Origin of the sequence: Achromobacter denitrificans NBRC 15125, assembly GCF_001571365.1 — a bacterium.
Taxonomy (GTDB): domain Bacteria; phylum Pseudomonadota; class Gammaproteobacteria; order Burkholderiales; family Burkholderiaceae_B; genus Achromobacter; species Achromobacter denitrificans.
The window spans coordinates 1-55,853 of sequence record NZ_BCTQ01000033.1 but is presented as its reverse complement, the minus strand read 5'-3'; the positions used below and the strand labels follow the sequence as shown (position 1 = coordinate 55,853).

51 protein-coding genes, 6 tRNA genes and 2 pseudogenes (1 of these 59 running past the window's edge) are annotated in these 55,853 nt (G+C 68.3%); 19 read left to right on the top strand and 40 right to left on the bottom strand.

Annotation, left to right across the window (positions count from 1 at the left end):
• The 6 genes from ADE01S_RS23510 to ADE01S_RS23485 form a co-directional block, all read right to left on the bottom strand.
• On the bottom strand, positions 1-716 hold the 5' end (the start) of the coding sequence (locus ADE01S_RS23510; RefSeq protein ID WP_062684154.1) for an OFA family MFS transporter. It extends 952 nt beyond the left edge of the window; 716 of the gene's 1,668 nt are visible here — the first part of the coding sequence; its start codon is at positions 714-716; its stop codon lies beyond the left edge, outside the window.
• 100 nt (positions 717-816) lie between these two features.
• Positions 817-1,074 (bottom strand): formate dehydrogenase subunit delta, encoded by a 258-nt coding sequence (locus ADE01S_RS23505; RefSeq protein WP_062684153.1) that lies wholly within the window; start codon positions 1,072-1,074, stop codon positions 817-819.
• An 18-nt stretch (positions 1,075-1,092) separates the two neighbouring features.
• Positions 1,093-1,917: a formate dehydrogenase accessory sulfurtransferase FdhD gene (gene fdhD / locus ADE01S_RS23500; RefSeq protein ID WP_062684152.1), complete on the bottom strand. Its 825-nt coding sequence runs from the start codon at positions 1,915-1,917 to the stop codon at positions 1,093-1,095.
• Positions 1,918-1,946: 29 nt separating this feature from the next.
• Positions 1,947-4,823, bottom strand: coding sequence for a formate dehydrogenase subunit alpha (gene fdhF / locus ADE01S_RS23495; RefSeq protein WP_062684175.1), 2,877 nt, complete (start codon positions 4,821-4,823; stop codon positions 1,947-1,949).
• Between the two features lie 13 nt (positions 4,824-4,836).
• Positions 4,837-6,408 carry a formate dehydrogenase beta subunit gene (locus ADE01S_RS23490; protein ID WP_062684151.1) on the bottom strand — a complete coding sequence of 524 codons (1,572 nt, stop codon included), beginning with the start codon at positions 6,406-6,408 and terminating at the stop codon, positions 4,837-4,839.
• Positions 6,405-6,962 (bottom strand): formate dehydrogenase subunit gamma, encoded by a 558-nt coding sequence (locus ADE01S_RS23485; RefSeq protein WP_062684150.1) that lies wholly within the window; start codon positions 6,960-6,962, stop codon positions 6,405-6,407. The genes ADE01S_RS23490 and ADE01S_RS23485 overlap by 4 nt, the downstream gene beginning before the upstream one ends.
• 142 nt (positions 6,963-7,104) lie before the next feature.
• On the opposite strand from ADE01S_RS23485, the gene ADE01S_RS23480 reads away from it, so the two are divergent.
• From ADE01S_RS23480 to mobA, 3 genes are read left to right on the top strand one after another with little or no spacing between them, the layout of a single operon-like run.
• Positions 7,105-8,184, top strand: a complete 1,080-nt coding sequence (locus tag ADE01S_RS23480) for a substrate-binding domain-containing protein (protein ID WP_062684149.1) — start codon at positions 7,105-7,107, stop codon at positions 8,182-8,184.
• Positions 8,185-8,219: 35 nt separating this feature from the next.
• Positions 8,220-9,323 (top strand): GTP 3',8-cyclase MoaA, encoded by a 1,104-nt coding sequence (gene moaA / locus ADE01S_RS23475; protein WP_062684148.1) that lies wholly within the window; start codon positions 8,220-8,222, stop codon positions 9,321-9,323.
• The gene (gene mobA, locus ADE01S_RS23470; protein WP_255220871.1) at positions 9,316-9,951 is read left to right on the top strand and encodes a molybdenum cofactor guanylyltransferase MobA; all 636 of its coding nucleotides are present in this window, start codon (positions 9,316-9,318) and stop codon (positions 9,949-9,951) included. Before moaA ends, mobA begins: the two co-directional genes overlap by 8 nt.
• Here mobA and ADE01S_RS23465 read toward each other — a convergent pair.
• The 5 genes and pseudogenes from ADE01S_RS23465 to moaC form a co-directional block, all read right to left on the bottom strand.
• Positions 9,936-11,141, bottom strand: coding sequence for a molybdopterin molybdotransferase MoeA (locus ADE01S_RS23465; RefSeq protein WP_062684147.1), 1,206 nt, complete (start codon positions 11,139-11,141; stop codon positions 9,936-9,938). The two genes, mobA and ADE01S_RS23465, sit on opposite strands and share 16 nt — an antisense overlap.
• A 3-nt stretch (positions 11,142-11,144) precedes the next feature.
• Entirely contained in the window at positions 11,145-11,666 is a 522-nt protein-coding gene (moaB, locus tag ADE01S_RS23460) for a molybdenum cofactor biosynthesis protein B (RefSeq protein ID WP_062684146.1), read from the bottom strand.
• 107 nt (positions 11,667-11,773) lie between these two features.
• Positions 11,774-12,226: pseudogene (locus tag ADE01S_RS23455) on the bottom strand (molybdenum cofactor biosynthesis protein MoaE); the annotation flags it as partial.
• 5 nt (positions 12,227-12,231) lie between these two features.
• On the bottom strand, positions 12,232-12,483 hold the full coding sequence (locus tag ADE01S_RS23450; protein ID WP_062684145.1) for a MoaD/ThiS family protein: 252 nt from the start codon (positions 12,481-12,483) through the stop codon (positions 12,232-12,234).
• On the bottom strand, positions 12,464-12,952 hold the full coding sequence (gene moaC, locus ADE01S_RS23445; protein ID WP_062684144.1) for a cyclic pyranopterin monophosphate synthase MoaC: 489 nt from the start codon (positions 12,950-12,952) through the stop codon (positions 12,464-12,466). The genes ADE01S_RS23450 and moaC overlap by 20 nt, the downstream gene beginning before the upstream one ends.
• Positions 12,953-13,123: 171 nt before the next feature.
• Here moaC and ADE01S_RS23440 point away from each other — a divergent pair, with 171 nt between their 5' ends.
• Together ADE01S_RS23440 and ADE01S_RS23435 are read left to right on the top strand one after the other, a co-directional pair.
• Positions 13,124-16,855, top strand: a complete 3,732-nt coding sequence (locus ADE01S_RS23440; protein WP_062684143.1) for a DUF748 domain-containing protein — start codon at positions 13,124-13,126, stop codon at positions 16,853-16,855.
• Between the two features lie 64 nt (positions 16,856-16,919).
• On the top strand, positions 16,920-17,798 hold the full coding sequence (locus ADE01S_RS23435; RefSeq protein ID WP_062684142.1) for a dienelactone hydrolase family protein: 879 nt from the start codon (positions 16,920-16,922) through the stop codon (positions 17,796-17,798).
• Between the two features lie 83 nt (positions 17,799-17,881).
• Here the strand turns inward: ADE01S_RS23435 and ADE01S_RS23430 are convergent, their stop codons facing one another.
• Entirely contained in the window at positions 17,882-18,304 is a 423-nt protein-coding gene (locus ADE01S_RS23430; RefSeq protein ID WP_062684141.1) for a hypothetical protein, read from the bottom strand.
• Between the two features lie 495 nt (positions 18,305-18,799).
• Between ADE01S_RS23430 and ADE01S_RS23425 the strand changes: the two genes are divergently transcribed.
• Positions 18,800-19,303 (top strand): peroxiredoxin, encoded by a 504-nt coding sequence (locus ADE01S_RS23425; RefSeq protein WP_062684140.1) that lies wholly within the window; start codon positions 18,800-18,802, stop codon positions 19,301-19,303.
• An 86-nt stretch (positions 19,304-19,389) separates the two neighbouring features.
• Positions 19,390-20,763, top strand: a complete 1,374-nt coding sequence (locus tag ADE01S_RS23420) for an MFS transporter (RefSeq protein ID WP_062684139.1) — start codon at positions 19,390-19,392, stop codon at positions 20,761-20,763.
• A gap of 16 nt (positions 20,764-20,779) precedes the next feature.
• Here ADE01S_RS23420 and ADE01S_RS23415 read toward each other — a convergent pair whose 3' ends face one another.
• The 9 genes from ADE01S_RS23415 to ADE01S_RS23375 form a co-directional block, all read right to left on the bottom strand.
• The gene (locus tag ADE01S_RS23415; RefSeq protein WP_062684173.1) at positions 20,780-21,661 is read right to left on the bottom strand and encodes an EamA family transporter; all 882 of its coding nucleotides are present in this window, start codon (positions 21,659-21,661) and stop codon (positions 20,780-20,782) included.
• Positions 21,658-22,677: a biotin synthase BioB gene (gene bioB, locus ADE01S_RS23410; protein ID WP_062684138.1), complete on the bottom strand. Its 1,020-nt coding sequence runs from the start codon at positions 22,675-22,677 to the stop codon at positions 21,658-21,660. Before bioB ends, ADE01S_RS23415 begins: the two co-directional genes overlap by 4 nt.
• A 239-nt stretch (positions 22,678-22,916) precedes the next feature.
• Positions 22,917-24,407 (bottom strand): helix-turn-helix transcriptional regulator, encoded by a 1,491-nt coding sequence (locus ADE01S_RS23405; RefSeq protein ID WP_062684137.1) that lies wholly within the window; start codon positions 24,405-24,407, stop codon positions 22,917-22,919.
• A gap of 200 nt (positions 24,408-24,607) precedes the next feature.
• Positions 24,608-24,684, bottom strand: a tRNA-Asp gene (locus ADE01S_RS23400).
• Between the two features lie 69 nt (positions 24,685-24,753).
• Positions 24,754-24,829, bottom strand: a tRNA-Glu gene (locus tag ADE01S_RS23395).
• A 36-nt stretch (positions 24,830-24,865) separates the two neighbouring features.
• Positions 24,866-24,941 (bottom strand) — tRNA-Ala (locus tag ADE01S_RS23390).
• A gap of 101 nt (positions 24,942-25,042) precedes the next feature.
• Positions 25,043-25,119, bottom strand: a tRNA-Asp gene (locus tag ADE01S_RS23385).
• Between the two features lie 70 nt (positions 25,120-25,189).
• A tRNA-Glu gene (locus tag ADE01S_RS23380) sits at positions 25,190-25,265 on the bottom strand.
• 40 nt (positions 25,266-25,305) lie between these two features.
• A tRNA-Ala gene (locus ADE01S_RS23375) sits at positions 25,306-25,381 on the bottom strand.
• A 423-nt stretch (positions 25,382-25,804) separates the two neighbouring features.
• On the opposite strand from ADE01S_RS23375, the gene ADE01S_RS23370 reads away from it, so the two are divergent.
• Positions 25,805-26,860, top strand: a complete 1,056-nt coding sequence (locus ADE01S_RS23370; protein WP_062684136.1) for an aldo/keto reductase — start codon at positions 25,805-25,807, stop codon at positions 26,858-26,860.
• Positions 26,861-26,890: 30 nt separating this feature from the next.
• On the opposite strand, the gene lnt is transcribed toward ADE01S_RS23370, so the two are convergent.
• The 5 genes from lnt to miaB form a co-directional block, all read right to left on the bottom strand.
• Complete coding sequence (gene lnt, locus ADE01S_RS23365; protein WP_062684135.1) at positions 26,891-28,519, bottom strand: apolipoprotein N-acyltransferase; 1,629 nt, start codon at positions 28,517-28,519, stop codon at positions 26,891-26,893.
• The gene (locus tag ADE01S_RS23360; RefSeq protein ID WP_062684134.1) at positions 28,516-29,406 is read right to left on the bottom strand and encodes a CorC family transporter; all 891 of its coding nucleotides are present in this window, start codon (positions 29,404-29,406) and stop codon (positions 28,516-28,518) included. The genes lnt and ADE01S_RS23360 overlap by 4 nt, the downstream gene beginning before the upstream one ends.
• A 180-nt stretch (positions 29,407-29,586) precedes the next feature.
• Positions 29,587-30,060 carry an rRNA maturation RNase YbeY gene (ybeY, locus tag ADE01S_RS23355; protein ID WP_062684133.1) on the bottom strand — a complete coding sequence of 158 codons (474 nt, stop codon included), beginning with the start codon at positions 30,058-30,060 and terminating at the stop codon, positions 29,587-29,589.
• Positions 30,050-31,075 (bottom strand): PhoH family protein, encoded by a 1,026-nt coding sequence (locus ADE01S_RS23350; RefSeq protein ID WP_062684132.1) that lies wholly within the window; start codon positions 31,073-31,075, stop codon positions 30,050-30,052. The genes ybeY and ADE01S_RS23350 overlap by 11 nt, the downstream gene beginning before the upstream one ends.
• Complete coding sequence (gene miaB / locus ADE01S_RS23345) at positions 31,072-32,502, bottom strand: tRNA (N6-isopentenyl adenosine(37)-C2)-methylthiotransferase MiaB (RefSeq protein ID WP_062684131.1); 1,431 nt, start codon at positions 32,500-32,502, stop codon at positions 31,072-31,074. The genes ADE01S_RS23350 and miaB overlap by 4 nt, the downstream gene beginning before the upstream one ends.
• 170 nt (positions 32,503-32,672) lie before the next feature.
• Here miaB and ADE01S_RS23340 point away from each other — a divergent pair, with 170 nt between their 5' ends.
• Positions 32,673-33,449, top strand: coding sequence for a phosphatase PAP2 family protein (locus ADE01S_RS23340; RefSeq protein WP_082775881.1), 777 nt, complete (start codon positions 32,673-32,675; stop codon positions 33,447-33,449).
• Positions 33,450-33,468: 19 nt separating this feature from the next.
• Here ADE01S_RS23340 and ADE01S_RS23335 read toward each other — a convergent pair whose 3' ends face one another.
• The 11 genes from ADE01S_RS23335 to ADE01S_RS23285 form a co-directional block, all read right to left on the bottom strand.
• Positions 33,469-34,179, bottom strand: a complete 711-nt coding sequence (locus ADE01S_RS23335) for an alanyl-tRNA editing protein (RefSeq protein WP_062684130.1) — start codon at positions 34,177-34,179, stop codon at positions 33,469-33,471.
• Between the two features lie 54 nt (positions 34,180-34,233).
• Positions 34,234-34,911 carry a VOC family protein gene (locus tag ADE01S_RS23330; RefSeq protein WP_062684171.1) on the bottom strand — a complete coding sequence of 226 codons (678 nt, stop codon included), beginning with the start codon at positions 34,909-34,911 and terminating at the stop codon, positions 34,234-34,236.
• Positions 34,912-34,941: 30 nt separating this feature from the next.
• Complete coding sequence (locus ADE01S_RS23325) at positions 34,942-35,547, bottom strand: ATP-dependent Clp protease proteolytic subunit (protein ID WP_062684129.1); 606 nt, start codon at positions 35,545-35,547, stop codon at positions 34,942-34,944.
• Between the two features lie 44 nt (positions 35,548-35,591).
• Entirely contained in the window at positions 35,592-35,951 is a 360-nt protein-coding gene (locus ADE01S_RS23320) for an SRPBCC family protein (RefSeq protein WP_062684128.1), read from the bottom strand.
• Positions 35,948-36,262, bottom strand: a complete 315-nt coding sequence (locus ADE01S_RS23315; RefSeq protein WP_062684127.1) for an ArsR/SmtB family transcription factor — start codon at positions 36,260-36,262, stop codon at positions 35,948-35,950. Before ADE01S_RS23315 ends, ADE01S_RS23320 begins: the two co-directional genes overlap by 4 nt.
• Before the next feature lie 162 nt (positions 36,263-36,424).
• Entirely contained in the window at positions 36,425-37,360 is a 936-nt protein-coding gene (gene secF / locus ADE01S_RS23310; protein ID WP_062684126.1) for a protein translocase subunit SecF, read from the bottom strand.
• Positions 37,361-37,413: 53 nt separating this feature from the next.
• On the bottom strand, positions 37,414-39,294 hold the full coding sequence (gene secD, locus ADE01S_RS23305) for a protein translocase subunit SecD (RefSeq protein ID WP_062684125.1): 1,881 nt from the start codon (positions 39,292-39,294) through the stop codon (positions 37,414-37,416).
• Positions 39,295-39,403: 109 nt separating this feature from the next.
• Positions 39,404-39,745: a preprotein translocase subunit YajC gene (yajC, locus tag ADE01S_RS23300; protein ID WP_062684124.1), complete on the bottom strand. Its 342-nt coding sequence runs from the start codon at positions 39,743-39,745 to the stop codon at positions 39,404-39,406.
• Positions 39,746-39,929: 184 nt separating this feature from the next.
• Entirely contained in the window at positions 39,930-41,066 is a 1,137-nt protein-coding gene (gene tgt / locus ADE01S_RS23295) for a tRNA guanosine(34) transglycosylase Tgt (RefSeq protein WP_062684123.1), read from the bottom strand.
• A complete protein-coding gene (gene queA, locus ADE01S_RS23290; RefSeq protein WP_062684122.1) occupies positions 41,063-42,121 on the bottom strand; it encodes a tRNA preQ1(34) S-adenosylmethionine ribosyltransferase-isomerase QueA in 1,059 nt (352 codons plus the stop codon). The genes tgt and queA overlap by 4 nt, the downstream gene beginning before the upstream one ends.
• Before the next feature lie 97 nt (positions 42,122-42,218).
• Complete coding sequence (locus tag ADE01S_RS23285) at positions 42,219-43,052, bottom strand: IclR family transcriptional regulator (RefSeq protein WP_062684121.1); 834 nt, start codon at positions 43,050-43,052, stop codon at positions 42,219-42,221.
• Between the two features lie 236 nt (positions 43,053-43,288).
• On the opposite strand from ADE01S_RS23285, the gene ADE01S_RS23280 reads away from it, so the two are divergent.
• From ADE01S_RS23280 to upp, 3 genes are all read left to right on the top strand, one after another.
• Positions 43,289-44,446: an ABC transporter substrate-binding protein gene (locus ADE01S_RS23280; RefSeq protein ID WP_062684120.1), complete on the top strand. Its 1,158-nt coding sequence runs from the start codon at positions 43,289-43,291 to the stop codon at positions 44,444-44,446.
• 118 nt (positions 44,447-44,564) lie between these two features.
• Entirely contained in the window at positions 44,565-46,013 is a 1,449-nt protein-coding gene (dacB, locus tag ADE01S_RS23275; RefSeq protein WP_062684170.1) for a D-alanyl-D-alanine carboxypeptidase/D-alanyl-D-alanine endopeptidase, read from the top strand.
• 172 nt (positions 46,014-46,185) lie between these two features.
• Entirely contained in the window at positions 46,186-46,824 is a 639-nt protein-coding gene (gene upp / locus ADE01S_RS23270) for a uracil phosphoribosyltransferase (RefSeq protein WP_062684119.1), read from the top strand.
• A gap of 30 nt (positions 46,825-46,854) precedes the next feature.
• Here the strand turns inward: upp and cysG are convergent, their stop codons facing one another.
• Positions 46,855-48,270 carry a siroheme synthase CysG gene (gene cysG / locus ADE01S_RS23265; protein ID WP_062684118.1) on the bottom strand — a complete coding sequence of 472 codons (1,416 nt, stop codon included), beginning with the start codon at positions 48,268-48,270 and terminating at the stop codon, positions 46,855-46,857.
• A 245-nt stretch (positions 48,271-48,515) separates the two neighbouring features.
• Here cysG and ADE01S_RS23260 point away from each other — a divergent pair, with 245 nt between their 5' ends.
• The 4 genes from ADE01S_RS23260 (at position 48,516) to ADE01S_RS23245 (ending at position 50,481) form a co-directional block, all read left to right on the top strand.
• Positions 48,516-49,241: a hypothetical protein gene (locus ADE01S_RS23260; RefSeq protein WP_062684117.1), complete on the top strand. Its 726-nt coding sequence runs from the start codon at positions 48,516-48,518 to the stop codon at positions 49,239-49,241.
• Positions 49,242-49,324: 83 nt separating this feature from the next.
• Entirely contained in the window at positions 49,325-49,642 is a 318-nt protein-coding gene (locus tag ADE01S_RS23255; protein WP_062684116.1) for an ElaB/YgaM/YqjD family protein, read from the top strand.
• A 59-nt stretch (positions 49,643-49,701) separates the two neighbouring features.
• Entirely contained in the window at positions 49,702-50,121 is a 420-nt protein-coding gene (locus ADE01S_RS23250) for a phage holin family protein (protein WP_062684115.1), read from the top strand.
• A 3-nt stretch (positions 50,122-50,124) separates the two neighbouring features.
• Positions 50,125-50,481 carry a hypothetical protein gene (locus tag ADE01S_RS23245; protein ID WP_062684114.1) on the top strand — a complete coding sequence of 119 codons (357 nt, stop codon included), beginning with the start codon at positions 50,125-50,127 and terminating at the stop codon, positions 50,479-50,481.
• Between the two features lie 95 nt (positions 50,482-50,576).
• On the opposite strand, the gene ubiD is transcribed toward ADE01S_RS23245, so the two are convergent.
• On the bottom strand, positions 50,577-52,121 hold the full coding sequence (gene ubiD / locus ADE01S_RS23240; RefSeq protein ID WP_062684113.1) for a 4-hydroxy-3-polyprenylbenzoate decarboxylase: 1,545 nt from the start codon (positions 52,119-52,121) through the stop codon (positions 50,577-50,579).
• Positions 52,122-52,202: 81 nt separating this feature from the next.
• Here ubiD and ADE01S_RS23235 point away from each other — a divergent pair, with 81 nt between their 5' ends.
• A complete protein-coding gene (locus tag ADE01S_RS23235; RefSeq protein ID WP_062684112.1) occupies positions 52,203-53,021 on the top strand; it encodes a lytic transglycosylase domain-containing protein in 819 nt (272 codons plus the stop codon).
• A gap of 66 nt (positions 53,022-53,087) precedes the next feature.
• On the opposite strand, the gene ADE01S_RS23230 is transcribed toward ADE01S_RS23235, so the two are convergent.
• Positions 53,088-54,248 carry a pyridoxal phosphate-dependent aminotransferase gene (locus tag ADE01S_RS23230; protein WP_062684111.1) on the bottom strand — a complete coding sequence of 387 codons (1,161 nt, stop codon included), beginning with the start codon at positions 54,246-54,248 and terminating at the stop codon, positions 53,088-53,090.
• Positions 54,249-54,291: 43 nt separating this feature from the next.
• Here ADE01S_RS23230 and ADE01S_RS23225 point away from each other — a divergent pair, with 43 nt between their 5' ends.
• On the top strand, positions 54,292-55,164 hold the full coding sequence (locus tag ADE01S_RS23225) for a hypothetical protein (protein WP_062684110.1): 873 nt from the start codon (positions 54,292-54,294) through the stop codon (positions 55,162-55,164).
• 119 nt (positions 55,165-55,283) lie between these two features.
• Positions 55,284-55,853, top strand: a pseudogene (locus ADE01S_RS23220) (NADP-dependent malic enzyme); the annotation flags it as partial.

Below are 55,853 nucleotides of genomic sequence, written 5' to 3'. Positions count from 1 at the left end.
CGGTAGCCCAGCGCGCCCGACATCATGAAGACGAAGTACACCGCCGCCATGGTCAGGAAGGTCTGCCAGACGCCGGGCGACTCCGGGGTGGCGAAGTGGCGCATCAGCAGGTCGGCCAGCGGCGCGCCTATCATGGCGCCGCCGCCGAAGCCCATGATGGCCATGCCGGTGGCCATGCCGCGGCGGTCGGGGAACCACTTGATCAGGGTGCTGACGGGGGAGATGTAGCCCAGCCCCAGCCCGATGCCGCCGATCACGCCGGATCCCAGCCACAGCATCCACATCTGGTGCAGGTAGACGCCCATGGCGGAGATCACCAGGCCGCCGCACCAGCACAGGGCCGATACCACGCCGGCCTTGCGAGGGCCGGCGCGTTCCAGCCAGCCGCCCCACAGCGCGGCCGAGCAGCCCAGCAGCACGAAGAACAGGGTGTACATCCACCCCATGGTCGAGATTTTCCAGTCGCAGCTGGTGGTGAACAGCTCGGCCGCCAGGCTCATGTCGGGCGGGCAGGCCAGCGGCTTGGATCCGCCGACCATCTTGGACAACGGCAGCCAGAAAACCGAGAAGCCGTAGGCCATGCCGATGCACAGGTGGATGGCAAGCGCGGCGGGGGGCACCAGCCAGCGGGAGAAGCCCGGGCCGGCGATCGTGCGTTCCTTGTCGAAAAAACCCGGTTTGGAACCGGGCAGGTCCAGCGTGGCGGTACTGTCCATATTGTCTCCTTTGGGGGCGCTTTATAGCGTGCTCGGATCAAAAATGGAACGATCCGGCCGCCGCTTTCTTGTTTGAAGCCGTGCTGCCTGGCCTGCCGCGCTACTGCGCGCGGACGAGCGGGGTGAGGCGCTGGCGGTTCTGCGTGACCGCTTCCAGCACCAGGGGATGCAGACGTTCCTCGCCGGCGTCGCCGTCGGGTCGCTGCTCCAGGAATCCCAGGAGCTCGTTGCGCATGCGCGGCTCCCAGAACTTGTGGATATGGTTGGCCACGCCCTCCAGCGCTTCCGGCCGGTCGGGCATGGCCTCGAAGAACTGGCCGATGCGGTTGGCCATGCGGATCAGATTGCCAATTTCCATGCTTGCGTGAGGTCCGGTTCAGGGGGTGATGCGTTCAGGGTGGGAGTACAGCGTGGCGTCGTCGCCGCGCAGGAAGCCCAGCAGGGCCACGTTGGCGGAATCGGCGAGGCGGATGGCCAGCGCGGTGGGCGCGGATACGGCCGCGAGCACGCCTACGCCCGCCGACGCCGTTTTCTGCACCATTTCGAAACTGGCCCGGCTGGACACGGCGAACATGCCGTCGCCCGCCCGCAGGCCCTGGCGCGCCAGGGCGCCGACGAGCTTGTCCAGCGCGTTGTGGCGGCCCACGTCTTCGCGCACCAGCCTCACCACGCCGTCGGCGCCGGCCCAGCCCGCGGCATGGGTGGCGCCGGTGAGGTCGTGCAGCGCCTGGCGCGCGCGCATGTCGCGCATGGCGGCCAGCACGGCCTGGGCGCGCACCGGCGCGGAAGGGGGCACTGGAGCCACCGGCCGCAAGACCTCGGGCAGCGTTTCCACGCCGCACAGGCCGCAGCCCGTGCGGCCCGCCATGGCGCGCCGGCGGGTCTTGAGCCGAACCTCGCAGGCCGTGGAGATTTCCACCTGGACCACGATGCCGTCGCACTGCGGCAGCAGATCGATGCCGCGCACGTCGCCGATGCCGTCGATGATGCCTTCCGACAGCGAGAAGCCCACGGCGAAATCTTCCAGGTCGGCCGGGGTCGCCAGCATGGTGGCGTGGCTGATGCCGTTGAATTCGAGCGCCACCGGCGTTTCCTCGGCCACCAGGTCGGATTCGGCGCCGGGTTCGAGCGCGCCCGCGCGCAGGCGGATGACCTGGACCTGCGCGCAGTCGGCGCGGGGGGAGAGCGAGGAAGTGGGCATGGCGGCGTCCTGGCGGTTCTGGCTGGCGGTTATTTCCCGGTCAGCGCCGCTTCGCTCTCGCGCGCCCGTTCGCGCAGGAGCTTTTGCTGGATGTCCGCGAAGCGCGACCACTGGCGCTGCCATTCCGACGGCTGGGACACTCGCGTGACCTGCACGGCGGTGACCTTGTACTCGGGGCAGTTGGTCGCCCAGTCGGAACTGTCGGTCGTGACGACGTTGGCGCCGGACTCGGGAAAGTGGAACGTGGTGTATACCACGCCCGGCTGCACCCTGTCGGTCAGCGTGGCGCGCAGCACGGTCTCGCCCGCGCGGCTCTGCACCCCCACCCAGTCGCCGTCGCGCACGCCGCGGTCCTCGGCGTCCTGCGGATGCAGCTCCAGCAGATCCTCGCCATGCCACACCACGTTGGGGGTGCGGCGGGTCTGCGCGCCCACGTTGTACTGCGACAGGATGCGGCCGGTGGTCAGCAGCAACGGGAAGCGGCGCGTGCTGCGCTCGTCGGTGGGCACGTACTTGGTGATCATGAAGCGGCCCTTGCCGCGCACGAACTCGTCGATGTGCATGATGGGCGTGCCGTCCGGCGCCTCGTCGTTGCACGGCCATTGCAGGCTGCCCAGCCGGTCCAGCTTGGCGTAGCTGACGCCCGAGAAGGTGGGCGTCAGGCGGGCGATCTCGTCCATGATCTCGCTGGGATGGCGGTAGTCCATGGGATAGCCCAGCGCGTTGGACAGCGCCACCGTCACTTCCCAGTCGGACTTGCCGTTCTTGGGCTCCATCACCTTGCGCACCCGCGAAATGCGGCGCTCGGCGTTGGTGAAGGTGCCGTCCTTCTCCAGGAACGAGGAGCCCGGCAGGAACACGTGCGCGTACTTCGCGGTTTCGTTGAGGAACAGGTCCTGCACCACGATGCACTCCATGGCCGCCAGCGAGGCCGCCACGTGCTGCGTATTGGGATCGGACTGCACGATGTCCTCGCCCTGGCAGTACAGGCCCTTGAACGATCCGGCCAGCGCCGCCTCGAACATATTGGGAATGCGCAGGCCGGGCTCGGGCTGCAGGGTCACGCCCCAGTCCTGCTCGAACTGCGAGCGCACCGTGTCGTCGGAGATGTGGCGATAGCCCGGCAGTTCGTGCGGGAAGGAGCCCATGTCGCACGAACCCTGCACGTTGTTCTGCCCACGCAACGGATTCACGCCCACGCCTTCGCGGCCGACGTTGCCGGTGGCCATGGCGAGGTTGGCGATCGCCATGACGGTGGTCGACCCCTGGCTGTGCTCGGTCACGCCCAGGCCGTAGTAGATGGAGCCGTTGCCGCCGGTGGCATACAGCCGCGCGGCGCCGCGCACGGCCTGCGCCGGCACGCCGGTGATTTCCTCCATCGCTTCGGGCGAATTCTCGGGCAGCGATACGAAGTCGCGCCACTCCTTGAAGGACTTGGCTTCGCAGCGTTCCGCCACGAAGGCCTCGTCGATCAGGCCCTCGGTGGCGATCACGTGCGCCAGCGAGGACAGCAGCGCGGTGTTGGTGCCGGGCCGCACCTGCAGGTGGAAGTCGGCCTTGATGTGCGGCGAGCTCACGAGCTCGATGCGGCGCGGATCGATCACGATCAGGCGGGCGCCCTGGCGCAGGCGGCGCTTCAGGCGCGAGGCGAACACCGGATGGCCGCTGCTGGGATTGGCGCCCATGACGATCACCACGTCCGTGTGCATGACCGAATCGAACGTCTGCGTGCCGGCGGATTCGCCCAGCGTCTGCTTCAGGCCGTAGCCGGTGGGCGAGTGGCAGACCCGCGCGCAGGTATCGACGTTGTTCGTGCCGAAGGCGGCGCGCACCAGCTTCTGCACCAGCCAGGTTTCTTCGTTGGTGCAGCGCGAGGAGGTGATGCCGCCCACCGCGTCGCGGCCGTAGCGGCCCTGGATGCGGCGGAATTCGGAGGCCGCGTAGCCGATCGCTTCTTCCCAGGACACTTCCTTCCAGGGATCGGTGATGTGCTTGCGGATCATGGGCTTCGTCACGCGCTCCTTGTGCGTGGCGTAGCCCCAGGCGAAGCGGCCCTTCACGCAGGAATGGCCGCGGTTGGCCTGGCCGTCCTTCCAGGGCACCATGCGCACCACTTCCTGGCCCTTCATTTCCGCCTTGAAGCCGCAGCCCACGCCGCAATAGGCGCAGGTGGTCACGACCGAATGCTCGGCCTGGCCCATCATGATGACGGTCTTTTCCTGCAGGGTGGAAGTCGGACAGGCCTGCACGCAGGCGCCGCAGGACACGCACTCGCTGTCCAGGAAGGGCTGGTCCTGCCCGGCCGACACGCGCGATTCGAAGCCCTTGCCGGAAATCGTCAGCGCGAAGGTGCCCTGCGTTTCCTCGCAGGCGCGCACGCAGCGGTTGCAGACGATGCACTTGGACGGGTCGTAGGTGAAATACGGATTGGACTCGTCCTTCTCGCTCTTCAGGTGATTGGCGCCGTCGTAGCCGTAGCGCACGTTGCGCAGGCCCACCACGCCCGCCATGTCCTGCAGCTCGCAGTCGCCGTTGGCCGGGCAGGTCAGGCAGTCCAGCGGGTGGTCGGAGATGTAGAGCTCCATGACGCCGCGGCGCAGATCGTGCAGCTTCGGCGTTTCGGTGTACACCACCATGCCGTCCTCGGCCGGGGTCGTGCACGAGGCGGGGTAGCCGCGCCGGCCTTCGATCTGCACCAGGCACAGGCGGCACGAGCCGAAGGGTTCCAGGCTGTCGGTGGCGCACAGCTTGGGGATGTTGATGCCGGCCTCGGCGGCCGCGCGCATCAGCGAGGTGCCGGCGGGCACCGTGATGGCCTGGCCGTCGATGGTCAGGGTGACGGTTTCGAGGGACTCGCGCGCCGGCGTGCCCAGGTCGCGATCGCGCTTGATGACGGTTTCTAGCATGGCGGTCTCGGGTTCAGGCCGCATGCGCGGCAGGCTGGGAGGACTCGATGCCGAAGTCCTGCGGGAAGTGGTTCAGCGCGGACAGCACGGGGTAGGGCGCCATGCCGCCCAGCGCGCACAGCGAGCCGGCCAGCATGGTGTCGCACAGGTCGCGCAGCAGGTGCACCTGCTGCTCGCGGTCGGGGCCGCCGGCGGCGATCTTGTCCAGCGTTTCCACGCCGCGGGTGGAGCCGATGCGACAGGGCGTGCACTTGCCGCAGGATTCGATGGCGCAGAACTCCATCGCGTAGCGCGCCATGCGCGCCATGTCGACGGTGTCGTCGAAGGCCACCAGCCCGCCGTGGCCGATCATGGCCGAGATGCGGATATAGGCTTCGTAGTCCAGCGGCACGTCCCATTGCGATTCGGGCAGATAGGCGCCCAGGGGGCCGCCCACCTGCACCGCGCGCAGCGGCCGGCCCGAGGCGCTGCCGCCGCCGAAGCCGTAGAGCAGGTCGCGCAGGGTCAGGCCGAAAGCCTTTTCCACCAGCCCGCCGTGCTTGAGGTTGCCCGCCAGCTGGAAGGGCAGCGTGCCGTGCGAGCGGCCCACGCCGTAGTCGCGGTAGTACGCCGCGCCCTTGGCCAGGATGATGGGAACGGTGGCCAGCGAGATCACGTTGTTGATGACGGTGGGCTTGCCGAACAGGCCCGAGACGGCCGGCAGCGGCGGCTTGGCGCGGACCACGCCGCGCTTGCCCTCGATGCTCTCCAGCAGCGAAGTCTCCTCGCCGCAAATGTAGGCGCCCGCGCCCATGCGCACTTCCAGGTCGAACCGGCGGCCGCTGCCGTGCACGTCCTCGCCCAGCCAGCCCACGCTGCGGGCCCGCGCGATGGCGGCTTCCAGCGTTTCGATGGCTTGCGGGTACTCGGAGCGCACGTAGAGGTAGCCGTAGGTCGCGCCCACGGCCAGGCCGGCGATGGTCATGCCTTCGATCAGCACGTAGGGGTCGCCTTCCATCAGCAGGCGGTCTGCGAAGGTGCCGGAGTCGCCCTCGTCGGCGTTGCAGACGATGTACTTCTGGCTGGCGGCGGCCGCGGCCACGGTCTTCCACTTGATGCCGGTGGGGAAGGCCGCGCCGCCGCGGCCGCGCAGGCCGGAGGTCACCAGTTCGTCGATGATCTGGCCGGGCTCCATGGCCAGCGCCCGCTTGAGCCCCTGCAGGCCGCCGTGCGCGGCGTAGTCCTGCAAGGACAGGGGATCGGTCACGCCGACGCGCGCGAAGGTCAGGCGTTCCTGGTGCTTCAGATAGGGGATCTCTTCGGTCGGGCCCAGGCGCAGCGCGTGCTCGCCGCCCGTCAGCCAGCCGGCCTCGAACAGCCCGGCCACGTCCTCGGGCTGCACCGGCCCGTAGGCGATGCGGCCCTGCGGCGTGGCGATTTCGACCAGCGGTTCCAGCCACAGCAGCCCGCGCGACCCGTTGCGCACGATCTGCACGGACAGGCCGCGCTCGTCGGCGGCGCGCTCGATGTCGCGGGCGACCTCGTCCGCGTCCATGGCCAGGGCGGCCGCGTCGCGCGGCACGTAGATGACGATGGGGGCGCTCATGACCTGGCCTCCCGGGTCCGGGCCAGCAGGCGGTCCAGCTTGTCCGGCGTGACGCGGGCCTGCGGACGGCCATCGATCATGACCGCCGGCGACTGGGCGCACAGGCCCAGGCAGTACACCGGCTCCAGCGAGAACTCGCCGTCGAGCGTGCGGGAATGGAAATCGCAACCCAGCGCCGCGCGCGCATGCTCGGCCAGGCGTTCGCCGCCCATGGCCTGGCAGGACTCGGCCCGGCAGACCTCCAGCTTGTGGCGCGCCGGCGGCTCGGTGCGGAAATGCGGGTAGAAGGTGATGACGCCGTGGACTTCGGCGCGGGACAGGTTCAGGGCCTCGGCGATGGTCTGCACCGCCGGGGCCGGAATACAGCCCAGTTCGTGCTGCACGGCGTGCAGCACCGGAAGCAGGGGGCCGGGCTGATCCTTCAGCCGGGCGAGGATGCGGGCGGTGGCCGCGATGGCCGGGGTGGGGGACGCCTGGGCCGCGTCCAGGGCCATCTGGCCGCCCCGGGCGCCGCCGCTGGACGCCAGATCGGATGTTGCCTCGCGCTGTTGCACGTCGGTCTCCTCCTGCGTTGCTGTTGTCTGGGACGGATGCTTTTTGGGGTTTTTATATGTTTTCATGTGCATATAAAATGCCCGTCCGTCGCGTTATTTGTGTACTCTAGCGGGGTAAATGAACGCGTTCAATAAGAAATAAATGACATATAAATTCCGCATCGGCCTGCGGCCGCAATGGACGCTGGGCGGCGACGGCGAATCGGCGCCCGTGCCCTTGCAGGACATGCTCGCGTTGCTGTCGGCCATCGACGCCACCGGCAACATCGCCGGCGCCTGCCGCGCCTGCGGACTGTCGTACCGGCATGCCTGGGGCGTGCTGCGCCGTTTCGAGGAGATCTTCGGCACGCAGCTGCTGATCACCAACCGCCGCCAGGGCACCCAGCTCGCGCCGTTCGCGCAGCGCCTGCTGTGGGCCAACCGGCGCATCGAGGCGCGCCTGATGCCCACGCTGGACAGCATGGCGTCGGAACTGCAGGAAGAGCTGGAGCGCCTGCTGCCCGAAAGCGGCCCGCACCTGCGGCTGCATGCCAGCCACGGCTTCGCGGTGGAATCGCTGATGCAGCACATGGGCAGCCGCAAGCCCGGCCTGGAACTGCGCTACCGCACCGCCATCGAGGCGCTGGCCTCGCTCGAACGCCACGAATGCGATCTGGCCGGTTTCCAGGTGCCGCTGGGCGACTTCGAGGCGCCCATCATGGAGCGCTACGCGCAGTGGCTGCACGCGGACGAATACATGCTCATCCACCTGGCGGTGCGCAACGCCGGCCTGTTCGTCACGGCCGGCAACCCCAAGGGCATACGCGGCATGGCGGACCTGGCGCGCCCCGACGTGCGCTTCGTCAACCGCCAGATTGGCTCCAGCACCCGTTACCTGGTAGGGCTGATGCTGCAACGCGCCGGGGTCTCGATCGGCGAAGTCCAGGGCTATGAAACCAACGAGTTCACCCACATGGCCATCGCCGCGCACATCGCCAGCGGCATGGCGGACACCGGCATGGGGGTCGAAACCGCCGCCTGCCGCTTCGGGCTGGACTTCATTCCCCTGGTGCGCGAACGGTATTTCTTCGCCATCCGCAAGTCCTCGCTGGAAACGCCCGCCATGCGCGACCTGCTGTCCATCATGCGCAGCCCGGACTACGTCGGCTACGTCGGCCAGCTCGTCGGCTACGACGCCCGCGACACCGGCCGGCTGCAAACCCTGGAAGAGGCGTTCCCATGAGCGCCGGGCGCCCTCCGCCGGGATATGATGTCCCCATGAGCAAAGTGATACTCCTTGCCGATCACCGCGGCGGCCGCCAGGCCCTCGCCGCGCCCGGGGAATTGCCGCCCGCCGGCCAGCCCGCGCTCGACCTGCGCGCGCGGCCCCTGCGCGATCTCCGGATATCGGTCACGGACCGCTGCAACTTCCGCTGCACCTACTGCATGCCGCGCGAGGTGTTCGACAGCAGCTATACGTTCATGCCACATTCGGCGCTGCTTTCCTTCGAGGAAATCAGCCGGCTGGCGGGCATCTTCACGCGGCTGGGGGTGGAGAAGATCCGCCTGACCGGCGGCGAGCCGCTGCTGCGCAAGCACATCGAAAACCTGGTGGGCATGCTGGCCGGCTTGCGCACCCCGCAAGGCCGCCCGCTGGACCTCACCCTGACCACCAACGGCAGCGTGCTGGCGCGCAAGGCCGCCGAACTCAAGCGCGCCGGGCTCACCCGCGTCACCGTCAGCCTGGATGCGCTGGACCCGGCCATGTTCCAGGGCATGAGCGACAGCGGCTTCACGCCGGACGACGTGCTGCGCGGCATCGATGCCGCGGCCGAGGCCGGCCTGGCGCCGGTGAAGGTCAACATGGTGGTGCGGCGCGGCCTGAACGACGGCCAGATCCTGCCCATGGCCGAGCGCTTCCGTCACACCGGCCACACCCTGCGTTTCATCGAGTACATGGACGTGGGCAATACCAACGGCTGGAACCTCGCCGAGGTGGTGCCCAGCCGGGAGGTGCTGGACCGCATCGGCGCCGTCCACCCGATCGAGCCCGTGGTCGACGGCGAGATGGGACGCGTGGCCGAGCGCTGGCGCTACCTGGACGGCGGGGGCGAAATCGGCGTCATCTCCAGCGTCACGCACGCTTTCTGCGGCGGCTGTACGCGCGCGCGCCTGTCGCCCGAGGGCAAGCTCTTCCTGTGCCTCTTCGCGCACGAAGGCCACGACCTGCGGGCGCCGCTGCGCGACGGGGCCAGCGACGACGAGCTGGCGCGCATCCTGTCGGGCATCTGGGCCGCGCGCGGCGACAACTATTCGGAACAGCGCGGCCGCAACATGGCCGATCCGTCGCGCAAGATCGAAATGAGCTATATCGGTGGCTGACTCGGCGGCTGAATCCCGCGCGGCGTCCGCCGCGGCCGGCATTGCCGGCCTGATCCTGGCCGGCGGGCAGGGCGCCCGCATGAACGGGCAGGACAAGGGGCTGGTCATGCTACGCGGCGAACCCATGGTGGCGCACGTCGCGCGCCGCCTGGCGCCCCAGGTGGGCCGGCTCATCATCAGCGCCAACCGCCACACGGAGCGCTACGCCCCCTACGGCGAGGTCGTGCGCGACGGCGAGCCGGAACTGGGCGTCTGGCAAGGGCCGCTGCTGGGCATCGCCGCGGGGCTGGCCGTGGCCGGCAGTGCGGAATGGCTGGTGGTGGCGCCCTGCGACACGCCGTTCCTGCCGTCCGACCTGGCCGCCAGGCTGGTCGCGGCGGCCCGGTCCGCGGATGCGCCGCTGGTCTATGCCGTGGCCGGCGGCCAGCGGCATTCGGCCTGCATGGCCGTGCGCGCCTCGCTATTGCCCGACCTGCTCGGCTACCTGAGAGGCGGCGACCGCAAGGTGGGTTTGTGGCAGGCCAGGATGGGCGGCGTCGAAGCCCGCTTCGACGACGCGCCCGAGGCCTTCGTGAACGTCAATACGCCCGAAGAACTGGCGGCGGCGGAACGCTACGCCAGCCAGTGACGCAGGTCGTAATAAGCGACCCGCTCTCCGTCCTGCACCAGCACGTCCGCCGCCAGGCGGGCCAGGCCGGTGGACCAGGGCAACGAACTGATCACTCCCGAACCCTGATGGCCGTAAGGCACCAGCTCGGCGCTGCCGTCGTCCGCGACGCGGCGCTGCACCCGCAGGAATTCCTCGCGGGCGTCCTGGCGCGGATGCTCGGTGCGCAGGGGCAGCTGGCTGATCGGCGGGAACAGCGTTTCGCGGCCCTGCATCCGGCGCACCAGGGGCGTGACCAGCATGGCGAACACCGCGTAGGCCGACACCGGATTGCCGGGCAGGCTCACCACGGGCTTGCCGCCGATGTTGGCCAGCGCCACCGGCTTGCCCGGCTTCATGCGCACCTTCCACAGCGACAGCTCGCCGCCCAGCGCGGCCAGCGCGGGCTTGACCAGGTCGCGTTCGCCGACCGACACGCCGCCCACGCTCAGCACCAGGTCGCAGTCGGCCAGCAGCGTCTTGAAGGCGGCCAGCAGGTCTTCCTCGGTATCGCGAGCGTGCAGGACGTGAACGGGCAGGGCGCCCATGCCGCGCGCGAGCGCGGCCAGCATGGGGCCGTTGGAGTTGTAGATCTGCTCGGTCGCGCGCGGCTGGCCGGGCAGGACCAGCTCGTCGCCGGTGGTCAGGATGCCTACGCGCAATTGGCCGAAGACGCGCACGCTGGCCAGGCCTTGCGAGGCCAGCAACGCCACGTGCGCGGCTTCGAGCAGCGTGCCCGCGGCCAGCAGCGGCGCGCCGGCCAGGGTGTCCTCGCCGCGCCGGCGGATGTGCTGGCCGGGCTTGGGCGGGCGCGAGATTTCGACCTGGTTGTCGGCTTCCGTGGTGTCTTCCTGCATGACGACGGTGTCTGCGCCGTCGGGGATCACGCTGCCGGTGAACAGGCGGATGGCATGGCCGGGCTTGAGCGGCTCGGGCACGTCGCCGGCGTAGCAGCGCTGCTGGATGGGCAGCCGGACGCCGGCGCCCCAGTCGGCCGCGCGCAGCGCGTAGCCGTCCATGGCGCTATTGTCGGCCGGGGGGATGTCCACGGTCGCGTCGAGATCGCCGGCCAGCACGCGGCCGGCGGCGTCCGCCAGGCTGACTTCCTCGTGGCGCTGCAACGGGCCGGCGGCGTTGGCCAGCAGGGTCTGGGCTTGATCGAAATCCAGCATGGGTCAGTTGTCTTCTTCGCGGTTCTTGAAATGGGTGGCGAAATTGCAGGGCCGATGGCGGCTGTCGAGCTGCTCCAGGAGAATGCGCTCCCAGGCGGTCTCGCACGCATTGTTGGAGCCCGGCAGGCAGAAGATCAGCGTTTCGTTGGCGGAGCCGGCGAAGGCCCGGGACTGGATGGTGGAGCTGCCGATCTCGGTATGGGAAATCTGGCGGAAGAGCTCCCCGAAGCCGGGAATTTCACGGTCCAGCAGGGGCAGCACGGCCGCGGGCGTGTAGTCGCGGTGCGAGAAGCCGGTGCCGCCGGTCGTGAGAATGACCTGGACTTCGGGGTCGGCGATCCAGTCGCTCAGGATGCGGCGGATCTGGTAGACGTTGTCCTTGACGATGTCGCGGCGCACGCATTGATGGCCGGCCCGGGCCAGGTTCTGGGCGAGCAGGTTGCCGGACGTGTCGTCGCCCGCGCTGCGGGTATCGCTGACCGTCAGCACGGCGCAGGCCAGCGAAACGGGGCTTTCGTCGCTCATGGATGCTCCTTCTTTGTCGTTGAGGATTTTTTGCCGCTGGGCCGCCCCGAGGCAAAAACGGCCCCCTCGGGGGGCAGCAAGCGCGTAGCGTGCGGCGTGGGGGCCTTTTCATCCCAGGACTGCGTGCGGTCCTGGTCGGATTGGCGTTGTTCCACCCAGAAGCTGCCGCCGTCCGCGAGGGTTTCGCGCTTCCAGAAGGGCGCGCGCGTCTTGAGCGCGTCGATGATGTATTCACAGCCGCGGAAGGCGTCGCCGCGGTGGGCGCTGGCCGCCGCCACGAAGACGATCTGCGCGTTGCGCGGCAGCGCGCCGACGCGGTGCACGATCACGGTGCCGTCGAGGCTCCAGCGGGCCCGGGCGGTGGCGGCGATCTCTTCGAGCTCGCGCTCGCACATGCCGGGATAGTGTTCGAGAAAGAGCGTGTCGGTGGGCGAATCGGGCGCGTAGTCGCGCACGTAGCCCACGAAGGTGACGATGCCGCCCACGCCCGGCCCGGCGCGCTCGCGCAGCGCGGCCGTGAGCGCGGCGCCGTCGAAATCGGCTTCCTGGACGCTGATCATGGCGTTCACCCTCCGGTGACGGGTTCGAAAACCGCGACCTCGTCGCCCGCGCGGATGGGGGCGGAGGGCTTGGCGTGCGTCTGGTTGATGGCCAGCTTCAGGCGCGCCGCCGGGGCCAGCTGGGGATAGCGTTCGCCCAGGGCCGCGAGCAGTTGCGCGCCGGTGGAATCGCCTTCCACGGGCCAGGATTCGGAGCGCTTGCCGACCAGCTCGGCCACGCGCGCGAAGTAGAGAAGATTAATCGTTGCGCCACTCACCGCTTTTTCCTCCCGCCTTGTACTTAAGGCGAACATGTTCGATCACGATGCCCTTGTCGGCGGCCTTGCACATATCGTAGATGGTCAGCGCCGCCACGCTGCACGCCGTCATGGCTTCCATTTCCACGCCCGTCTTGTAACTGGTGCGGCAGGTGGCCAGGATGTCGATGCGGTGCGCGTCGTCGTCCAGCGCGAACTCGACGCCGACGAAGGACAGCGGCAGGCTGTGGCAGAGCGGGATCAGCTCGGCGCAGCGCTTGGCGGCCAGGATGGCGGCCACGCGGGCGGTATTGAGGACCTCGCCTTTGCCCTGGCCCGGCTGGGTCAGCAGGCCGTAGGCCACGGCGTTCATGCGCACGGCGGCGGTGGCGATGGCCACGCGCTCGGTATCCGTCTTGGCGATGACGTCGACCATGCGGACCTGGCCGGCTTCATCCAGGTGGCTCAAGGTAGGGGTGGACGTGGACATGAGGATCGGGAGCGATAATTGTTAATGATTGAAAAGAGCGGCCCCGGCTGGCCGGGCACGGCCGCTGATACGCCTATGATAGACGAGCGGTGCAGGGGGCGCGATAATCGCGCCTGTAGTCATTAGAAGGACGGGATCGCACGGCCTTCAATTCGTATCAGGAGACGCGCAATGCCCTTGCGGATGCCAAAACTTCGGTTCACACGCCGGGTCGGCAAAATTCTTCTGGGCATCGCGGCATTCATACTGGTTGTTTTCGGCGTCGCCGCCTGGCAGGTCCCCAAGATCCTGGGCAATGTCCTGACGCAAGACGTCTCCAAGATGATCGGGCGCGACGTCTCCGTCGGCAAGATCACGTTCAATCCCTTCACGCTGACCATCCGCGCGCGAGACCTCGCCGTGGCCCAGCCCGGCTCGCAGACCCCGCTGCTGACGCTGGCGGAACTGGACGCCAGCGCTGCCTGGACCTCCCTGTTCTGGTTCGCGCCAGTCGTCGATCGACTGACGCTGCGCGAGCCTAACATCGCCATCGTCCGCGAAGACGTCACGCGCTTCAATTTCTCTGATATTCAGCAACGCGTGGCCGAATTGACGGCCGCCAAGCCCGAAGAACCGCCCAAGCCGGACGAGGGCCTGCCCCGTTTCTCGCTGAACAACATGGTCATCGAGAACGGCTCCATCACGCTCGACGACAAGGTCACGGGCCGCAAGCAGGTCGTGGACGAGCTGGGCGTGGGCGTGCCGTTCATCTCCACCTTCGGGTACGCCACCGATATCGACGTCCAGCCCCGCCTGCACCTGCGGATCAACGGCAGCCCCTTCGACCTCACCGGCGTGGCGCGTCCGTTCGACGTGGTGCCGTCGTCCACCTTGCGGGTGGCCTTCGACGGCCTGCAGCTGGAGAAGTGGGCCGACGTCTGGCCCATGCCGCTGCCGTTCAAGGTGGAAAGCGCGCTGCTGGATTCCAACCTGCAAGTGGTCTTCGAGCAGCCCAAGGACGCCCCGCCCAAGATCCGCGTCGTGGGCGACCTGGGGCTGCGCCGGCTCGACCTGCGCGATACCGAGGGCCAGGGCCTGGCGGCCTGGAGCGCGCTGACCGTCAGCCGCCTGGAACTGGAACCCATCGCGCGCCGCGTCTACGTGGGCGAGGTCGGGCTCTGGGCGCCGCAGATCCACGTGCGGCGCCACGCCAACGAGCATTTGAACTGGCTGGACGTGGTGGCCCAGCTCAAGCAGCTGGGCGGCGTCGAGCCGACCGCCACGCCGGTGGCCGACAAGCTCAGGAAGGCCAGCGGGCTGAAACCCGCGGGCCAGGCGGCGCCCGCCGCGCCTGCCAATGGCGCCGCTCCCGCCGCGCCCGGCGCGACCGCGCCCGCTGCGTCCACCAAGGAAGCGGTTCCTGCCGCGACCGCGCCCGCTGCGTCCGCCAGGGAGGCTGCTCCCGCCGCGACTGCGCCTGCTGCGTCCGCGACCGCTCCCGCTGCGTCCAACCAGGCGGCCACTCCGGCCGCGACCGCGCCCGCCGCCCCCGCCAACGGGGCCGCTCCGACCACTCCCTCCGCCCCCGCCGATGGCGCGGCTACGCCTGCCGCTCCCGCCGACGGGGGCGCGCCGGCCGCGCCAGCGCCCGAGCCCGCGTCCGGGGAATGGAAGGTGACCCTGGACGCCTTCAACCTGCATGAAGGCGAGCTGTACGTCACCGACGCGATCAGCAAGCTGGACTACGTCATCACCGGCCTGGCCGCCACGGTCGAGGGCGTGGCGCTGCCGCAGGTCAAGGACGAGCCCATCAACCTGTGGCTGACCATGGACAACAGCACCGACGGCGGCTGGCTGCGCGCCAAGGGGCCGCTGGTCCTGAAGCCGCTGTCGCTGGAGCTGGGCGTGCGCCTGGGCAACGTGGCGCTGGCGCCGCTGGCCCCGGCCGTGCGCAGCGCGGCGCCGATCACGTTGCTCGACGGCCGGCTGGCCGCGGCGGCCCAGGTGCACGTGCGCGAGCTGAACGGCGCCGTGGACGCCTCCGCGACCGCGGTGCAGGCCGACCTGACCCAGTTCAAGGCGCGCGACGAATCCCTCAAGCCCGCGCTGGACATCGCCTTGCAGAGCCTGCGCGTGACCGCCGACCGGCTCGCCATGGGGCCGGGCCAGAGCAACTTCACACTGGCGGCCGCCGGCATCCAGGGCAACGGCAAGCTGGACCTGAAGGGCGCATTCACGCCGCAGCCGCTGACGGTCAAAACCTCCGTGGACCTGTCGGAACTGAATGTGGCCTCCTTCGCGCCGTACGCGGCGTCGAGCCTGAACGCCACCGTGCGCGCCATCACGCTGGGCGCGAAGGGCAACGCGGAATTCGCGGCCGCGGCCGGCAATACGCCGATGAAGGCGGGCTGGAAGGGCGGCGTCGAAATCACGGGCGTGGACCTCCAGGACCGGGTCAACAACGACGACTTCCTGAATTGGAAGCGGCTCGGCTTCTCCGGCATGGACATCTCGGTGGCCGGCGACAAGATCGGCGCCAAGCTGGGCGACATCGCGCTGGAAGACTTCTACGGCCGCGTGCTGCTCAACGCGCAGGGTCGGCTGAACGTCATGGACCTGGTGGCCGCGCCCGGCCAGGCCGGCGGATCCATCACGCAGGACACGCAGACCCCGGGCCGCAACGCCGCGCCGCCGCCGGCCGCTCCCGCCAAGGGCGGCGCCGGCAGCGCCATGCCCGACATCTCGGTCAACAGCGTCACCCTGAATCGCGGCCGCATGACCTTCACCGACCGCTTCGTGAAGCCCAACTACGTGGCCGAACTGTCCAGCATCGAAGGGTCGATCACGGCGGTCTCGTCCACCAATCCCCAGCCCGCCAAGGTCAAGGTCACCGGCCGCGTCTACACCACGGCGCCGCTGTCGATCAGCGGCATCGTGCAGCCCTTCGCCAAATACCTCACCCTGGACCTGAAGGCCACGGCCAAGGGCGTGGACCTGCCGCGTTTCAACACCTATTCCGCCAAATACGTGGGCTATCCGATCAAGCGCGGCAAGCTCTCGGTCGACCTGGAATACAAGATCAAGGACCGCGCGCTGCAGGCCACCAACCACGTGGTGCTCAACCAGCTCACCTTCGGCGACAAGACCAACAGCCCCGACGCCACCAAGCTGCCCGTGCTGCTCGCGGTGGCCCTGCTGAAAGACTCGCGCGGCAACATCGACATCAACCTCCCGATTTCCGGATCGCTGGACGATCCCGAGTTCTCGGTGGGCGGAATCGTCGTCCGCGTGCTGATGAACCTGGTGGTTAAGGCCGTGACCTCGCCCTTCAGCCTGCTGGCCTCGGCCTTCGGCGGCGGCGAGGAACTCTCCTACGTCGAGTTCGCGCCCGGCAGCGCGGCGCTGACCGACGACAGCCAGCAGCGCATCGATACGCTGATCAAGGCGCTGACGGACCGCCCGGCGCTGAAGATGGACATCAGCGGCCGCGCCGATCCCAAGACCGACATGGAAGGCCTGCGCCAGGCCTGGATCGAGGACCAGATCCGCGCCGCCAAGGCCGCCGACACGGCGCCGCGCGGCAAGAAGCCGAACCCGGCCGGCGTCCAGGTGTCGGCCGCCGAGCGCGCCAAGTACCTCGAAGAGGTCTACGATGACGCGGATATCAAGGATAAGCCGCGCAACTTCATCGGCATGGCCAAGTCGGTCCCGGCCGCGCAGATGGAGGAGATGCTGCGCGGCGTCGCGCCCGTCGGCGAAGAGCAGCTGCGGCAATTGGCGGATGCCCGCGCGCAGGCGGTTTATGAGAAGCTGCAAGCCCAGGAAGGACTCGCGGAACGGGTGTTCATCGTTGCGCCGCAACTGGACGCCGATGGCATCAAGGACGAGGGGCTGCCCTCGCGCGTGGACTTCTCCCTGAAGTGAACCAGGCTGGTCCCGATGGCGGTGCAAGGCCGCCTTGCGCCAGCTTTTTGCCAGGAGATTCTCGATGAATGACCAGGACGCGCACTTCGACAGCCTGCTTCCGCCCCTGAGGCTGGACCGGCGGGGTTTCATCGCCACCACGGTGGCCACGGGTTTTTCGCTGGCGGCCGGCCAGGCGGTGGCGCAGACCACCATATCCACCGACGCCGGCGGCCTCGTGGCCGGCAAGATCGACATCCCGACCCAGGACGGCAAGATCCCCGCCTACCGCGCCGCGCCGCAGGGCAAGAAGGGCCTGCCCACCGTGATGGTGGTGTCGGAGATCTTCGGGGTGCACGAATACATCCAGGACGTCTGCCGGCGGCTGGCCCACCAGGGCTACCTGGCCATCGCGCCCGAACTGTTCGCCCGCCAGGGCGACCCGTCCAAGTACACCGACATCCCCAAGCTGCAGGCCGAAGTGATCAGCAAAGTGCCCGACGCCCAGGTCCAGCGCGACCTGGACACGACGGCAGCCTGGGCCGCCGCCAACGGCGGCGATCCGGACCGCCTGGGCATCGTGGGTTTCTGCTGGGGCGGCCGCCAGGTCTGGCTGTACGCCGCCCACAACCCGAAGCTGAAGGCCGGCGCCGCCTGGTACGGCCAACTGGGCGGACAGCCCAGCGAACTGAAGCCCCGATCGGTGCTGAGCGAGGTCAACGCGCTGAAGGCCAAGGTGCTGGGCGCGTACGGCGGCAAGGACGCCGGGATTCCGATGGCGGACGTCGACAAAATGCGGCTGGAGCTGGCGCAAGGCCCCGCGGCCGCCAAGGGCTCGCGGATCGACGTCTATCCCGACGCGCCGCACGCCTTCCACGCCGACTACCGGCCGTCCTACCGGAAGGCCGAGGCGGAGCAGGCCTGGACGCGAATGCTGGATTGGTTCAAGCAGAACGGGCTCTGAGCGTCGCGGGTCGAGGCGGGCTTGGCGATCACCGACTTACGGCCGGCCGGGGGGCGACGGACGCCTGAAGCACTCAAAGAAACCTACTGCGCCTTCTCCCCCGGCAACCCATCGCTGACCTCCGCCAACGCCCCCTTCATTTCCTCATACCCCATCACCCTCTCATTCTGAAACCCGCCCAGCACCCCCCGGCACCCATCCACGCCGGATCGCTTCATCTCGTCCATCATGGCCTTCCCCTCCGCCTGCCCCTTCTGGAACAGCGCGTCATAGGCGGCCGGGGAAAATCCGTATTCCTGGGCGTACTGGAGCAGATTCTTGCGGGAGGTGGCCTGGTGCTGGGCCAGGTCGGGTTCGGAAGCCCCGCAGGCGCGGGCGGCGCCGTTGGAGGCGCCGGCGGCCATGACGAAAGAGTCGTACTGGACCTGCTCGCTGGCGTCCGGGGCCGCCCAGGCGGGGGAGGTGGCGCCCAGCATCCAGGCCAGGCCGATCAAGATCTTGCGCATCGGTGGATCTCCGCTAGGGCCTGTTAACACTAAAAGGAGCCTCGCACAGGCCCGTAATCGGGCGCCTGGCTAGGCGCAGACGCTGCCGCGTGGCTGTGCCACGCAAAGTGGCTGCAACGACGCCAGGCGCCCGATTATGAGCCTGCCCGAAGGGTGAGTACCCCAATGGGCGCCTCTCTGCGTTGCGAATGCTCGCCATGGTTCCGCCACGACTGCGCTTCGCGTCTTGATAACCGCCCATTGGGGTACTCATGCGAGGCTCCTTTTAGTGTTAACAGGCCCTAGAGGCCCGGGCGCCGGCCGGCAAGGATTTCCGTCACATTATGGCAATCAGCCGTTTCGGCGCCATGAGGGGCCGGTGTGGAGTCGTTTCAGACTGTTCATCTTCTTTTCCCGGACCTCGCCTGGCAGCAAGGCGGCCGCGCAGGAACTATGATGGAGCCTGTGGGGCGCTCCTGCCCCAATGCATTGCCCTTTTACCCTTGGAGATCCCCCATGACGATCAAAGTCGGCGACCGCGTGCCGGATGGCACCCTGACCGAATTCATCGAAACCGAAACCGCCGGCTGCTCGCTGGGCCCCAACGCGTTCCAGGTCGCCGACCTGGCCCGCGGCAAGACCATCGCGCTGTTCGCCGTGCCGGGCGCCTTCACGCCCACCTGCTCGGCCAAGCATCTGCCGGGTTACGTGGAACAGGCCGCGGCCCTGAAGGCCAAGGGCGTCGATGAAATCTGGTGCGTGTCCGTCAACGATGCGTTCGTCATGGGCGCCTGGGGCCGCGAACAGAAGACCGACGGCAAGGTCCGCATGCTGGCCGACGGTTCCGCCCTGTGGACCCAGGCCCTGGGCCTGGAGCTGGACCTGATCCAGCGCGGCATGGGCGTGCGCTCGCAGCGCTACTCGGCCCTGATCGTCGACGGCGTGGTCAAGCAACTCAACATCGAGGCGCCTGGCAAGTTCGAAGTCAGCGACGCCGCCACGATGCTCTCCCAAGCCTGACCCAACGCAGTTCCCGTTTTACCGCTTAACGCGGCGGGCCGCCTTCGCGGCCCGCCGCGCTGCCGCCAGCAGCGGTTGCCCACGCCATGCTCGCCACCCTCTCCTCATTCTCGTCGCTCTATTTCGCGACCTTGCTGATGCTCATCGGCACGGGTCTTTTCAACACCTACATGGGCCTCAGGCTGACGGCGCAGTCCGTCAGCGAAGTGTGGATCGGCGCCCTGATCGCCGGCTACTACCTGGGCCTGGTGTGCGGGGCGCGGCTCGGCCACAAGCTGATCATCCGGGTGGGCCACATCCGGGCGTTCGTCGCCTGCGCGGCCATCGCCACCAGCATGATCCTGGCCCAGACCCTGGTGGAATCCATGCCCTTGTGGCTGGTGTTCCGCGTCATTTCCGGCATCGTCATGGTGACCGAGTTCATGGTCATCGAAAGCTGGCTCAACGAGCAGACCGAAAACCATCAGCGCGGACGCGTCTTCTCCGTCTACATGGTCGTGTCCGGCCTGGGCACGGTGCTGGGGCAGCTGGCCCTGACCGCCTACGCCACGCTGGACCTGCGGCCCCTGACCCTGGTGGCGATGTGCCTGGTGCTGTGCCTGGTGCCCATCGCCGTCACGGCGCGCTCGCACCCGCCCACGCCGCTGCCCGCGCCGCTGGACATCCGTTTCTTCATGCGGCGCGTGCCGCTGTCCATGACGGTGCTGTTCGTGGCGGGCAACCTGTCCGGGGCCTTCTACGGCCTGGCCGCGGTCTATGGCGCCAAACACGGGCTTTCCACCTCGCAGGCGGCCATCTTCGTGGCGGCCGCCGTAACCGCCGGCCTGCTCTCGCAATGGCCCATGGGCTGGCTGTCCGACCGTATCAACCGCGCCGGCCTGATCCGCTTCAATGCCTTGCTGCTGGTGCTGCTGCCCACCGTGATGTGGGGCTGGATCACGCTGCCGTACTGGGCGCTGGTCGCCATGTCCTGTGTCTTCGGCGTGCTGCAGTTCACCCTGTATCCGCTGGGCGCGGCGTTCGCCAACGACCACGTCGAATCCGAGCGCCGGGTCAGCCTGTCGGCGGTGCTGCTCATGACCTACGGCGTGGGCGCCTGCGTGGGCCCCATGATCGCCGGGGTGCTGATGTCCGTCGCCGGCCCCAGCATGTACTACGTGTTCATCTCGGCCTGCGCCCTGATCCTGGTCTGGCACGTGCGCCCCACGCGCGTCACCGGCGCCCACCAGGTCGACGAAGCGCCGACGCACTTCGTGCCCATGCCCGACACCCTGCAAAGCTCGCCCGCCGCGGCGGTGCTGGATCCCCGCGTGGATCCCGAGAACGACATCGCCATGGAAATGGCGCATCCCGATCCTTCGGCCGCGCCGCCCGCGGCCGACCCCGCGCCGGTGCCGCAGGACCCGCCCCAGGCCGAGGACGACGCCGACGCCGAACGCCAGGTCCGCACCGGCACTTGAGCCGGCGATGGCGCCCTTACCAGGGCGCCATCAGCACGATGGCCCCCAGCGCCAGGGCGATGCCCAGCAGGTTGAGCCGCGACAGCGGCTCGCGGAAGGCGAGCGCGCCGACCAGCGTGCCCAGTGTGATCACGCCCATGTTCATCGAGGCGAACACCAGCGCGGGATGCTCGGGCAGCGACTGGTGCGCGCGGATGTAGGTCAGGATATTGCCGAAGTTCGCCAACCCCAGCACCACGCCGGCCGCCAGGTGCCTGGCCTGGCAGCGCACCCGCCGCAGCAGCAGGTAGGCCAGCATCAGCAGCCCCGCGATGACGAAGGCCAGGAGCAGCCCGCCGGCGAAGGCGGTTCCCGCGCGGGCCACCTGCTTGAAGAGGATGTCGATGACGCCATAGCCCAGCCAGACGGCCAGCGGCCACAGCCAGGCGGCCCGGCCGTGGTCGGGATCCGCGGCTGCGTTCGCGGGCCCCTGGACGGGACCCACGCGGCGCAGCAGGCAGGTCAGCGCGCCGGCGGCCAGCAGCGTCGCGACCAGCTTGCGGGCGCTGGGCGGCTCGCCGAACAGCAGGAAGGCCGCCAAGAGCGGAATGAACAGCGACAGCCGCTGGGCGGCGTCGCTGCGCACGATGCCGGCGTGGCGCACGGCCGCGGCCATCGCCAGGAACACGCTGGGCAACAGCACGCCCAGCGCGGCCAGCACCAGCCAGGGCGTGCGCGGCGTGAGCAGCCCGGCGGCATCGGGCCGCAGCACGGCCCAGCAGAGCAGGGCGGCCACCAGGTAGTTCATGGCGATGGCTTGCCGCACGTCCACCTGCCAGCGCCGGGCCAGCTTCAGCAGCACGGCCACGGTCACGCTGCAGGCCACGCTGGCCAGCAGATACAGGAGGCCCGGGGTCAGCGGCACGCTGCCGCTTCCTGGCCGGCATGGCCGGCCGCGTCGATCCGCATGCCCAGGCGCGCCAGGAGGCGCTGGTCGGCTTCCATCTGGGGATTGGCGGTGGTCAGCAGCGCATCGCCGTAGAACATGGAATTGGCCCCGGCCATGAAGCACAGCGCCTGTAGCGCATCGTCCATCGCCTCGCGGCCGGCCGACAGCCGCACGGCGGCGCGCGGCATGGCGATGCGTGCCACGGCGATGGTGCGCACGAACTCGAACGGATCCAGCGCCTCCACGCCGGACAGCGGCGTGCCTTCCACCTGCACCAGGTTGTTGATCGGCACGGATTCGGGGTAGGGCTCCATGCTGGCCAGCTGCGCGATCAGGCCGGCGCGTTCGCGGCGCGATTCGCCCATGCCCACGATGCCGCCGCAGCACACGTTGATGCCGGCGTCGCGCACGCGGTCCAGCGTGTCCAGGCGGTCCTGGTAGGTCCGGGTGGAAATGATCTTGCCGTAGAACTCGGGCGAGGTGTCCAGATTGTGGTTGTAGTAGTCCAACCCGGCCTGCTTGAGCTGCTCGGCCTGGCCGTCGCGCAGCATGCCCAGCGTGACGCAGGTTTCCAGTCCCAGCGCCTTGACGGCACTGACCATCTCGGCCACGGCGTCCAGGTGGTGCGGCTTGGGGCTGCGCCACGCGGCGCCCATGCAGAAGCGCTGCGCGCCGCCGGCCTGCGCCTTGCGGGCCGCGGCCAGCACGTCGTCCAGCGGCATCAGCTTGTCGGCGTCCAGGCCGGTGTCGTAGTGGGAGGATTGCGGGCAGTAGGCGCAATCCTCGGGACAGCCGCCGGTCTTGATCGACAGCAGGCTGGACAGCTGGATGGCGTTCGGGTCGAAGTGGGCGCGGTGCGTCTGCTGGGCGCGGAACACCAGGTCCATGAAGGGCAGTTCGTAGAGAGCCAGGATGTCGGCGGCGCTCCAGGCGGGGGCCGTGCCGGGCCGGGCGGACGAGGGAACGGGGATGTAGGCGGTCTGCATGAACGGGCTCCTGTCGGTCTTGCGGAATCGAGCCGCTTGCTGGGCAAGGGCAGGATCGGCGGATCGTAAGAAGCCGCGCAGGGTTTGCGCAATGCAGGCCGTAAGGCCGAAATTAGGGGGTAATAATGGTGTTTTTAGATGTAAATGACGGATTTTGGCGAGCGGGGATCGCTAACTCGGCCTCATCTTCGGGGACGCGGCGAGGCCGATTATTTTGAATCAAATTGTAAATTTCGAGATCACTCTGCCCGCCGCTTGTCGCTCTTGCGGCTGGTTTCATGGCCGGTGATGCCGCGGTCGCGGGCCCAGACGATGGCGGCGCTGCGGCGGTGCACGCCGATCTTGCTGTAGATCGTGGCCACGTGGTTGCGCACGGTATTGCGCGACAGCTTGAGGCCCTTGGCGATGCCGTCGTCGTCGTGGCCCTGGCACATCAGCCCCAGCACCTCGCGTTCGCGCGACGTAAGCTGGGCCAGTTCGCCCACGTCGCGGGTGGCGGGCGCGGGCTGGCGCAGCTGCGCCAGCTTTTCGATGATGCCGCGGCTGAACCAGGAGGTGTCCTGCATGACGGCCTCGATGGCGGTCAGCAGCTCGGTCTCCGAGCGTTTGCGCTCGGTGATGTCCTGCATCACGATCAGCACGCGCCGCTCACCGCCGATCATGACGGGCTCGGCCGACACCAGGCAATCTAGCTGCCCGCCGTCGCGCGTGAGCAGCACGGCCTCCCGGTTGCGGGCGCTCTCTCCGCGCTTGAGGCTCGCGGCCATGCCTTCGTAGGGCTGCAATCCCAGATCGGTCAGGGCCTGCCCGACGCAGCTCTCCACGCTGGCGCCGACGGCCTCGGCGCAGGCGTCGTTCACTTCCAGCACGCGCAGGTTGTCGCCTTCGCACAGCGCCATGGGCACGGGCGCCAGGCGGAAGGCTTTCGAGAAGCGTTCTTCGCTTTCGCGCAAGGCGAGTTCGGTGCGCTTGCGGGCCTCCAGGTCGATGAAGGTGAACAGCATGCAGGGCTCGCCGTTCATATCGATGGGCTGTCCCGCGACGATCACGAATTTCTCGTTGCCGTCGGCCAGCTTGATCACGCCTTCGCGCTGCGCGATGGTCTGCCCTTCGTCGAGCCGCGCGACCGCCGTGTCCTTGTCCTCGCCGCCGTCCAGCACGTCCAGCTCGTAGGCCGATTTGCCCAGCACGGCCTCGCGCGTGTAGCCCGTCATTTCGAGGAAGCCCTGGTTCACCTTCACGTAGCGCAGGTCGGATAGCCGACAGATCAGGGCGGGCGCGGGGTTCGCGTTGAAGGTGCGCTCGAAGCGTTGCTCGGCGTTGATCTGCTCGGTCTGGTCGTGCAGGATCAGCACGCGGAAGTCCGTGCCGTCGCTGCCTTCCAGGTTCAGGCCGCGCGCGCGCACGTTGCGCAGGAATTCCTCGTCGTCCTTGCGGCCCAGGTCCAGCAGCAGGTCCTCGAACGGCTCGGCCGCCGCCAGGCGGTCCAGCGGATACTGGCGGGCGGGCACGCGGTGGTGGTTGCGGTAGGTGCAGGTGTAGCGCTTGCGGTAGCCGGCGGGCGTGTCGCCCAGGTCTTCCAACTGGTCCACGCCATGGAGATCGAGCGCGCTGGCGTTGGCCCAGGCGATGGCGCCATTGGCTTCCAGCAGGATGATGCCTTCGTTCAATCCAGCGATGATGCTCTGGAGGTGCTGGCGGTGCGCATGGGGGGCGGCGTTCGCTGTCACGTAGTCCTCTTCGTTTCGCGGGGCGTGAACGCAAAGGATGAAGGCGCGCCGACTTGCTGTCCAGATGTCGAAACGGACGAGTCTTAGCGGCGGGGAGGCGTGCCCCGCGCAAAAGCCGGGAGCAGAAATGCAAAAAGCTCCGGAAACCGGAGCCTTCGATGATGGCTGTAAGCGAAACCTGCGACGGGGCGCAAGGTGCTTGGCGGAGCGGACGGGGCTCGAACCCGCGACCCCCGGCGTGACAGGCCGGTATTCTAACCAACTGAACTACCGCTCCGCAGCGGTGTGCTTCAACGTCTTCAATACGCCGCGGTGTCAAGGCAGCGGGTACCACATGCCAGCGAACTGGCGTCCCCTAGGGGATTCGAACCCCTGTACTCACCGTGAAAGGGTGATGTCCTAGGCCTCTAGACGAAGGGGACCTGAACGAACAGCAATCTTACTACCGTACTGCTTACTGGTGGAGGTAAGCGGGATCGAACCGCTGACCTCTTGCATGCCATGCAAGCGCTCTCCCAGCTGAGCTATACCCCCCAGGATCCTCGTTGCCCACACTGCCGGCAACCAGGCTTCACACCCTAAAAAGCAAAAAGCCCCGAATACGGAGCTCTTGAAAGACCTCTAGCGAGAGCTTTTGGCGGAGCGGACGGGGCTCGAACCCGCGACCCCCGGCGTGACAGGCCGGTATTCTAACCAACTGAACTACCGCTCCGCAGCGGCTTACTCAACTACTTGGTCACTTCAACTGCATCTAGGTACTGCATTTACTGCTGCCAGCGAACTGGCGTCCCCTAGGGGATTCGAACCCCTGTACTCACCGTGAAAGGGTGATGTCCTAGGCCTCTAGACGAAGGGGACCTGGAACTGCAAAACAGGTACTGCATTCTTCGCTTTGGACTGGTGGAGGTAAGCGGGATCGAACCGCTGACCTCTTGCATGCCATGCAAGCGCTCTCCCAGCTGAGCTATACCCCCGTTTCTCTAATCAATCCTCTTCAACGTCTGGCGAATTTCCTGTTTGATCGCTCACGTTTTACCGTGTGTTTTCAGCAGGTTTTCGTCTTTCGTTGCCGGTTTTGTTTAGTGCCGTTGGCGAAGAAACGAGATTATGCACGAACTAAAAGGGGCGTGCAAGTCGCTTTGCCGCAAAAAGCGAAAATGTTGTGAAAAAAAGGGGGCGGGAGGTGCGTTATAGCCCTTTTTTGCGCAAATCATGCGCAATGCGGAAGCGGAATGCCCGAATCAAGCCCAGGAAAATCAAAGGCTTGCGGGAATGCTATTGTGATCGGAAAATTTTTTCCGTCGGGCACCGGAGTGGCCGGCGGCGGTGTGGCGCGCCGGCCTCGGCATTCGCGGCAGCGGCGCGCCGGCCCGGACTTCCGACAGGGATATCGCGCGATGAGCAGCAAAACCTCTTTTCCCACTCGCCCGCTGGGCCGTACCGGCATGGCGATCACGCGCATCGGCCTGGGCGCCTGGGCCATGGGCGGCAACGGCTGGGCCGTGGGCTGGGGGCCGCAGGACGATGCCGATTCGATCGCCGCGATCCGTCGCGCGGTGGAGCGCGGCATCAATTGGATCGATACGGCGGCGGTGTACGGGCTGGGCCATTCCGAGGAAATCCTGCGGCAAGCCCTGGCGCAGATGGCGCCCGGCGAGCGGCCGTACGTGTTCACCAAGTGCGGCCTGACCTGGTCGGCCGAGCAGCCTCGGGCCATGCCTCGCCGCACGGGCGCGCCGGCCAGCATCCGCCGGGAAATCGACGGCTCGCTGCGGCGCCTGGGCGTGGAGCGCATCGATCTCTACCAGATGCACTGGCCCGCCGGCGACGGCACGCCGCTGGAGGCGTACTGGCAGGAACTGCTGGACCTGAAGCGGGAAGGCAAGGTCGGGGCGGTGGGGCTGTCGAACCACAATCTCGCGCAATTGCAGGATGCCGAGGCCCTGGGCCACGTGGACACGCTGCAGCCGCCGTTCTCGGCCATCCAGCGCGCCGCCGGCGGCGACCTGATCCCGTGGTGCGCCCGCAACGGCACCGGCGTCATCGTCTATAGCCCGATGCAGTCCGGCCTGCTGACCGGCCGCTTCAGCGCGGACCGGGCCCGCGCGCTGCCGCAGGACGATTGGCGCTCACGCCACGCGGAATTCGCATCGCCCAATCTCGAACGCAACCTGGCGCTGGCCGAAGCCTTCAAGCCGATCGCGGAGCGCCATGGCACGACGGTCGCCGCCGTGGCGGCGGGCTGGACGCTCGCCTGGCCCGGCGTGACGGGCGCCATCGTGGGGGCGCGCAACGCGGCCCAGGTGGACGGGCTCTTGGGCGCCGCCGAACTGGAGCTGGACGGCGACGACATGGACGCCATCGCCGAGGCGATCGAGGAGACGGGCGCCGGAACGGGGCCGCTGCGGCCGCCCGAGGAGAGCGGCGCGCTGCCGGCCAATCTGTTCGCCTGAGGCGGACTTCGCCCCGGCGAGGCCGGCGGTTCAGCCCCGACGGGTCCGGCGGCCGCTGCCGACGGCCGCGATCAGCGCCAGGCCGATCAGGGCCAGGGCCGTCTTGTCGCCGAAGCGCGCATAGGGCGTAAGGCCGCTCATGCCCTGCACCGACACCGGCAGCACGCCGGCCTGCAGCGGCGCGAGCTGCGCCGCCACGCGGCCGCGGGCGTCGATGGCGGCGGTAATGCCGGTGTTGGTCGAGGTCAGCATGGGGCGCGCGGTCTCGATGGTGCGCAGGCGGCCGATCTGCAGATGCTGGCGCAGCGCCCAGGTGTCGCCGAACCAGCCTAGGTTGCTCACGTTCACCAGGATGGTCGCGCCGGGTTCGCCGTTGGGGCCGGGCTGCAGCGCGGGCAGCAGGTCCGGACCGAACAGGTCTTCGTAGCAGATGTTGAACGCGATGTGCTGGCCGCCCACGGGGAAGGGCGTCTGGCGCGGGGCGCCGCGGTCGAAATCGCCCAGCGGGATGTTCAGCATGTCCACGAACCAATGGAAGCCCGGCGGCACGTATTCGCCCCAGGGCACCAGGTGGCGCTTGTCGTAGCGCATCGCGGTGGTGCCGGTCATGAGCTGCTCGACCGGCGTGTTGCCGTCGAAGCCCATGACGCTGTTGGTGTAGCGGTCGCGGCCGTCGACGCGGTCGTGCAGCGGCACGCCCATCGCGATGACGGTGTTGCGCTGCGCGGCCACGCTGCGCCAGGTATCCCAGATGCGCGGATCGAGCTGGTCCTGGAAGATGGGCAGCACGGTTTCGGGCAGGATGACCAGCTGGGGCGCGGGCACGCCGGGCGCCGGCGCCATGGAGGTCAGGTCGAGGTGGCGGACCAGGCTTTGTTCAAGCAGGGCGGGATCGAATTTCTGCGATTGCTCGATGTTGCCCTGGACCAGCCGCACGTTCAGCGGATCGCCCGAGGGCGCGGACCAGTCGATGCGGGACAGGGGCCAGCCGGCCGCGGCCAGCGCCAGCGCGATGCCGGCGGCCAGGGCGTGGCGCGAGCCGGGGCCGGTTTTCCTGGCGGGTTGCCACAGGCTGGCGACCGCGGCCGCGACGAAGGCCGAGAGGAACGCCATGCCGTGCACGCCCAGCAGCGGCGCCCAGCCGGCGATCGGGCCGTCGATCTGCGCGTAGCCGATGTTGAGCCAGGGAAAGCCCGTGAGCAGCACGGCGCGCAGCCATTCGAACGCGGCCCACATGGCGGCCCAGGCCAGCGTGCCCGACAGGATGCGCGACGGCGAGGCGTCGGCCGACAGCGGCGCGTAGCGGCGCGCCAGCGCGCTGGCGCAGGCCGGGAACAGCGCCAGGAATGCCGACAGGGCCAGCACGGCGGCCACCGACAGCGGCGCGGACAGGTCGCCGTAGCGGTGCAGGCTGATGAAGATCCAGTACAGGCCCAGCGCATAGGTGGCGAAGCCGAACAGCCAGCCCCGCGCCCAGGCCTGCCGGGCCGAGGGCGCGTAGAGCGTCACGCGCGCGGCGACGGCCAGCATCAGGATCTGGGTCGCGGCCAGCGCCCAGTCGGGCAGGGGGCCGGGCGAGAAGGTCAGGGCGTGCACGGCGCCGGCCAGCAGGAGGCCGGCGACGCCGCGCAGGAAACGGCCGCGCGGGGAACTCGTCATGCGTCGGAAGAAGACTGGGAGGCTGGGGAAGGGGCGTTGCGCTTGACGCGCAGCCAGATGGCGCGGCGCGCGTCGCCGCGGGCCACTTCGAGACGCAGGCCGTCGAACTCGGCGGTATCGCCGCGGCGCGGGATGCGGCCCAGCTGGCCGCCCATCCAGCCGCCGACGCTGTCGTATTCGTCGTCGGGCAGTTGGCAGCCGAACACTTCGTTGAAGTGCGAGATGTCGGTGGCCGCGAGCACGCGCCACTGGTTCTCGCCCTCGGGGAAGATCGAGTCTTCCTCGGTTTCGTCGAATTCGTCTTCGATGTCGCCGACGATCTGCTCCAGCACGTCTTCCATCGTGACCAGGCCGGAAATGCCGCCATGCTCGTCGATGACGATGGCCTGGTGGTTGCGGCTGGCGCGGAACTCGTGCAGCAGCACGTTCAGGCGCTTGGACTCCGGGATGAACACGGCCGGGCGCACCAGCGTGCGCACTTCGATGCCGGGCTCCAGCATGCAGCGCAGCAGGTCCTTGGCCAGCAGGATGCCGATGATGTTGTCGCGGTCGCCTTCGTAGACGGGAAAGCGCGAATGGGCGGTTTCGATCACCGAGGCCACGAGGTAGGGAATGGGCTGCGTGACGTCCAGCAGATCCATGCGCGAACGCGGGACCATGATGTCGCCCACGGTGCCCTCGGACACGGCGAGCGCGCCCTTGATCATCTTGTAGGACTCCGCGTCGAGCAACTGGCGGTCGTGCGCGGCTTCCAGAACGGCCTTGATGCCTTCGCGGTCCTCGGGCTCGCGGCGCACGAGGGAAAGCAGGCGGTCTAGAAGGGATTTGGTGGCGGGTTTGGATGAGCGAGCAGGCGTCGCTTCGGGGGCAGGATAAGGGTCAGACATCGTCCGGGAGGACAAGTTGGGGAAGAGTCAGCATAACCGATACTGGCTTCCAGAATGTAACCGCGGGGTCCAAAATGAGGTGAACCGCCGCCATCTGCGCCTTGCTGCACGCCAATTTCGGCGTTTTCCCTGGGATCAACCCTAAGAAAAAAGCGCCCCTCGGGCCGAGGCCGCGGGGGATCAGGCCTCGACGTAGGGATCGGCGATGCCCATGGCCGCCAGGGTGGCGGTTTCCAGGGTTTCCATGCGGCGGGCGTCGCGGGCCTTGACGTGGTCGTAGCCCAGCGAGTGCAGCACGCCGTGGATGGTGAGGTGGGCGGCGTGGTCCAGCAGTTCCTTGCGCTGTTCCCGCGCCTCGCGCACCAGCACCGGCACGCACATGACGATGTCGCCGCGGGCCACGCCCAGCGGATCCACGCCATATTCGAAGGTGAGCACGTTGGTGGCGTAGTCGCGGCCGCGGAAATCGCGGTTCAGGCGCCGGCCCTCGGCCGCGCCGACCAGGCGCAGGCTGAGTTCCGCGCCCGAGAAGGCCACGAGGCCGTCCGCGGCCGCGCCCGCCAGCGCGCGCTCGGCCCAGCGGCGCAGCCGCCAGCGCGGCAGGCGCGCTTCCTGCACGCCGTACTGCACGGACAGGGACAGATCAGGCTTCATTTTCGGAGGCGCGGTCGTAGGCGTCGACGATGCGGGCGACCAGGGGATGGCGCACCACGTCTCGGCTGGTGAATCGGGTGGTGGCGATGCCCTGCACGTCGTGCAGCACCTTCACCGCATGGGCCAGCCCGCTGTCCTGGCCGCGCGGCAGGTCCACCTGCGACGGGTCGCCGGTGATGACGGCCTTGCTGCCGAAGCCGATCCGGGTCAGGAACATCTTCATCTGTTCCGGCGTGGTGTTCTGCGCTTCGTCGAGGATGACGAAGGCATGGTTCAGCGTGCGGCCGCGCATATAGGCCAGCGGCGCGATCTCGATCGTCTGCTTTTCGAACAGGCGCTGCACCTTCTCGAAGCCCATCAAGTCGTAGAGCGCGTCGTACAGCGGGCGCAGGTACGGGTCCACTTTCTGCGCCAGGTCGCCGGGCAGGAAGCCGAGCCGTTCGCCGGCTTCGACCGCGGGGCGGGTCAGCACCAGGCGCTGCACCGTGTCGCGCTCCATCGCGTCGATGGCGCAGGCCACGGCCAGCCAGGTCTTGCCGGTGCCGGCGGGGCCGACGCCGAAGGTGATGTCGTGCTTGAGGATGTTGTTCAGGTAGTCGCGCTGGCGCGGCGTGCGCGGGCGCAGGTCGCTGCGCTTGGTGCGCAACGCGATGCCGTCGCTCTCGTCGTCCAGGGCGGGCAGCGGGTCCATTTCCTGGGCCAGCTCTTCCTTCAGCTTCTCTTCCTGCCGGCCGACGCCGATCTCGACGAGCCCCAGCTGGATGTCGTCGACCGACAGCGCGCGGTGCACGGCCTGCTCATGGAAGCGGCGCAGCACGCGCGAAGCCAGCTCGGCCAGCTCGCCCTCGATGGTGACCCGGCTGCCGCGGCGCGAGAGCTTGACGCTCATGCCGTCGGCCAGCTGGCGCAGGTTTTCGTCGAGCGGGCCGCAGAGGTTGGCCAGATGGGTGTTGTCGCCGTCCAGGGTGACGACGACGGGCATGCTGCGACGGGCGCGGGAGCGGGGAGTGGTCATTCGGCCTCTTGGGAAACGCGGTCCACGTCGGCCACCCGGGCGCGCAGCGAATTGGTGTGCGCTTCGGTGATGATGACGTCGACCATTTGTCCGATGAGCCGCGCGGGCGCGGCGAAGTTCACGATGCGGTTGTTCTCGGTGCGGCCCATCAGTTCGTTCGGGTCGCGGCGCGAGGGGCCTTCCACCAGCAGGCGCTGGCGCGTGCCGATCATGTTGCGGGCGATCTGCGCGGCCTGCTCGTTGATCAGCGCCTGCAGGCGTTGCAGGCGGCGCAGCTTCACGTCCTGGGGCGTGTCGTCGTGCAGGTCGGCCGCGGGGGTGCCCGGGCGGCGCGAATACACGAACGAGAACGAGGTGTCGAAGCCCACGTCCTCGATCAGCTTCATGGTCTTTTCGAAGTCTTCCTCGGTTTCGCCGGGAAAGCCGACGATGAAGTCCGAGGACAGCGTCAGGTCGGGCCGGGCGGCGCGCAGGCGGCGCACGACGGACTTGAATTCCAGCGTGGTGTAGCCGCGCTTCATGGCGGCCAGCACGCGGTCGCTGCCGGCCTGCACCGGCAGGTGCAGGAACGACACCAGCTTGGGCAGGCGGGCGTAGGCGTCCACCATGCGCTGGGTCATTTCCTTGGGGTGCGAGGTGGTGTAGCGGATGCGCTCGATGCCCGGGATTTCATGCACGTATTCCAGCAGCATGGCGAAGTCGGCGATCTCGCTGGTGTCGGCCATGCGCCCGCGGTAGGCGTTCACGTTCTGGCCCAGCAGCGTCACTTCCTTCACGCCCTGGTCGGCCAGGTCCGCGACCTCGACCAGCACGTCCTCGAAGGGGCGCGAGACTTCCTCGCCGCGCGTATAGGGCACCACACAGAAGCTGCAATACTTGCTGCAGCCTTCCATGATCGAGACGAAGGCGGTGGCGCCGTCGACGCGCGGCGGCGGCATGTTGTCGAATTTTTCGATCTCGGGGAAGCTGATGTCCACCTGCGAGCGGCCTTCCTCGCGGCGGCGCTGGATCAGCTCCGGCAGGCGGTGCAGCGTTTGCGGGCCGAACACCACGTCCACGTAGGGAGCGCGCTTGACGATGGCCTCGCCTTCCTGGCTGGCCACGCAGCCGCCCACGCCGATCACCAGGTTGGGATTGGTTTTCTTCAGGTGCTGCACGCGGCCCAGGTCGGAGAAGACTTTTTCCTGCGCCTTCTCGCGCACCGAACAGGTGTTGAAGAGGATGACGTCGGCTTCTTCCGGGTCGTTGGTCAGTTCCAGCCCCTGGTCGCCGCGCAGCACGTCGGCCATCTTGTCCGAGTCGTACTCGTTCATCTGGCACCCGAAAGTGCGGATGTACAGCTTGCGGGGGGAGCCGGTGCCCGCGGCCGGGGCGGCGCTTGCGCCGTCGCGCGGGGCGTCCGCGCGTTTGAGGGAGATTTCTTGCATGATGGTCGCCGTGACGGGTGTAGATCCCGGGGGCTGAAGGATGGGAAACCGCGAATTTTAACCCTTGCGTGAAATTTGTTTCTTGGTCTGACGGCCGGTGCCCGTTACGATATCGACCGGACTGGGTTTCAGATCCCAGTAATCTTTCTCATTTCCATGAAGCGGCACCGATGAACACGAATCCCCTGACGCCTCCGGTAGCCGCTCCCGCGCATGCTGCCGCGCCGGGCACGCTTTCGGCCGACCGCTATCACAACCCCTTTTCGCCCTTGACCTGGCTGCTGCTGGGCTGCGCCCTGGCGCTGGCCGCGGGCGCCAGCGCGTTGTGGATCGACCTGCCCCTGGCCGTCTGGATCAAGCAGTCGGTATCCGAGGGCGTGAACGAATCGTTCGAGTGGGTCGGGGAAATGGGCGAAAGCGGCCGCTACATCGGCGTGGCGCTGGCGTTCTACGTCATCGGCCTGGTCGGGCTGGCGCGCGGCTGGCGCAACCCCGTGCGCATGAGCTACGCCAGCATGGCCCGCGGCAGCCTGCTGATGCTCTCGACCATGGCGGTCGGCGGGCTCGTGGTGCTGGTGCTCAAGCGTTCGGTGGCGCGGGCGCGGCCCGAGCTCTACTTCGAAAAAGGCATCTACGGGCTGGGCGAATCGTTCTCGCGCTCGCAGCTCTTCAATTCCTTCCCGTCCAGCCATACCTACGCGGCGTTCGCCGTGGCGGTGGTGCTGGGCATCCTGGCGCCGCGCTGGCGCTGGGTCTTCCTGCTGCTGGCGGCGCTGGTGGCCGTCAGCCGGCTGGTCAACCTGGACCACTATCTGTCCGACGTGATGACGGCCGCGGGCATCGCGGTGCTGGTCGGGCATGTGCTGGCGCCGCGCGTGCTGGACGCCCAGTACCAATGGCCGCTGCGCGCGCCGTGGAAGTGGTGGCGCGCCGGCCCGCGCGGCTGAGCGCGCGGGCCCGCAGGCTTCAGGCGAAGCTGACCACCACCCGCCGGTTGGTGCGGCTTTTCTTCTCGATCTTCGTCACGACCACGGGGCCGATCTCGGCCGTGTTGGCCACATGGGTGCCGCCGCAGGGCTGCCGGTCCACGCCCGGAATGCCGACGATGCGGATATGGGTGGTGCCGGCCGGCGGCGCCGCGCCCACGGTGCGCACCAGCTCGGGTTCCGCGGCCAGCTGATCCGGCGTGATGCTGTCGATGCCGACCGCGATGCCGGCGCCGATCAGCGCGTTCAGGCGCTCGGTCAGGTCGGCCTTATCCAGCGTGGATTCGGGCAGGTCGAAGTCGATGCGGGCGGAGTCGGGCGAGATATTGCAGCCCGTCACGGGCGCGGGCACCAGCGATCCCAGCAAATGCAGACAGGTATGCAGGCGCATGAGCCGGTGGCGCCGCGGCCAGTCGATAGCCACGGACACGCGCTCGCCCACTTGCGGCAGCGCGTCGCCGGCCGGCACGTGCAGGATGCGCTGGCGGTCGTCCGCGTACAGCGTGTCGGCCAGTTCCAGCACGCGCCCGTCGGCCAGGGTCAGCCGGCCGCTGTCGCCGGCCTGGCCGCCGCTGCGCGCATAGCAGACGGTTTCGTCCAGCTCGATGCCGTCGGGGCCGACCGCCACCACGGTGGCCTCGCACCGTTCCAGGTAGGGGTCTTCGTCGAATCGCTTGCGGGGGGCGGACATGAACGGTCTCCGTTAGGGATGGATGCGGGGGGAAGCGCCGGCGCGACGGGGCGGTCAGGCCAGGACCTGCTCGCCCCGCGGCGTCTGGATGCGGGCGGAGAGGCGAGGCGGGCCGTCGGCCTGTTCCAGATGGATCAGGTGATCGGCGCCCATCCAGGCCAGGCCCTGGCGCAGCAGGCCCGCCTGGGGATGCCGGCCGGACAGCTCGACGAGCGCCAGGTCCGGGCGCGCCAGGCTCAGGCCGGGATAGTTCGGCACGTCCCATTGGATCAGCGTGGGCAGGAGGCCGTCGCCGGCGGCGTGGCCGGCCTCGCGCCAGGCGGGGAGGCTGCCGTCTTCGGGCACGGTCAGCCGCCAGCGCAGGTCGCCGCGCGACATGGGAATGGCGGGGGCGAGGCGGTCGGGGTGCTCGGCCTGCATTTGCGTCAGGTCCAGCGGGGCTTCCACCCGGGCCGCCCAGTGAGCCAGGTAGGGGCCCTGTTCCAGCCGGGCGCGCACGGCGCCCTGATCCAGTCCGAACCAGCGCGGCCTGCTGGGCGCCTCGGCGTTCGGGTCGATGGCGATGACTTCCAGGTAGAGGCCGCCGGCCATGCCCAGCACCCGATTGTGGGTGCCCATGCGCGGGTGGGCGCCGCCGCCGGCCGGCGCGACGCCGAGCAGCCGGGCGACGTATTCGGTGCCGCTGTCGAGGTCGGCGGCGGCGATGACGAGATGATCGATGGCAAGTTTCATGATGCGGCTATGGTAGCCCAGCATGGCGCTTCAGCCGCCGAAGTCGCGCCGTTTCAGGACTCGGTCGATGAGCCCCCATTCCAGCGCTTCCTCCGCGGTCATGTAGCGGTCGCGGTCCAGCGTGCGCTCGACTTCCTCGTAGCTGCGCCCGCAGTGTTCCGCGTAGACCCGGATGACGCGGTCCTTGGTGCGCTGCATTTCCTCGGCGTGGATCAGGATGTCCGACGCCTGGCCCTGGAAGCCGCCCAGCGGCTGGTGGACGTGCAGGCTGGCGTTGGCCAGCGCGCAGCGTTCGCCGGGTTCGCCCGCCATGAGCAGGAACGAACCCATGGAGCGGGCGGTTCCCATGCACAGCGTGTGCACCGGGGCGGTGATGTACTGCATGGTGTCGTACATGGCCAGGCCGCTGGTGATCACCCCGCCGGGCGAGTTGATGTACAGGTGGATGGGCTTGGTGGGGTTCTCGGATTCCAGGAAGAGCAACTGCGCGCAGACCAGCGCGGACACGGCATCGTTGACCTCGCCGTTGAGGAAGATGATGCGGTCTCGCAGCAGCCGCGAATAAATGTCGAAGGACCGTTCTCCGCGGCCGGACTGCTCGACGACCATCGGCACGTAATGCATGACGTCCTGCATGGACTGACTCCTGTGTTGCGGAAGCTTGGCGAGCGGCGCCGGGCTCAGGCGGCGCGCATGAGGAAGGGGCCGGCGTCGTTCGCGGCGTCGCGGCCGCGGCGTTCGAGGCGCTCGTCGGCCAGGACATGGATGATCCGCAACAGGCTGCGCCCGTCGGCGGCGGGGCGCAGCTGGAACGTCACCACGCTTTCGAGGAAAGGCGGTTCGTCGTCGCGCATCCGGTAGCGCACTTCTTCCTGGGGCGTCGCGTCCACGGGGTCGGGGCTGGCCAGGTCCAGGCCGGGCAGCCACTGTTCGCGGAATTCCGGGATGCTGAGGGCGCGCCAGACTTTTTCGGGAGGCGCGTCGAGTTCGTATTCGAGCAGGATGTCCTGCCGCGGATCGTCGAGGGCGGAGTCGGTCATTGGTCCATGTCCTTGAGCAAGGCGTTCAGGGCGTCGACGCGGGCGGGCCAGTAGGCGCGGTACTTCGCCAGCCAGCCGGCAATGAGCGCCAGGCCGTCCGGGTCGACTTGGTAATTGACGTAGCGGCCTTGCCGCGCCTCGCGCACCAGCCGGGCCTTGCGCAGGACCGCAAGGTGCTGGGACATGGCGGGCTGGCTGATCTCCATGCCCTCGCGCAAGGCGCTGGCGTTCATGCCGCCGGCGGCGAGCTTCTCGAAGATCGCGCGGCGGGTCGGGTCGGCCAGGGCCTTGAAGATGTCGTTTTCGATCATGCCTACACATTAGCGGATACTTATGTGTAGGGCAAGCGACATCGTCCGAGATGCGTCGGCCGCGTTGCGGCCGGGCATGAAAAAACCCCCGAAGGTTGGATCTAGTCCAACTTTCGGGGGTCAGTTCAAAGAGAGGGCGGGTTTTCGCGGGGCGGCGGAAAATCAGGCGACTTCGCCTTCCTCGCCTTCCTTCTTGACCGGCTTGACCAGGTCTTCGCGCTTGACGCCCATCCACATGGCCAGCGCCGCGGCGACGAACACCGACGAATAGATGCCGAACCAGATGCCGATGGTGAGCGCCATGGCGAAGTAGTGCAGGGTGGGGCCGCCGAAGAACAGCATGGCCAGCACCATCATCTGGGTCGAACCGTGGGTGATGATGGTCCGCGAGATGGTCTGCGTGATGGCGCTGTTGATGACTTCATGCACGTCCGCCTTGCGGTACTTGCGGAAGTTTTCGCGGATCCGGTCCATGATGACCACGGATTCGTTCACGGAGTAGCCCAGCACCGCCAGCACGCCCGCCAGCACCGACAGCGAGAATTCCCACTGGAAGAAGGCGAAGAAGCCCAGGATGATCACCACGTCGTGCAGGTTGGCGATCACGCCGGCGACGGCGAACTTCCATTCGAAGCGGAAGCCCAGGTACACCATGATGCCGATGACCACGACGAGCAGCGCCATCAGGCCGTTGTGCAGCAGTTCCTGGCCCACCTGCGGGCCCACGAACTCGACGCGGCGCAGCTCGACGCCGGAATCGGCGGCCTTGAGCGCGGCCATGACGGTTTCGCTCTGGGTGGCCGAGGTCTGGCCTTCCTGCAGGGGCAGGCGGATCATGACGTCGTGCGAGGTGCCGAAGTTCTGCACCTGGAAGTCGGTGTAGCCCAGCTTCGAGACGACGCCGCGCACGTTTTCAAGCTGCGCCGTCTGGGCGTAGTTGACTTCCATGACCGTGCCGCCGGTGAATTCGATCGACAGGTGGAAACCGCGGGTCAGGATGAAGAAGACCGCCGCCACGAAGGTGACGAGACTGATGATGTTCAGCACCAGCGCGTGGCGCATGAACGGGATGGTGCGGTGAATACGGAAAAATTCCATTTTTCGCCTTCGGCTTTATCGGTGGCGGGCGGCTATGCCGCCCGCGCGGATGTTCAGTTGGTCTTCGGCTTCCAGACTTCACCGATGGAGATCGTCGTGAGCTTCTTCTTGCGGCCGTACCAGAGGTTGGCCAGCGCGCGCACGCCCACGACCGACGAGAACATCGAGGTCAGGATGCCCAGGACGTGCACCACGGCGAAGCCCCGGATCGGGCCCGAACCGAAGGCCAGCAGCGCCAGGCCCACGATCAGCGTGGTCAGGTTGGAGTCGAGAATGGTGCCCCAGGCGCGCTCGAAGCCGTGATGGATGGCCTGCTGCGGACTGGCGCCCGCGCGCAATTCCTCGCGTATCCGCTCGTTGATCAGCACGTTCGAGTCGATGGCCATGCCCAGTGTCAGCGCAATGGCCGCGATGCCCGGCAGCGTCAGCGTGGCCTGCAGCATGGACAGCAGCGCCAGCAGCAGCAGCACGTTCAGGGTCAGGCCGATGGTCGAGAACACGCCGAACAGGTGGTAGTACAGGATGATGAACACGGCGATGGCGAGGAAGCCGTAGAGCGTCGAATAGAAGCCCTTCGCGATGTTGTCGGCACCCAGGCTCGGGCCGATGGTGCGTTCTTCGATGATGGACATCGGCGCGGCCAGGGCGCCGGCGCGCAGCAGCAGCGCGGTGTCGGCGGCTTCTTCGGAGCTCATGCTGCCGGAGATCTGCACTTGCCCGCCGGCGATTTCGCTGCGGATGACCGGGGCCGTGACCACTTCGCCCTTGCCGTTCTCGAACAGCAGGATGGCCATGCGCTTGCCGATGTTGTCGCGGGTCACGTCGCGGAAGATGCGGGCGCCCTTGGAGTCCAGCGTCAGGTGCACGGCGGCCTGCTGGGTCTGCGAATCGCGGCCGGGCTGGGCGTCCTGCAGGTTTTCGCCGGTCAGGATGACCTGGCGGCGGACCAGGATCGGGCGGCCGTCGCGGTCGTTGTAGCGTTCGAGGCCGAAAGGCACGGTGCCGCCCAGCAGCGCGGCCTGCGCGGCGGGGGAGTCGTCGACCATGCGGATTTCCAGCGTGGCGGTGCGGCCCAGCAGTTCCTTGGCCTTGGCCACGTCCTGCACGCCGGGCAGTTGCACCACGATGCGGTCGCCGCCTTGCTGCTGGATGACCGGTTCGGCCACGCCGAGTTCGTTGATCCGGTTGTGCAGCGTATTGATGTTCTGCTTCAGCGCGGAATCCTGCACGCGGGTGACGGCGGCCGGGTTCAGGGCGCCGATCAGCAGGGGCTTGCCGTTTTCGACGCGCTCGGTGAATTCCAGGTCGGGCAGGCGGCTGCGCAGGGTGGAGATGGCGCGGTCGCGGTCGTCGTCGTTGGCGAAGGTGGCGGCGATGGCCATGCCGGAGCGTTCCACGCCGGCCACGTTGACCTTCTGGTCGCGCAGCACGGAGCGCACGTCGGCGGCCAGGGAGTCGTAGCGGGCGGTGAGCGCGCCCTGCATGTCCACTTGCAGCAGGAAGTGCACGCCGCCGCGCAGGTCCAGGCCCAGGTACATGGGCTTGGGCGCGAACCAGCCCATCGCGCGCATCCAGGCGGGCGAGGCGGGCAGCAGGTTCAGCGCCACCGTGTAGTGAGGGTCGCCGGCGACGGTGTTGAGGGTTCTGTCGAGGAGGTCGCGGGCCTGCAATTGCAGGTCGGTCGAGGTGAAGCGGGCGCGCACGGTGCCGAGCGTGCCGTTCTGTTCGTAGTAGACCCCTTCGTTGGGGATCTTGGCGTCAGCCAGCACTTGCTCGACCCGGCCCAGCATGGCGGTGTCGACCTTTACGGTGGCCTTGGCGCTGGAAACCTGGACGGCGGGGGACTCGCCGTAGAAGTTGGGAAGCGTGTACAGCAGGCCGATAATGACCGCGACCAGGACCGTAATGTACTTCCAGAGAGGATAGCGGTTCATTGCCGGCTACTTCATGTGAGAGTGATAAAAGGGCCGCCCGAGCGCCAAGCGCGGCGGGCGGCGGGGAGCCATCAAGCGCAAGAGCCCGTTCAGGGCTCCGTTGGGACGCTTACAGGGCCTTGATGGTTCCCTTGGGCAGCACGGTCGAAACCGAAGACTTCTGCATGATCACTTCGACCGGCTTGTCGGCCAGTTCCGAAACTTCCACCGTGACGTAGCTGTCGTTCACCTTGGTGACCTTGCCGAGCATGCCGCCGGCGGTGACCACTTCGTCGCCCTTGGCCAGGGCGGCGATCAGGTTGCGGTGTTCCTTTTGGCGCTTCATCTGGGGACGGATCATCAGGAAGTAGAGGATCACGAACATCAGGATGATGGGCAGCATGCCCATCAGCGCATTGCCTTCGGGGGCGGCCTGGGCCACGACGAGGCTGGCGGTATCGATAAGGGACATTGAATTCTCCTGCGTTTAGTATGTTTGGGAGGTCGTGTTTATGTTTTTCTGCGCCCATCCCCGCGCGAGCCATGGATAGGGCAAGCCGACTATTGTATATAGGTTCCGCGGCCCGCCGGGGCGCGCATCGCGGAGGGGCGGCACGGCCGGGGCGCCGCCGCCCGGCCGGCGGACTTCTGAAATTCTAATCCACCCCTCGCGCCCGGTCGGCCGCGAACTGGGCGCGCCAGGCGTCGAAACGGCCCTCGGCGATGGCTTCCCGCATTTCCTTCATGATGGTCAGGTAGAAATGCAGGTTGTGCAGCGTATTCAGGCGCGCGCCCGTGATTTCATTGGCGCGCTGCAGATGGTGCAGGTAGGCGCGCGAGAAATTCGCGCAGGTGTGGCAGCCGCAGCTCGGGTCCAGCGGGCGGGTATCGTCGCGGTACTTGGCGTTGCGGATCTTGACGTCGCCGAAGCGCGTGAACAGCCAGCCGTTGCGGGCGTTGCGGGTGGGCATGACGCAGTCGAACATATCCACGCCGCGGGAAACGCCCTCGACCAGGTCTTCCGGCGTGCCCACGCCCATCAGGTAGCGCGGCGCCTGGGCCGGCAGCTTGGGGGTGACGTGCGCCAGGATGCGCATCATGTCTTCCTTGGGCTCGCCCACCGACAGGCCGCCGATGGCGTAGCCGTGGAAGCCGATCTCCTGCAACCCGGCCAGCGATTCGTCGCGCAGCGCCTCGTACATGCCGCCCTGGACGATGCCGAAGAGGGCGTTGGGGTTGCCCAGGCGGTCGAATTCCTCGCGCGAGCGGCGGGCCCAGCGCAGCGACATGCGCATCGAGCGGGCGGCCTCCTCGACGGTGGCGGGCCGGCCGTCGATTTCATAGGGCGTGCACTCATCGAACACCATGACGATGTCGGAATTCAGCGAGCGCTGGATGCGCATGGATTCCTCGGGCGTCAGGAACAGCCGGGCGCCGTCGATCGGGGAGGCGAATTTCACGCCTTCCTCGGTGATCTTGCGCATGCCTTGCAGGCTGAACACCTGGAAACCGCCGGAATCGGTCAGGATGGGCTTGTCCCATTGCATGAAGCCGTGCAGGCCGCCATGCTTTTCCATGATTTCCGTGCCGGGGCGCAGCCACAGGTGGAACGTGTTGCCCAGCACGATCTGCGAGCCGATCTCTTTCAGTTCGTGGGGCAGCATGGCCTTGACGCTGCCATAGGTGCCCACGGGCATGAAGATGGGGGTCTCGACCACGCCGTGGTTCAGCGTGATGCGGCCGCGGCGGGCGCCGCCGTCGGTGGCGAGCAGTTCGAAATTCAGTCCGGTCATGGGGCGGGGGACTCGATAAACATGGCGTCGCCATAGCTGAAGAAGCGGTAGCGCTCGGCGACGGCGTGGGCGTAGGCGCGGCGTATCGGTTCGACGCCGGCCAGCGCCGACACCAGCATCAGCAGGGTCGACTGGGGCAGGTGGAAGTTGGTCACCAGGGCGTCGATGACACGGTACTGGTATCCGGGAGTGATGAACAGGCGGGTATCGCCCTGGGCGGCGGCCAGCGGCAGGCCGGGGGCGGTGCGCCCCTCGGTCTGGGCGGCGGCCGATTCCAGGGCGCGCACGCTGGTCGTGCCGACGGCGACGACGCGGCCGCCCCGGCTGCGGGCGGCGGCGATCGCGTCCACCGTGGCCTGGGGCACCGTGAACCACTCCGCATGCATGACGTGGTCGGCCAGGTTGTCCACCCGCACCGGCTGGAAGGTGCCGGCGCCCACGTGCAGCGTGACGAAGGCGCGCGTCACGCCCAGGGCGTCCAGGCGGTCCAGGGTGGGCTGGTCGAAGTGCAGGCCGGCGGTGGGAGCCGCCACGGCGCCGGGTTCGCGGGCATAGACCGTTTGGTAGCGCTCGTCGTCGCCGGCATCGGCCTGGTGCGTGATGTAGGGCGGCAGCGGCGTGGCGCCGTGCGCGTCCAGCAGCGCCAGCACCGGGCCGGGGAAGCGGATATCGAAGAGTTCGCCGTCGCGGCCCAGCACCGTGGCCTCGAAGGCGTCGGCCAGGCGCAGCACCATGCCCGCTCCGGGCGACTTGCTGGCGCGGACGTGGGCCAGGACGCGGTCGGGCTCGGTAATGCGCTCGACCAGCACCTCGACCTTGCCGCCGGTGATCTTGTGGCCGGTCAGGCGCGCCTTGATGACGCGGGTGTCGTTGAAGACCAGCAGGTCGTGCGGGCGCAGCAGGGCGGCCAGGTCGGCGAATTGCCGGTCGTGCAGCGCGCCCGCGCGATCCAGGTGCAGCAGGCGGCTGCCCGTGCGTTCGGCGGCGGGCGTCTGGGCGATGAGCTCAGGCGGCAGTTCGTAATTGAAATCGGAAACGGTGAGGGACTGGGTCACGCGGGTATCCGTTCGGAAAAGGGCGGCGAAAGAAAGCAAAAGCGAGCCGGGCGCACCCGGGGCAACCCATTATTGTAAAGGGCGCGGCTCGCCGCGCTCAGGCGGCGGCATTCCAGCCGAGCCGGCGAGAGCAGTCGGCGGCGGCCGCCACCAGCGCCCGCACCGGTTCGCCTTCGGGCGCCAGGTCGAATCCGCCATGCAGCCCCAGGCCGGTGATGGCGCCCGCCAGCCGGCCCTGGGCGTCCAGCACCGGCACGGCGGCCGAGTCGATGCCGTGCAGCAGGTGGCCGCTGACGCTGGCGTAGCCGCGTTGGCGGGTGGCCTGCCATTGCTGCCGCAAGGCGGCGGCGGGATCCCGGGGCGGTTCCGCGGCGCCCAGCGCCCGGGCCGCGTCCCGGCGCCGTTCGGCGTCGGCGTCCTGGCCCAGCAGCGCGTCCCATTCGGCCAGCGCCCGGGGCAGGGCCAGGGTTTCCGGCAGCCAGGCGGCATAGACCCGGCCGGTGGCGCTATTGAGCAGCGGCAGCACCGAACCCACCCGCACGTTGACGGTGACCGGCAGCCGCGCGTCGCGCCACTGCACGATGGTGGGGCCGTGCTGGCCCCACACCGAAATGAACACGGTCTGGCCGATGGCGGCGCTCAGGCCGTCCAGGCCGCCGGCCGCCAGCTTCACGAAATCCACCTCGGCCAGCGCGGCCAGCCCGGTGTGGAGCGCCTGCGGGCCCAGCCGGTAGCGGGCGCTGGCCGCGTCCTGTTCCACATAGCCGCGCCGCTCCAGCGACACCAGATAGCGGTGCACCTTGGCGCGCGGCATGTCCAGGCTGCGCCCCAGCTCCGATACCGACAGGGCGCCGCCCAGCTCGGCCAGTCGGGTCAGGACGTCCAACGCGATTTCGGCGGACTGGATCCCCGTACTGCTGTGTGTTGACATCGATTTGTCTCTTATTAGAATACGCGTATCACTAAAAAATACAGCTGTTGCCGCAAGCCGGCAACGCGGAGACAGACCATCCCCAAGCCGCGCCCCGTGGCCCACCCGTGCGGACAAACCCGCAACGGGCCGTCGCGCGTGCGCGCCGGCGGCCTTTCCGGCCGTATAAACAGAGTTCAACGCCGTAGCGGATCGGCGCAAAGCATAAGACATCCGCGTACCCAAGGAGACTGCGCATGACCCCTCGCCGCACCCTGACCGCCGCCGCCGTGGCGGCCCTGCTGGCCCTGGGCGCCTCGCCCGTGCTGGCGCAAGTAAAGATAGGCGCCACCCTGTCCACCACCGGCCCCCAGGCCTCCCTCGGCATCCCCGAACGCAACACCATCAGCCTGCTGCCCACCGAGATCGGCGGCGTCAAGGTCGAGTACGTGGTGCTGGACGATGCTTCGGACACCACCCGGGCCGTCAGCAATTCCCACAAGCTGATCTCCGAGAACAAGGTCGACCTGATCGTCGGGTCCACCACCACGCCCAATACCATGGCGATGCTGGACACGGTGGCCACCGGCGCCACCCCGGTGATCACGCTGGCCTCCTCGGCCCGGCTGATCGAACCGGTGGACGACAAGCGGCGCTGGATCTTCAAGACGCCGCACTCCGATTCCCTGATGGCCGAGGGCATCGCGCGCCACGCCGCGGCCAACGGCGTGAAGAAGCTGGCCTTCATCGGCTTCAACAATGCGCTGGGCGAGACCTTCTGGGTGGAAGTCGAGAAGGCCGCGAAGAAGCACGGCATCGAAGTGGTGGGCAAGGAGAGCTTCGCGCCCACCGATACCTCGGCCGTGGCCCAGACGCTGAAGATCATCGGCGGGTCGCCGGACGCCGTGGTGGTGGGGGCCTCGGGCACGCCCGCCGCCATGCCGGCGCGGGCGCTGCGCGAGCGCGGCTACCAGGGCAAGATCTATTTCAACCACGGCGTGGCCAACAACGACTTCCTGCGCGTCTGCGGCACCGCCTGCGACGGCGCCTGGGTGCCGGTGGGCCCGGTCATGGTGGCGGACCTGCTGCCCGGCGACAATCCCGTCAAGGCCACGGCCCAGGCCTTCGCCAAGAAGTACGAGGCGGCCAACGGCCCGGGCAGCGTGTCCCTGTTCGCAGCCTATACCTGGGACGTCGGCCTGCTGCTGCAACAGGCGATCCCCGTCGCGCTGAAGACGGCCAAGCCCGGCACGCCGGAATTCCGGGCGGCGCTGCGCGACGCGCTGGAGAACGTCAAGAACCTGCCGACGGCGACCGGCGTGGTCTCGATGAGCCCGACCGACCACAACGGCCTGGACGAGCGCGCGCTGGTGATGGCCACCGTGGCCGGCGGCAAGTGGAAGCTGCAGAAGTAGGCGCCGGCGGCTGTCCGGGGCGGTGATTTCGCCTTGGGCTTGCGGGCCGCTCGCCCGCAAGCCCTCCAGGTTTTGTATGCTCTCGGTTTTGCTGGACGAGCAAGCGGACGGGCGTGGCATGACGGGACAAGCGAACAAGCATAAGGGCGGGCTGAAGCGGTGGCTGGCGGGAGGGCTGCTGGCCCTGGCCGCGGGGGCTGCCTGCGCCCAGGTGCCCGGCCTGCCGCCCGACGTGGTGAACGCCTGGAAGGCCACCAAGCTGCCCGACAGCGCCTTGTCGCTGGTGGTGCAGGAAGTCGGCGGGCCGCGCCTGGCGGCCTTGAACGCCAAGGAATCCCGCAACCCCGCCTCGGTCATGAAGCTGGTGACGACCTGGGCGGCGCTTTCCGAACTGGGGCCCAATTACGTCTGGCGCACCGAATTCATGACCGCGCCGGGCGCGCGGCCCGACGCCAAGGGCGTGCTGGCCGGCCCCCTCTACCTGAGGGCCGGCGGCGATCCCCAGTTCCTGCTGCAGGATCTCTGGGTGCTGCTGCGCGAGCTGCGCCTGAAGGGCGTCAAGCAGATCAACGACCTGGTCATCGACCGCAGCATCTTCGGCCAGGTCGCGACCGACCCCGGCGCCTTCGACGGCGCGCCCGACCGCGCCTACAACGCCAGCCCGGACGCGCTGATGGTGGGTTTCGGCGCCTTGCGCCTGGTGTTCACGCCGGACCCGGTCGCCAATAAGTGGGTGCCGCTGATCGATCCGCCGCTGCCGGGCCTCAAGATCGAGGGCCGCGTCGAATGGAGCGAAGTCCGCTGCCCCGGCCCGCCCGTGGTGACCACGGATCCGGTGATCACCCAGCAGGGCGTGACCATCCGCGTGAACGGCAAGGTGGCCGGTTCCTGCGGCGAATTCAGCCTGTACCGCCTGGCGCTGTCGCAGCCCGACTACGCCACCGAGGTGTTCCGCATGCTCTGGAAGGAGCTGGGCGGCACGTTCAAGGGGCAGGTCCGTTCCGGCATGGTGCCGCCCGACGCGGTGGTGCTGGCCACCCACGATTCGCCCACGCTGGCCGAGGCGATTCGCCAGATCAACAAGCGCAGCAACAACGTCATGGCCCGCACGCTGCTGCTGACCCTGGGCGCCGAGCGCGGCCGCCGTCCCGCCACCGTCTCCAGCAGCGAGGAAGTGGCCAAGGGCCTGCTCGCCAAGCAGGGGCTGGACATGCCGGAGCTGGTCATCGACAACGGGGCCGGCCTGTCGCGCGATGCCCGGGTCTCGGCCGACAGCCTGGCCTCGATGCTGACGCTGGCCTGGAACTCGCCCGTGATGCCGGAGTACATTTCGTCCTTCGCGATCGCCGGGGTGGATGGCACGGTGCGCCGCCGCCTCAAGGGCAACGGCACGCTGGGCATGGCCCACCTCAAGACCGGGTCCCTGCGCGACGTGCGCTCGATCGCCGGCTACGTGCTGGGCGCCAGCGGCAAGCGCTACGTGGTCGTCAGCATCGTGAACCACGAACAGGCGGGCGCCGTCCGGGCCTTCGACGACGCGCTCATCGCCTGGCTGGCCGAGCAATAGAAGGAACCCGCCTCCCATCCGGGGCCGCGCGCCAAAAGGAACTACGCAGCGGCCCCAAACCCGATTACGATCCTCAGGTGTGGCTCGACGCGGGCGGCGCCGATGCGCCGCGCCGCTGCGGTTCCGCCCGAGGCGAAAACCCTGTCCATCAATATTCTGGAGTGTTACGCACATGCCCGTGCACGAAATCCGCCATCCGCTGATCCGCCACAAGCTCGGGATCATGCGCCGCGCCGACCTCAGCACCAAGAGCTTCCGCGAACTGTCGCAGGAAGTCGGCGCGCTGCTCACCTACGAGGCGTCCAAGGACCTGCCGCTGGCGCCCGCCACGGTCGAAGGCTGGTGCGGTTCGGTCGAGGTCGAGAAGATCGCCGGCAAGAAAGTCACCGTGGTGCCCATCCTGCGCGCCGGCATCGGCATGCTGGACGGCGTGCTCAGCCTGATCCCCGGCGCCAAGGTCAGCGTGGTCGGCGTGGCCCGCAACGAGGAAACGCTGGAGGCGCATACCTACCTGGAGCGCCTGGTCGGCGAACTGGACCAGCGCCTGGCGCTGATCGTGGATCCGATGCTGGCCACCGGCGGCTCGATGGTGGCCGCGATCGACCTGCTGAAGCGCGCCGGCTGCAAGGAAATCCGCGCGCTGGTGCTGGTGGCCGCCCCGGTCGGCATCGATACCGTGCTGGCCAAGCACCCGGACGTGCATATCTATACCGCGTCCATCGACGACGGCCTGAACGAACACGGCTACATCATGCCGGGCCTGGGCGACGCCGGCGACCGCATCTTCGGCACCACGCAGAAGACGGAATAAAGCCGGCGGCGGCGCGGAACGCGCCGCCCCTCACGCCGTGATGGTCTCGGGCGCGCCGTCGATGTGCCGGCCGAACCACCGCAGCCGCGGCGCCAGCCCGGCGACCTCGCCCACGATCAGCAGGGCGGGGGAGCGGATGGCGTGTTCGGCGGCCAGCGCCGGCAGCCGCTCCAGCGGGCCGGACAGCACGCGCTGCTCGGGCCGGCTGCCGTTTTCGATCAGCGCGAACGGCGTGTCGGGCGCGCGGCCATGGCGCAGCAGGCGCCCGGTCAGCAGGTCCAGCTGCCCCACGCCCATATAGAAGGCCAGGGTCTGCTTTTCCCGCGCCAGGGCGGGCCAGTCCAGGTTGTCCTCGTCTTCGCGGCAATGCGCCGTGATCAAACGCACGGACTGGGCATGCTCCCGGTGCGTGAGCGGGATGCCGGCGTAGGCCGCACAGGCCAGCGCGGCGGTAATGCCCGGGATCACCTCGTAGCGCACGCCGTGGGCGCGCAGATACTCCAGTTCCTCCCCGCCCCGGCCGAAGATGAAGGCGTCGCCCCCCTTCAGCCGCACTACGCGGCGGCCGGCGCGCGCGTGCTCTACCAGCAGGCCGTGGATGCGCGCCTGCGTGGCGTGATGGTTTTCGCCGGGCAGCTTGCCCACCGGCACGCGCTCGGCGTCGCGGCGCGCCAGCGACATGATCTCGTCGCTCACCAGGCGGTCGTGCAGGATCACGTCGGCCTCGTTCAGCGCGCGCAAGGCCTTGAGCGTCAGCAGCCCGGGATCGCCGGGGCCGGCGCCGACCAGCACCACGCTGCCGGCGTCGGGCGCCAGCGGGGCCGCCAGGGCGGCGGCCAGCGCGTCTTCCGCCTGGGCGGGCTGCTGCTGGCGCAGGAAGCCGGCCACCGGGCCGTCCAGCAGCCAGTCGTAGAAGCGGCGGCGCGCGCCCAGGTCGGGATGGCTGGCGCGGATGGGCTTGCGGTAGCGGGCGGCCAAGGCGGCCAATTGGCCCAGCGTGTGGTCGAACAGGGATTCGATGCGTTCCCTGACGCGGCGCGCGAGCACGGGCGCCACGCCGGAGGAGGAAATGGCCACGATGACCGGCGAGCGGTCGACGATGGAGGGCACCTGGAAGGACGACAGTTCCGGGTCGTCCACCACGTTCGCGAAAATGCGCCGGGCCCGCGCCGCCTCGGACACGGCGGCGTTGGCGTCGCGGTCGTCGGTGGCCGCGACCACCAGCCAGGCCTCGTCCAGCCAGGCGGGATCGAAGCGGCCGGGCCGATGGCGGATGCGGCCCTCGGCGGCCAAGGCGGCCAGGGCCGGGGTGAGGTCCGGGGCGCCCACGACCACCTCGGCCGAGGCTTCCAGCAGGGCGAGCGTCTTGCGCTCGGCGACCGCGCCGCCGCCCACCACCAGGACGAGCCGGTCTTTCAAATCGGCAAAAATCGGGAAAAGCTTCATGAGTGCCAGCGTCGGGCGTGCCCGGGAAAATGTCGTTCGATCATAGGGACGGGCCCTCATCCCCACAACTTTTGATTTCTTTATTCCATATGCCCAGAAATTATTAGGCAAGCGCGGCTTTCCGAGCCCGCGGGCCGACACGTTCCGACATACGCCGGGGGCGGCAACGGTGTAGTATCAAGCCACCATCCGCCGCCCGCCAGGCGCGGACGGTTTTTTCCGGATTCATGGAGTGGCTTGTGACGATGCGAAAAACGGCATCCTTTGTTTTGGCGGCGGGCATGCTGGGGGCGGCCTCGTTGGCGCAGGCCGGCGTGTGCGACGCCCAGTTCATGCACGACGGCGGCGCGGTCCAGCTGACCGGCACGGGCAACCTGGCGCTGGGCGCCGACCTGACCTTCGCCGAAGTGACCAAGACGAACGGGGACAACTGCCGCGCGCGCGTCCAGGGCGTCGCCAGTTTCAGCTACGCGGGCCTGCCCCCGGGCAAGTCCAAGCTGGACTACCTCATGACCGTCAAGAGCGGCCAGGCCACCTTCCTGCGCTATGCCAGCGCCGGCGAGGCGCCGCGCCCCTCCGAGGGCCAGTTCGACCTGCGCATGCTGGGCCTGTTCGCCTATGACGGCAAGCTCAACAGCGGGCAGAAGCTGCCCGGCTCGTCGTTCCGCCTGAAGATCGGCAAGGAGGCGCCGGTGGGCGGCCAGCCCAGCACCACGGTGCGCATCGGCGAAAAGACGGTGGGGCAGAAAGCCTCGATGAACACGGCGCTGGGCAAGCAGTCCTGCCATCCGATCACCTACACCCGCAATTCCGATCCCACCATGGCCACCTTCCAGGGGCTGACCATTCCCATCCCGGGCATGAACACCACCGTGACGGACTGGTACTGTCCGGCGGTCAACCTCGTGATGAAGCAGGACATCGACCAGGGCGGCGTCAAGTCCGCCGTTGAGATTACGCAAATCAAGTAGCACCCGGTAGCAAGCACGCCATGCCGCGGAAAGGGCGGCTGGTATGATGATTCCGTCATGGACACACAACAGGAGCTCAAGAAATGGCCACGAGAAAATCCGAAGACGTCGCAAAAGAAAAACTCATCGACAGTGTCAAGACCAGCCTGAACGATGCGGAAAGCCTGCTGCGCGAAGCCGCCAGCAGCACGGGCGACAAGGCAAACGAATTGCGCGACCGCGCCCTGTCTTCCCTGAAGCGCACCCGCGAGGCCCTGTACGAAGCGCAGGACGCCGTGCTGGAGCGCGGCCGCAAGGCCGCCCGCGCCACCGACGACTACGTGCATGACAATCCCTGGCAAGCCATCGGCATTGCAGGCGTGACCGGCCTGCTGCTCGGCTTGCTGATCAGCCGCCGCTGATAGGGCAGGACACCCGGGCGGACGACGCTTGCCGTCTTCCGCCCGGCGTCCATTGCGCCATGGGTCTACGAAAATCCGTATTCGGCATCGCGTCCAGCCTGGTCGGGCTGCTGCGCACGCGCCTGGAACTCCTGGCTCTGGAAGCCGCGGACGAAAAGGCGCGCCTGCTCAAACTCCTGGGCATGGCGTTTGCCGCCTTGCTCTTCCTGACGCTGGCCGTCCTGGTCTTCACCGTCACGGTGGCGGTGGCCTTCTGGCCCACCGAAGACCGCTACCTGGCCCTGGGCCTGCTGGCGGCCTTCTACGGCATCGTCGGCGTGGCGTTGCTGCTGGTCGTCCGCCATGGCCTGGTCTATGGCGCGCCGCCGTTTTCCGCCACGCTTGAAGAGCTGGCGCGCGACGCGGAACTGCTGGAACGGGTCCGCGACGCGCAAAGCGACGACGACGAAGCGCTGGCGCGCCGGCGCGAGGAGGGCTGAAGCATGGTGAAAAGGTCTCCCACCATCGACCGGGCCGTGCGCATCGAACTGCTGCGCGCCCGCGCCGCCATCGAGCGCGAATCGCTGGCGCAGAGCATCGCCTCCACCGGCCGCAAGCTGGAGCCGGCATCGCTCATCCGGAGCCTGTTGCCCGGCCTCGCGTCGGGCAACGCGTCCCGCTGGGCCTTGCAGGCGATCAGCCTGGCGCGGCGCTATCCCATCGTCAGCTCTTCCCTGTCCGCCATGATCATGCGCGGCGGGAAGCGCTCCAAGCTCTTGAAGATCGCCGGCGGCGCTTTTGTCGGCTGGCAATTGTTCAAGGCCTGGCAGGGCGCCCGCCGCGACGGCGACTCGCGGTAAGTCCGCGTCCGGCAAGCAAAAAACCGCCTTCATTTCGGCGGTTTTTTTTTGCGGGCATCCCGGCGGCATGCGGCCGGGGCGCCGGGCTGCCGGGCCTACAGGCCGAGCTGCCCCCACAGTTCGTCCACGCGCTGCTTGACCGCGGCGTCCATCGTGATGGGCGTGCCCCATTCGCGATTGGTTTCGCCGGGCCACTTGTTGGTGGCGTCCATGCCCATCTTGCCGCCCAGGCCGGAGACCGGCGAAGCGAAATCCAGGTAGTCGATGGGCGTGTTCTCGACCAGCAGGGTGTCGCGCACCGGGTCCATGCGGGTGGTCATGGCCCACACCACTTCCTTCCAGTCGCGCGGGTTGATGTCCTCGTCCACGACCACGATGAACTTGGTGTACATGAACTGCCGCAGGATGCTCCACAGGCCGAACATCACGCGCTTGGCATGGCCGGCATACTGCTTGCGGATGGACACCACGGCCAGGCGGTAGCTGCAGCCCTCGGGCGGCAGGTAGAAGTCCACGATCTCGGGCAGCTGGCGGCGCAGCAGGGGAACGAAGACCTCGTTGAGCGCCACGCCCAGCACGGCGGGTTCGTCCGGCGGCTTGCCCGTGTAGGTGGAGTGGTAGATGGGGTTGCGCCGCATCGTGATCCGCTCCACCGTGAAGACGGGGAACCAGTCCTGCTCGTTGTAGTAGCCGGTGTGGTCGCCGTAAGGGCCTTCCAGCGCCATTTCGTAATCGGTGTTGGCTGGCGGGTTGACGCCCTCGGGCACCGCGGGGGGGATGGCGCGCGGGTCGGAGGACGGCAGCAGATGGCCTTCCAGCACGATTTCGGCCCAGGCCGGCACCGACAGATTGCTGCCCAGCGCCTGCGCGACTTCGGTGCGCGAGCCGCGCAGCAGGCCGGCGAACTGGTATTCGGACAGGCTGTCCGGCACGGGCGTGACCGCGCCCAGCGTGGTGGCCGGGTCCGCGCCTAGCGCGACCGCGATGGGGAAGGGCGTGCCCGGATGGGCCAGGGCATGGTCGCGGAAATCCAGCGCGCCGCCGCGGTGCGACAGCCAGCGCATGATCAGCTTGTTGGGGCCCAGCAGCTGCTGGCGGTAGATGCCCAGGTTCTGGCGGCGGGCGTTGGGGCCGCGCGTGATCACCAGGCCCCAGGTCAGCAGCGGCGCCACGTCGCCCGGCCAGCAGGTCTGGATCGGCAGGCGCGTCAGGTCCACGTCCTTGCCTTCCCAGACGATCTCCTGGCACGCGGGGCTCTTGATGGTCTTGGGGCTCATGTCCCACAGCGCCGACTTCAGCATCGACACCTTGGCCAGCGCGTCGCGCAGGCCGCGGGGCGCTTCGGGTTCGCGCAGCGAGGCGAGCAGCTCGCCGATGTCGCGCAGCGCGCTGACGTTGTCCGCGCCCATGCCGCGCGCCACGCGCGCCGGCGTGCCGAACAGATTGGTCAGCACCGGCATCTGCGCCTGCTGGCCGTCGTGCACGGCGTTCTCGAACAGCAGCGCCGGGCCTTCCGCCCGCAGGACGCGGTCGGAAATCTCGGTCATTTCCAGCCGGGTGGACACCGGCGGGGCGATGCGTTTGAGGTCGCCCATGCGTTCGAGTTGGGCGAGGAAGTCTCTAAGGTCGCGGTATTTCACTACAGATCCCGGCGATTTGGTTACATTTTGGGGAGAAAGAGAGGTTAACATTGACTCCCTCTTTTTTACGCAGGAGGTTTTATGCCCGATGCGTCAGTGGCCAGTCTCTTCAGGAGCATGGCCCAAGGAGTGCACCAATATCTTGCCGAATCCCTGCGCATTTGCTCCGTTTATCTGGGCATTGCGGTCATTGTGACGGTAAGCATGGGATTTGCCCTGCCTGGACTGCGCGACCAGGCATTGCAGGTGCACAAAGCCTTGTTGACCGCCCTAGCGCCTTCGTCCATGCAAGCCGGTACCGATCTGGATATGGGTTCCGATCTGGGTACCGACATGTCGTCGGCCATTGCCATGGCCATACCCGAAGCTCCCGCCAGCAATGCCACCGGCATGCTGGGGCCGGCGCGCGTCGCCCCGCCGCCCAGGCAGCCCGTCGCCAATGCCGCGACCGGCCCCCAGGCCGAAGCCCTGCGCAACTATATCTCGCGCAAGTACAAGGTTGCCTATGACGCGACCGGCCCGCTATTGAACACGGTATACAAGGTCAGCCGCGACAAGCAGCTGGATCCGTTGCTGGTTCTGGCCGTGATCGCCATCGAATCCCGCTACAACCCGCTGGCGGAAAGCCACGTGGGCGCCCAGGGCTTGATGCAGGTGATGACCAGCGTGCACCAGGAGAAGTTCGACGCCGTCGGCAAGACCGCGCTGGACCCCGCCGCCAACATCGGCGTGGGCGCCACGATCCTGCGCGACTGCATCAACCGCCGCGGTTCCGTGGATGGCGGCCTGGCCTGTTACGTGGGCTCCACCGGGCCGGACGACAACGGCTACGGCGCCAAGGTGCAGGCCGAACGCCGCCGCCTGGCGCTGGCTTCCGGAATCGCGCTGGCGCGCGACTGATCCGCTGCGATGCCGCGGCCGCAAGGCGCGTTCCCCCCGGGGACGCGCCTTTGCTTTTGCCGGCCCTCAGCGCTTCAACAGGCTGCCCATGCGGGCCACGGCTTCTTCCAGGCGGTCCAGGCCCGTTGCATACGAGAACCGCATGGTGTGCCGGCCGTGGGCCGGGCCGAAGTCCAGGCCGGGAACGGCGGCCACGCCCGCTTCCAGCAGCAGGCGCTGCGAGAAGGCGGCGCTGTCCATTCCCAGGTTGGCGATGTCGGCGTAGATATAGAACGCGCCGTCCGGCTTGACCGGCACCTGGATGCCCAGGCGCTCGAATTCCGGCAGCAGGTAGTCGCGGCGCTGCTTGAACGCTTCGCGGCGGTGCTCGAAGGTTTTCATGGCGGCGGGCGTGAAGCAGGCCAGCGCGGCATGCTGGGCCAGCGTGGGCGCGCAGATCGCCAGGCTGGCCGCGATCTTCTCCACCGGGGCCACCATGTCCTGGGGCACGATCATCCATCCCAGGCGCCAGCCCGTCATGTGGAAATACTTCGAGAAGCTGTTGATGACGATGACGTCGTCGTCCAGCGTCAGCGCCGAGCGCGGCTGCCCTTCATAGGACAGGCCCAGGTAGATCTCGTCGACGATGGCGAAGCCGTCGCGGGCGCGGACCTGCGCCAGCAGCTCGGCCAGCTCGCCATGGTCGATGGAGGTGCCGGTCGGGTTGCTGGGCGAGGCGACCAGCACGCCCTGGGTGGCCGGCGTCCAGTGTCGGGCGACGTCCTGGGCGGACAGCTGGAAGCGCTTTTCCGCCGAGCTGGGGATCAAGCGGGGCACGCCGCCCGCGGCCAGCACGAAATTGCTGTTGGCGGGGTAGGAGGGGTCGGGCATCAGCACCTCGCCGCCGCTGTTGACCAGCGCGGCGCAGGCCAGCGTCAGGGCGCCGGAGGCCCCTGCGGTCACGATGACCCGGGACGGATCGACGCGGGCGCCGAACTGTTCATGGTAGAACCCGGCGATGGCTTCGCGCAGCGGGGTCAGGCCGGCGGACGGGCTGTAGCCGCTCTGCCCGGCGCGGGCGGCGCGCTCCAGCGCTTCCACGACCTGGGGGGGCGCGGTAAAGTCCGGTTCGCCGATGCCCAGGCTGATAATGTCCTTGCCGGCCGCCTGCAGTGCTTGCGCCTGCTTGAAAAGTTCCATTACCTGGAAGGTCAGGAAATCGTTGGTGCGAGTGGCAAGGCGGGGCATTGGATTCTCGAAGGCGTTTCGTAGCGAAAAAGGAATTGTAGTCATGCAGCCATCCCGGCGCGCTTTCCTCCTCGGCCGTCGGCCGGCCCAGAGCCCCTGGGCGGCGTTCCTGCAGCGCCTGGGCCTGCTCTGCCAGGGGACCGTCCGCGACCTGGGCGAGGGCGGCCGCGCCGTCCTCGTCCCCGCGCGCGACGCCGACGTGGCGCACGCGCGCGCCCTGTGCGCCGAGTACCGGGTGGCCCTGGCGCTGGAGGGAGCCGAAGGGCCCTTCGAGGCCGCTTCCGGACCGGTCCTGAGCGTGGATCCGTCCGCGCTGGCGGGTTTGGTCCGCCTGGCGGGCGAGCCCCCGCGCTGGCGCGCCCAACCCGGGGTGCCGGTGGCGGCGCTGGCGCACGCCGGCCTGCGCCAGTTCGCGGGCCTGCCCGACGCGATGACGCTGGCTGAATGGCTGGCCGCGCCCGCCCGCTGGGCGGCGGGGCGGTGCGCCGATTCGGGCGTGCTGACGGTGGACGTGATGCTGGCGGACGGCATCGAGGAAACGCTGGGTCCCTTTGGCGAGGCCGACGTCCAGCCCCTGCGTTCCGTCACCGTGCAGCGCCTGGTGCCGGCGCTGTTTCAGCTGGCCTCGGGCGGCGATGCCTTCGCCACCCGGGACGGCGAGCGCTGGCTGGGCCGCTACCGGCTGGACGCGCTCAAGCCCGAAGCCCCCGCCACCGTAAACCTGGCCCACCTGCTGCTGGGCCATGGCGGCACGCTGGCCTGGGTGCAGAGCGTTACGCTGACGGCGGTTCCCCCCGTGGCGCCGCAGCCGCCCGCCCCCGAGGCGCCGGGGCTGGCGACGACGCGGCTGGACGCGCGGGTCAAGGGGCTGTTCGATCCGGACGGACGATTTCCGGTTTTTTTCACCGCGCAATAGCGACAATTTGTAAACTTGGAGGGCAAGGGCCGGCGGGCGCTTCGGAGGTATCGCGGCGTGCGCCATCGGAATAGAATTCCTCCCTCCCTGTGTTTCCACTCTAGCAAGTAGCCGCCCATATGGATGCCAACCTTCGCAAAGCCGCCCTCGAATACCACGAGCACGGCCGCCCCGGCAAAATCTCGGTCACGCCGACCAAACAGCTCACCAACCAGCGCGACCTGGCCCTGGCGTACTCCCCCGGCGTCGCGGCGGCCTGTGAAGAAATCGTGGCCGATCCGGCCAATGTGTTCCGTTACACCGCCCGCGGCAATCTCGTGGGCGTGATCACCAACGGCACGGCGGTGCTGGGCCTGGGCAATATCGGCGCGCTGGCGTCGAAGCCGGTGATGGAAGGCAAGGCGGTGCTGTTCAAGAAATTCGCCGGCCTGGACGTGTTCGACATCGAAATCAACGAGACCGACCCGGACAAGCTGGTCGAGATCATCGCCGGCCTGGAAGCCACTTTCGGCGGCATCAACCTCGAAGACATCAAGGCGCCTGAGTGCTTCATCGTCGAGCGCAAGCTGCGCGAGCGCATGAAGATTCCCGTCTTCCACGACGACCAGCACGGCACGGCCATTACGGTTTCGGCGGCTTTCATCAACGGCCTGAAGGTCGTGGGCAAGGACATCAAGAAGGTCAAGGTA

Coding starts and splice junctions, on each gene's coding strand:
- ADE01S_RS23315 (WP_062684127.1), bottom strand. CDS start 36,262: ATGATCGAAAACGACATCTTCAAGGCCCTGGCCGACCCGACCCGCCGC.
- ADE01S_RS23480 (WP_062684149.1), top strand. CDS start 7,105: ATGACATATAAATTCCGCATCGGCCTGCGGCCGCAATGGACGCTGGGC.
- ADE01S_RS23420 (WP_062684139.1), top strand. CDS start 19,390: ATGCTCGCCACCCTCTCCTCATTCTCGTCGCTCTATTTCGCGACCTTG.
- ADE01S_RS23435 (WP_062684142.1), top strand. CDS start 16,920: ATGAATGACCAGGACGCGCACTTCGACAGCCTGCTTCCGCCCCTGAGG.
- ADE01S_RS23465 (WP_062684147.1), bottom strand. CDS start 11,141: ATGCTGGATTTCGATCAAGCCCAGACCCTGCTGGCCAACGCCGCCGGC.
- ADE01S_RS23235 (WP_062684112.1), top strand. CDS start 52,203: ATGCCCGATGCGTCAGTGGCCAGTCTCTTCAGGAGCATGGCCCAAGGA.
- ADE01S_RS23440 (WP_062684143.1), top strand. CDS start 13,124: ATGCCCTTGCGGATGCCAAAACTTCGGTTCACACGCCGGGTCGGCAAA.
- cysG (WP_062684118.1), bottom strand. CDS start 48,270: ATGAAGCTTTTCCCGATTTTTGCCGATTTGAAAGACCGGCTCGTCCTG.
- ybeY (WP_062684133.1), bottom strand. CDS start 30,060: ATGAAGCCTGATCTGTCCCTGTCCGTGCAGTACGGCGTGCAGGAAGCG.
- ADE01S_RS23225 (WP_062684110.1), top strand. CDS start 54,292: ATGCAGCCATCCCGGCGCGCTTTCCTCCTCGGCCGTCGGCCGGCCCAG.
- yajC (WP_062684124.1), bottom strand. CDS start 39,745: ATGTCCCTTATCGATACCGCCAGCCTCGTCGTGGCCCAGGCCGCCCCC.
- ADE01S_RS23285 (WP_062684121.1), bottom strand. CDS start 43,052: ATGTCAACACACAGCAGTACGGGGATCCAGTCCGCCGAAATCGCGTTG.
- secD (WP_062684125.1), bottom strand. CDS start 39,294: ATGAACCGCTATCCTCTCTGGAAGTACATTACGGTCCTGGTCGCGGTC.
- ADE01S_RS23505 (WP_062684153.1), bottom strand. CDS start 1,074: ATGGAAATTGGCAATCTGATCCGCATGGCCAACCGCATCGGCCAGTTC.
- secF (WP_062684126.1), bottom strand. CDS start 37,360: ATGGAATTTTTCCGTATTCACCGCACCATCCCGTTCATGCGCCACGCG.
- upp (WP_062684119.1), top strand. CDS start 46,186: ATGCCCGTGCACGAAATCCGCCATCCGCTGATCCGCCACAAGCTCGGG.
- ADE01S_RS23245 (WP_062684114.1), top strand. CDS start 50,125: ATGGTGAAAAGGTCTCCCACCATCGACCGGGCCGTGCGCATCGAACTG.
- bioB (WP_062684138.1), bottom strand. CDS start 22,677: ATGCAGACCGCCTACATCCCCGTTCCCTCGTCCGCCCGGCCCGGCACG.
- ADE01S_RS23230 (WP_062684111.1), bottom strand. CDS start 54,248: ATGCCCCGCCTTGCCACTCGCACCAACGATTTCCTGACCTTCCAGGTA.
- moaB (WP_062684146.1), bottom strand. CDS start 11,666: ATGAGCGACGAAAGCCCCGTTTCGCTGGCCTGCGCCGTGCTGACGGTC.
- ADE01S_RS23430 (WP_062684141.1), bottom strand. CDS start 18,304: ATGCGCAAGATCTTGATCGGCCTGGCCTGGATGCTGGGCGCCACCTCC.
- ADE01S_RS23320 (WP_062684128.1), bottom strand. CDS start 35,951: ATGACCGACTCCGCCCTCGACGATCCGCGGCAGGACATCCTGCTCGAA.
- tgt (WP_062684123.1), bottom strand. CDS start 41,066: ATGACCGGACTGAATTTCGAACTGCTCGCCACCGACGGCGGCGCCCGC.
- ADE01S_RS23490 (WP_062684151.1), bottom strand. CDS start 6,408: ATGAGCGCCCCCATCGTCATCTACGTGCCGCGCGACGCGGCCGCCCTG.
- lnt (WP_062684135.1), bottom strand. CDS start 28,519: ATGACGAGTTCCCCGCGCGGCCGTTTCCTGCGCGGCGTCGCCGGCCTC.
- ADE01S_RS23370 (WP_062684136.1), top strand. CDS start 25,805: ATGAGCAGCAAAACCTCTTTTCCCACTCGCCCGCTGGGCCGTACCGGC.
- ADE01S_RS23325 (WP_062684129.1), bottom strand. CDS start 35,547: ATGCAGGACGTCATGCATTACGTGCCGATGGTCGTCGAGCAGTCCGGC.
- ADE01S_RS23250 (WP_062684115.1), top strand. CDS start 49,702: ATGGGTCTACGAAAATCCGTATTCGGCATCGCGTCCAGCCTGGTCGGG.
- ADE01S_RS23280 (WP_062684120.1), top strand. CDS start 43,289: ATGACCCCTCGCCGCACCCTGACCGCCGCCGCCGTGGCGGCCCTGCTG.
- ADE01S_RS23360 (WP_062684134.1), bottom strand. CDS start 29,406: ATGTCTGACCCTTATCCTGCCCCCGAAGCGACGCCTGCTCGCTCATCC.
- ADE01S_RS23330 (WP_062684171.1), bottom strand. CDS start 34,911: ATGAAACTTGCCATCGATCATCTCGTCATCGCCGCCGCCGACCTCGAC.
- ADE01S_RS23350 (WP_062684132.1), bottom strand. CDS start 31,075: ATGACCACTCCCCGCTCCCGCGCCCGTCGCAGCATGCCCGTCGTCGTC.
- miaB (WP_062684131.1), bottom strand. CDS start 32,502: ATGCAAGAAATCTCCCTCAAACGCGCGGACGCCCCGCGCGACGGCGCA.
- ADE01S_RS23340 (WP_082775881.1), top strand. CDS start 32,673: ATGAACACGAATCCCCTGACGCCTCCGGTAGCCGCTCCCGCGCATGCT.
- ADE01S_RS23255 (WP_062684116.1), top strand. CDS start 49,325: ATGGCCACGAGAAAATCCGAAGACGTCGCAAAAGAAAAACTCATCGAC.
- moaA (WP_062684148.1), top strand. CDS start 8,220: ATGAGCAAAGTGATACTCCTTGCCGATCACCGCGGCGGCCGCCAGGCC.
- ADE01S_RS23335 (WP_062684130.1), bottom strand. CDS start 34,179: ATGTCCGCCCCCCGCAAGCGATTCGACGAAGACCCCTACCTGGAACGG.
- ADE01S_RS23260 (WP_062684117.1), top strand. CDS start 48,516: ATGCGAAAAACGGCATCCTTTGTTTTGGCGGCGGGCATGCTGGGGGCG.
- dacB (WP_062684170.1), top strand. CDS start 44,565: ATGACGGGACAAGCGAACAAGCATAAGGGCGGGCTGAAGCGGTGGCTG.
- ADE01S_RS23425 (WP_062684140.1), top strand. CDS start 18,800: ATGACGATCAAAGTCGGCGACCGCGTGCCGGATGGCACCCTGACCGAA.
- moaC (WP_062684144.1), bottom strand. CDS start 12,952: ATGTCCACGTCCACCCCTACCTTGAGCCACCTGGATGAAGCCGGCCAG.
- fdhF (WP_062684175.1), bottom strand. CDS start 4,823: ATGCTAGAAACCGTCATCAAGCGCGATCGCGACCTGGGCACGCCGGCG.
- fdhD (WP_062684152.1), bottom strand. CDS start 1,917: ATGCCCACTTCCTCGCTCTCCCCCCGCGCCGACTGCGCGCAGGTCCAG.